Below are 57,510 nucleotides of genomic sequence, written 5' to 3' on the forward strand. Positions count from 1 at the left end.
CCGGCGGGGGGCGGGGGGGTGGGGGGGGGGGCGGGGGGGGTGGGGGGGGGGGGGGGGGGGGCCCCGGGGGGGGGGGGGCCCCGGCCCCGCCCGCGCCCCCCCCCCCACCGACCGATCTCAGCCGGCGCTGACGGTGGGCCCGCCATGGTCCGGGCCGGGAATCGTGCCGGTGTCGTCCGGGACCGGCCCGGGCGCAGCGACCGCAGGCTCCACCGACTCGGCCGGTTCCCCGGAGGGCTCGGCGACGGATACCTGGGCCGGGCGCAGGACCCGCCCCGCGTGAAGATAGCCGGCCCGGAAGATATCGACGCAGGTGGGGCCACTGACATCGGAGCGGTACGAGTGCATGAGTGCTTCATGCACGGATGGGTCGAACTCGTCGCCGGCCACGCCGTACCGCTCCAGCCCGGCCGCCTCAAGCGCTGTTTCCAACGCCTCCGCGATGGCCTTGAACGGGCCTTCGAGATCGCCGTGGTCGCGGGCGCGGCCGAGGTCGTCCAGGACGGACAGCAGGCTGGTGAGCACCTTGGCGGTGGCCTGCTCGCCGATCTGTTGCCGGTCACGCTCGACCCGGCGACGGTAGTTGTCGAACTCCGCCTTGAGCCGCTGCAGATCGGCGGTGCGCTCGGCCGCCTGCAACCGCAGCGACTCGATCAGCTCGAGGTCTGCCGGGTCGGCCGCGAGACGGGACTCGGTGGCGTCGCCGCCGGCTGCTCCCCCGGTAGCCGCGCCGGTCTCCGGACGGACCTCCCCGCTGTCGGGGTCGATCCGCCGGCGGTCACGGACGACCACCCGGGGCTCCTCGCCTTCCTCCTGGCTGGTGCCCCACCAGTCGCCGGACTGGCTGGAGGTCACTTCTTGTCCTCCTCGTCCACGATCTCGGCGTCGACCACGTCATCGTCCGCCGGGCCACCGGCGGCACCCGGCGCACCGGCGCCGTCCTGGGCGGCCTGCGCGTACATGGCCTGGCCCAGCGCCTGGCTGGCCGCCGCCAGCGCGTCAGCCGCCTCACGGATCGCGGCCGTGTCGGTGCCCGCGACGGCACCGCGCAGGGTGCCGAGCTTCTCCTCCACATCGGTCTTCAGCGTGGCGTCGAGCTTGTCGCCGTTCTCCGCGAGGAACCGCTCCGTGGAGTAGACCAGCGTCTCTGCCTTGTTGCGGGTGTCGGCCTCCTCGCGACGCTGACGGTCCTCCTCGGCGAACTGCTCCGCGTCCCGAACCATCCGGTCGATGTCGTCCCGCGGCAGCGCGGAGCCACCGGTGATCGTCATCGACTGCTCCTTGCCCGTGCCCAGATCCTTGGCGGACACGTGCACGATGCCGTTGGCGTCGATATCGAAGGTCACCTCGATCTGGGGCAGACCCCGCGGGGCGGGCGGCAGGCCGGTCAGCTCGAACATGCCGAGCTTCTTGTTGTACGCGGCCATCTCGCGCTCACCCTGGAAAACCTGGATCTGCACGGATGGCTGGCTGTCCTCCGCCGTGGTGAAGATCTCCGAGCGCTTGGTGGGAATCGTCGTGTTGCGTTCGATGAGCTTGGTCATGATTCCCCCCTTCGTCTCGATCCCGAGGGACAGCGGGGTGACGTCGAGGAGCAGAACGTCCTTGACCTCGCCCTTGAGCACACCGGCCTGTAGGGAGGCGCCGACGGCGACGACCTCGTCCGGGTTGACGCCCTTGTTGGGCTCCTTGCCGCCGGTCAGGTCACGGACCAGGTCGACGACGGCGGGCATCCGGGTGGAGCCACCGACGAGCACGACGTGGTCGATGTCGCTGACCTTGATGCCGGCGTCCTTGACCGCCTGCTGGAACGGATGCCGGCAGCGGTCGATGAGGTCCGCGGTCAGCCGCTGGAACTCGGCGCGGGTCAGCGCCGTGTCCAGGTGCAGCGGGCCGTCGGCCGACGCTGTGATGTACGGCAGGTTGATCGTGGTCTGGCTGGACTGAGAGAGCTCGATCTTGGCCTTCTCCGCAGCCTCACGCAGCCGCTGCAGCGCCATCTTGTCCTTGCCGAGGTCGACCCCGTGCTGACCGTTGAAGGTCTTGATCAGGTGGTCGGTGATCCGCTGGTCCCAGTCGTCACCGCCGAGCTGGGTGTCACCAGAGGTGGACTTCACCTCGACCACGCCGTCGCCGATCTCCAGCAGTGACACGTCGAACGTGCCGCCGCCGAGGTCGAAGACCAGGATGGTCTGCTCCTTCTCGCCCTTGTCCAGGCCATAGGCGAGCGCGGCGGCAGTCGGCTCGTTGACGATCCGCAGGACGTTCAGGCCCGCGATCGTGCCGGCCTCGGTGGTGGCCTGGCGCTGCGCATCGTCGAAGTAGGCGGGGACGGTGATGACCGCGTCGGCCACCGGCTCGCCGAGGTAGGACTCGGCATCCCTCTTGAGCTTCTGCAGGATGAAGGCGCTGATCTCCTGCGGAGTGAGCTCCTTCGCGTCGACCTTCATCTTCCAGTCGGTGCCCATGTGCCGCTTGACCGACCGGATGGTGCGCTCGACGTTGGTGACCGCCTGACGCTTGGCGACCTCGCCGACCAGGACCTCGCCGTTCTTCGCGAAGGCCACGACCGACGGGGTCGTCCGGGAGCCCTCGGCATTGGCGATCACCGTGGGTTCACCGCCCTCGAGCACGCTCACGACGGAGTTCGTGGTGCCGAGGTCGATGCCGACCGCTCGTGCCATGTCTGTGTGCCTCTCGATCCATGTCGGCGACGCCCATCGGTGCGCGTGAGCCGACCTCGTGGGGATGGGACCTCTCGGATGACCGCGCTCGCCGAGGGGCACCCGGAGAATGCGGTGCTACTGATGCTCGTCACCGGCACCGGGCCTGTTGCTGGTACCGGTGCCAGTGACTGACGTGCCAGTGACTGACGTGCTCGTGGCTAACGCTTACGAACTCACGGTAGATCTTCTCAGTAGGTTGAGTGTACTCGACTCAGGATCGGACGCCAACCCATTCCGGACAGACATGAGTCTACCTCGCTCAAGTTCGTCCTGGAGCCCTACTGCTCGCAGACTCGGCCGGCAGGAGGCGTCCATCGCCGATCTGGTGAGATGCCCGGCCACCGTCCGCGCCGGAGCCGCTGGGCGGGGCTCCGGGTGGGTGCCGCTACTGCGCCGTCCATGAACGTTTCCGGTTGTGGCCGGGTGTGCTGGGTGCCGGGGTGGCCGCGGGCGCACCATCCGGGGCTGGAGGAAGCCACCCGTGACCGCTGACCCCCCACCCGGCAATCGATATGACACACCGTAATCAAAGTGGCCCCGCGGGTCGCGGCAATCCCGGGCGTGTCGATCAATGTGGTCCTTCTGTAGGGGTCAAACCGAAATTTTGTTCGTTTCATCCCTATAGAAGGACCCATCCGCCGCACCCGGCCCGCCGATCTCGATGACAGCCCGTGACGGTGGCGGGGTCGGCGGGCGAAACCAGGCCCGCGGAGCCACGTGACCTCGGATGGTGTCCGGACAACCCCGAAGAGCACCAACGGATCGTGGTGGACGCCGGCCAGCGACGGCCTGGCCGCCCAGCGACGGCCTGGCCAGCCAGCCACTGCCGCTGGGCAGCCACTGTCGCGGTACAGGCAGGTACCAGTGTGCTGCCTGTGAACATTCGCGGACAGCGCACTACCCGCACTGGGATGGCGGCATCAGTCGCCTTGATGCCCGCGGTCGTCACGGGGGACGTGAGCGAACGGCCCGGCACAGCGATGAGACCGATGGCCAGGCTGCAACGCGCCGGTTGGTGACCATCCTGGAAAGCAGCCAGCGACCAAGGCGCGGTCGACCGGTGCCTGGCACGGCCGAACAGCCGCCGGTCGCCAGTGGACGACCTGGCGACCGGCCGGCGGTGCGTGGTGGCTCAGGTCGGATGTGGGGGATCTGTGGTCGTGCGTGCAGCTGCGATCAGCGCACCGGTGGTCAGGAGTCCGCGGGGGGCGGTGGGTCGGCCGGAGGGTCGCTGTGGCGGCCGGTGGCACCGGTGCGCTCGACGGGGTCGCGCGGGGGGCGGACAGCGGCGAGGATGCGGCCTCGGCGCGGGCGGGGGGCGTTCTGGTCCGGCATGGCCGCCAGGCCGATCGAGGCGATCGGGCTGGGGCTGGTGTCGGTGGGACCCTCGGGCGCCGCGGCAACCGGCTCGTCATCCGACGGGGCACTGTCGCGGGCGTCCGCCGGCTGGCCCGGGACGGCCAGGGGCACACCGCCACGCCCGTCGGCGCGGTCGCTGACAGCCGCAGCCTCGATTCCCGCCTGGGGCCCGAGGTCGGCCTGGCGGCCCAGATCGGCCTCGATCTGGGCCAGCCGGTCGAGCATGTCGCTGGCGTCCCCGTCGCGTTCACGGATGGTGCGCAGCGCGTCCATCAGGGTGACCCACTGGTCGCGATCGACCGTGACGTGCTCGGCGAGCCGGTTGGCGGTGTACGCGGGAAAGAGCCGCTCGGCCGCGGCGACGATCTGGCGCACCTCGCCCGGGTTGAGTCGACCCGCCTTCTTGCGGATGAAGGTGGAGACGTCCTTGATGCTGATGATCGTGACGCCCTCGAGCGCGCCGTCGCTCCACAGCACGTTGGCCTCGACCATGACCAGGATCGGGCTGACCGGAATCTTGATCATGGGTAGGGCGCTGCGGATCTGGCTGCGCACCTCGCTGCCCAGCCAGGCGATCCGGTCGATGACGGGCTTGAGCGACTCCCCGTCGCAGATCGCACCGCCCTTGGTATAACGCAACGTGCCCTTGCTGTTGTCGCTGCCGAGCACCATCACCCCGCCCGGCCCGATGAGCAGGTGACCGATGGTCGCCTCGGAGTAGGGCACCGCGCGGTCATGAAGAATGAGGTAGCCGTTGCGGCGCAGCCGGGCGATGGCTCGCGCCGTCTTGCGCTCGGCCTCGGCGCCCTCACGCAGCAGTTCGATGTCGGGCGCGCTGCCGAAGGAGGCGACCACGATGCCGAGCGGCCAGGCCAGCAACACCACGAAGAACACGGCGATCGCCACCGCGGGCTGCCCGAGCCCGAACCCGATGACCAGGGCCAGTATCAGCCCGACGACGGCGGCGCGGCCGGCCGTGCGGGGCAGCTGCCGGGCCAGCCGGTCGCGGCGGACCAGCGCCTGGGTCTCGCGGGCCCGCTGGTACTCGGTCTGCAGGGAATGACCGGGGCGGCCGACTCGGGTCATCGTCGGCCGGGTGATCGTCGCCATCGTGCCCACCATGGTTCGCAGGGGTCGTCAACGTGGGTAGGGAGCCGTCCGCTGGATGTGCCGGGCGGCATCGCGGCAGCGCTGGTGCGGACCCACGGGCACCTTGATGATCCAGGCGCCGCGCGTGGTCCGATCGCCCGGTCACCATGGGCGAGAAGCCAGCTCTATCGTGCGTCGGTTGTCCCTGTGACACAAGGGTTGACATCGTTAGTTGGCGCACCTGCGGACCGGTCGGGGTGCTGGCGGGGAGGCGAAAGGTGACCGCCTCGACCGCCTCGACCGGTGACCGGGTCCGGCCAGGCGCAGGACGTGCTTCTGTCGACCGTGACGACGGGTAGTCGAAACGGGTGTGGAATGTTGCGTGCTGGTTGGGACTATGCCACCGAAAGTAGCAGGCCCGGTCGATCGGCGCGGGCGATCGGACCTTCCAACCCCCTATGTCGGGCCGCTCGGACCACATCGTGGCAGGGTCGGGGTGGGCGGGCGCGCTACCCCTCGGCGCTGGAGCGACAGTGGTCCGATGCCGGGTCGGTGTTCGGGTCCGTCTCGGGCCGCAGGTCGCGACCTGGAGTGACTGGAGTGAGAAGCGGGACCGAAGGGCCGGCGTGACGAGTCGCCCGAACCGCAGTTCGTGGGGCGGGTGGCACAGCTCACTCGCCGCATAAGTTACTGGTCAGTACGAGTAGGCTCGCCCGAAGTGGTGGGTCCAGATGGAGGATGCTGTGAGACTTGCGATCGGTGGAGCGATCACCCTGATCGCTCTCGCGGTTGCCGGGCGCCGGGTGTTCTGGCTGTTCCGGCTGATCCGGTCGGGCCAGCCGGCGCCGGGGCGGCTCGACGACCTGCCCGGGCGTGTCTGGACGGAGATCAGCGAGGTCGGTGGCCAGCGCAAGCTGCTGAAGTGGTCGGTGCCGGGCATCGCCCACCTGTTCACCTTCTGGGGCTTCACGATCCTGCTCCTGACCGTCATCGAGGCCTACGGCGGTCTGTTCGACGACGACTTCCACATTCCGCTGTTCGGGCACTGGGCGGCCATCGGCTTCCTGGAGGACTTCTTCGCCGTCGCCGTGTTGGGTGGCCTGGTCGCCTTCACGATCATCCGGTGGAAGAACGCGCCGGCCCGCCTCGATCGCAAATCGCGGTTCTACGGCTCGCACACCGGGCCGGCCTGGGTCATCCTCGGCCTGATCACGGCCGTCGTCGTGACCCTGCTGATCTACCGCGGCGCCCAGTGGAACACCGGTAACCTGCCGCAGGGTCAGACCAAGTGGGCCTTCGCCTCCTACGCGGTGAGCCGCGCCTTCTCCGGGCTCTCGCACGACGCGAACGAGAACATCGAGACGGCGTTCCTGTTGCTCAACATCGCCGTCATCATGGGCTTCTCGGTCCTGGTGGTGTACTCGAAGCACCTGCACATCGGCCTGGCACCGATCAACGTGGTGCTCAAGCGCAAGCCGGTCGCGCTCGGTCCGCTGGCGACCACCCCCGACATCGAGAAGCTGATGGAGGAGGACGAGCCGATCGTCGGTGTCGGCAAGGTCGAGGACTTCTCCTGGAAGGCGATGCTCGACTTCTCCACCTGCACCGAGTGTGGTCGCTGCCAGAGCCAGTGCCCGGCCTGGAACACCGGCAAGCCGCTGTCGCCGAAGCTCCTCATCATGGACCTGCGCGACCATCTGTTCGCCAAGGCGCCGTACCTGCTGGCCACCAAGGGCGCCGGTGCGGGTGAGGGCGACGAGGCGCCGAAGGCCGTCACCGGGGTCGAGGAGGACGCCGGCCACGGCCATCACGGCGTGCCCGAGTCCGGCTTCGGCCGGGTCCCGCAGCCCGGCCAGCCGCAGGTCGACCGCCCGCTCGTCGGCACCGCCGAGGAGGGCGGGGTCATCGACCCCGACGTGTTGTGGTCCTGCACCAACTGCGGCGCCTGCGTCGAGCAGTGCCCCGTCGACATCGAGCACGTCGACCACATCGTCGACATGCGCCGCTACCAGGTGATGATCGAGTCGGCCTTCCCGTCCGAGGCCGGCGTGATGCTGCGCAACCTGGAGAACAACGGCAACCCGTGGGGTGTCTCGCCGCGCACTCGGACCGAGTGGACCGAGGGCCTGCCGTTCGAGGTCCGCATCATCGGTGACGGCGAGCAGATCCCCGAGGACGTCGAGTACCTCTACTGGGTCGGTTGCGCTGGCGCGATCGAGGACCGGGCCAAGAAGGTCGCCCGGGCCTTCGCCGAGCTGCTGCACACCGCCGGCGTCGAGTTCGCCATTCTCGGTACCAACGAGTCGTGCACCGGTGACCCGGCCCGTCGGCTCGGCAACGAGTACCTCTACCAGGAGATCGCCAAGGCGAACATCGAGCTGCTGAACGAAACGGGCGTCAAGAAGATCGTCGCGACCTGCCCGCACTGCTTCAACAGCCTCGCCCGCGAGTACTCCTCCCTCGGTGGCACCTACGAGGTCGTCCACCACACCCAGCTGCTCGGCAAGCTGGTCGAGGAGCGCAAGCTCGTGCCGATCACGCCGGTGGAGTCCTCGGTCACCTACCACGACCCGTGCTTCCTCGGTCGACACAACAAGGTGTACACCCCGCCGCGGGAGATTCTCGAGGCCATCCCCGGCATCCGCGGTCAGGAAATGCACCGTTGCAAGGACCGTGGCTTCTGCTGCGGCGCCGGCGGCGCGCGGATGTGGATGGAAGAGAAGATCGGCAAGCGGGTCAACGTCGACCGGATGGAGGAGGCTCTCGGCCTCGACCCCGACGTCGTCTCGACCGCCTGCCCGTTCTGCATCGTCATGCTGACCGACGCCGTCACCGAGAAGAAGCTCGCCGGTGAGGCCAGGGAAGACGTCGAGGTGCTCGACGTCTCCCAGCTGCTGGCCCGCTCCCTGCAGCCGGCCGCGCCGGCCGCTCCGCCCGAGCCCGCGCCCGCGGAACCGGTCGCCTAGCCGCGATGTCACGTGCGGTCCCCGGGCCGCCGCCAGCCTGATCGGCGGCGGCCCGGGGACCGTCGTCGTTTCCGGCCTCGTCCCGCGACCGCGCCAGGTGGGACGGCCGGGGGCGCGAAGAGGTCAGGGGGTGTCGCGGACCGGCCAGCGGGTGAAGTCGCGGTGGGCACGGGATGGGGTCGGGCCGCGTTGGCCCTGGTAGCGCGAGCCGTAGAGCGGCGAACCGTAGGAGTGCTCGGCCGGTGAGGACAGCCGGAACAGGCACAACTGGCCGATCTTCATGCCTGGCCAGAGCTTGATCGGAAGGGTCGCGACGTTCGACAGCTCCAGCGTCACGTGGCCGGAGAAGCCGGGATCGATGAAGCCGGCCGTCGAATGGGTCAGCAGGCCGAGGCGACCCAGACTCGACTTGCCCTCCAGCCGTCCGGCGAGGTCGTCGGGGAGACTGATGATCTCCAGGGTCGAGCCGAGCACGAACTCTCCGGGGTGGAGCACGAACGGCTCGTCCCCGTCCGGCTCGAGCAGTTCGGTGAGGTCGTCCTGCTCGATGGACGGGTCGATGTGGGTGTACCGGTGGTTGGCGAAGACGCGGAACCACCGGTCCAGACGCAGGTCCACGCTGGACGGCTGGATCAGCTCGGGGTCATGGGGGTCAAGGCGGACCCGGCCCGCGGTGATCTCGGCCCGGATGTCCCGGTCGGACAGCAGCACGCGTACGAGCATGTCACGTCCGTCAGCCGGACGAAGCGGCCCGCCGGTGCGGCGGCCCGGCGGATCCCGACGGGTGTCGGCAGGTTGTGGTGCCCGACTCTCGCGCGGCGTGCGGGCGTCCGATGCGTTGGTACGTAGCGTGACACGGGTAGGAGTCACCCGGCCCGGACGGGAAATCCCGGACGAGAGGTTCCGGACGGACGGACGGACGGCGAACGCGAAGGACCGACGGCAGAAGCGAAAGACAGGCGGGAGAACCATGCACGGGCTACCCGATCACGTCACAGCATGCCTGTTCGATCTCGATGGTGTGTTGACGAACACGGCTACCGTTCACGCGGCTGCGTGGAAGGAGATGTTCGACGACTTTCTGGAGAACTGGGCGCACCGCAGCGGCGACCCGTTCGTTCCGTTCGACATCGGCCGGGACTACGCCGACCATGTGGACGGTCGGCCGCGGGTGGACGGAGTCCGGGCGTTTCTCGCGTCCCGGCACATCGGCATTCCCGACGGCACGCCGGACGATCCGCCGTCCGCGCTCACGGTGCACGCACTGGCGACCCGCAAGAACATCCTGGTGCAGCGGCAGATCCAGGAGCACGGGGTGGATGTCTACCCGGGGTCGGTCAGCTACCTGCGCGAACTCGTCGCGGGCGACACGCCGCGGGCGGTGGTGTCCTCCAGCGCCAACTGTGTCGAGGTGCTGCGGGTGACCGGTCTGGACGCTCTGGTCGCGCAGGTGGTGGACGGTGTCGTCGCGGCTCGGGAGAACCTGGCCGGCAAGCCGGCGCCGGACACCTTCCTCGCCGGTGCGCGCCGTCTGGGCGTGCCGCCCGGGCAGGCGGCGGTGTTCGAGGACGCGCTGGCGGGGGTCGAGGCCGGGCGGGCCGGCGGGTTCGGGTTCGTGGTGGGGGTCGACCGGGTCGGCTCGGGCCACGGCGAGGCCCTGCGCGCGCACGGCGCCGACATCGTCGTGCGTGATCTCGCCGAGCTGCTCGAGCCGGCCACGTCCGGGCGCAACAAGGCATGATCGACAAGGCGAACTATGTGGTCGACCCGTGGACGTTGCGGGAGTCGGGGCTCGATGTCGACGATCTCGGCCGGTCGGAGTCGCTGTTCGCGCTGTCGAACGGGCACATCGGCCTGCGGGGAAACCTGGACGAGGGCGACCCGCACGGTCTGCCCGGCAGCTATCTGAACTCCGTGCACGAGCTGCGGCCGTTGCCGTACGCGGAGGCCGGTTACGGCTATCCGGAGTCCGGGCAGACGGTCATCAACGTCACCAACGGAAAACTGATCCGTTTGCTGGTCGACGACGAGCCGTTCGACGTGCGGTACGGGGAGCTGCGCTCCCATCAGCGGAAGCTTGATTTCCGGGAGGGCGTGCTGCACCGCGAGGTGGAATGGGTCTCCCCGGCCGGCCAGGCGGTGCGGGTGCGGTCCGGTCGACTGGTGTCGTTCTCCCAGCGGTCGATCGCCGCCTTCTACTACGAGGTCGAGGCGATCGGCGATCCGGCGCGGGTGGTGGTCCAGTCGGAGCTGGTCGCCAACGAGCAGCTGCCGGTGTTCAAGGGGGATCCGCGGGCGGCGGCGGCCCTCGAGTCACCGCTGGTCTCCGAGCTGCACCGGGCGTCCGGCACCAAGGTCGAGACGCTGCACATCACCCGTAACAGCGAGATCCGGGTGGCGGCGGCGATGGACCATCATGTCGAGGGCCCGGACTCGCTCGGGATCTACGCGGAGAGCGAGGCGGACGCCGGCCGGGTCACGGCGACGGTCGTCCTGCAGCCTGGCGAGAAGCTGCGGATGGTCAAGTGGGTCGCCTATGGCTGGTCCGAGCAGCGTTCGCTGCCGGCGCTGCGTGACCAGGCGGCCGCCGCGCTGGTCGCGGCCCGCCAGACCGGCTGGGCCGGCCTCGTGCAGGAGCAGAAGGAGTACCTGGACGCATTCTGGGCGCGGGCCGACGTCGAGGTCGACGGCGACCCGGAGGTTCAGCAGGCGGTCCGGTTCGCGCTGTTCCATGTCCTGCAGGCCGGGGCGCGGGCCGAACGACGGGCGATTGCGGCGAAGGGCCTGACCGGCCCCGGCTACGACGGGCACGCCTTCTGGGACTCCGAGTCCTACGTCCTGCCGGTGCTGACCTACACCGCGCCGGACGCCGCCCGGGACGCGCTGCGCTGGCGGCACACGACGCTGGCCCTGGCCCGGGAACGCGCCGAGCTGTTCAACCTGCAGGGCGCGGTGTTCCCCTGGCGCACCATCCATGGCGAGGAATGTTCGGGGTACTGGCCGGCGGGCACGGCGGCCTTCCACGTCAACGCCGACATCGCGGACGCGGTGGCCCGCTACGTCAACGTCACCGAGGACACGCGGTTCGAACGTGAGGAGGGCCTCGAACTGCTCGTCGAGACGGCCCGGCTGTGGCGGTCGCTGGGCCATCACGACCTGGACGGACGGTTCCGCATCGACGGGGTCACCGGCCCGGACGAGTATTCGGCGATCGCCGACAACAACGTCTACACCAATCTGATGGCCCAGCGGAACCTGCGGGCCGCCGCGGACGCCGCCCGTCGCCACCCCGACCGCGCCGCCGAACTCGGAGTGAACGCCGAGGTGACGGCCTCCTGGCGGGACGCCGCCGAGGACATGTACATCCCCTACGACCCGAATCTCGGCGTCCATCCGCAGTCGGAGGGTTTCACCGAGCACGAGACCTGGGACTTCGAGCACACCAAGGCCGAGCAGTATCCGCTGCTGCTGCATTTCCCCTACTTCGACCTCTACCGCAAGCAGGTCGTCAAGCAGGCGGACCTGGTGCTGGCCATGCAGCGTTGCGGCGATGCGTTCACCCATGACGAGAAGATCCGTAACTTCGCCTACTACGAGGCGCTGACCGTCCGGGACTCGTCGCTGTCGGCCTGCTGCCAGGCCGTGCTCGCCGCCGAATGCGGCCACCTGTCGCTGGCGCACGACTACCTGCGTGAAGCCGCCCTGATGGACCTGCGCGACATCGAGCACAACACCCGCGACGGCCTGCACATCGCCTCTCTTGCCGGTAGCTGGATCGCTTTGGTGGAGGGGTTCGGCGGTCTGCGGGACACCGGCGAGGTCATCGCGTTCGCGCCGCGGCTACCCGAGGGCCTCACCCGGCTCGCGTTCAGCCTGGGGGTGCGGGGCCGGCTGCTGCGGGTGGAGATCCGCGCCGAGTCGGCGACGTACACCGTGTCCTCCGGGCCGGCCATAACACTGCTGCACCACGGCCGAACGGTGCGGGTCCAACCGGACAAGCCGGAAACCCGGGAGATCACGCCGGCACCGGTGCTTGACCGCCCGAGGCAGCCGGTCGGCCGCGAGCCGCTGGGTTTCCTGCGCCCCCCGGGTGTCGGCGCCCAGCCCACGACCGCCACCACTCCCGCCCACGCGGCAGGCGGCGTCGACGGCTGAGTCGCGGGCCTGATCGCACCGCGGCCGACCGAACCACGTGCCGGTCGCGGTGCGGGAAGGCGCCGGACCTCAGCCCGGACGGACCTCAGCCCGGCCGGACGGCCGGCCGGCCGGCGTGGACAGCCGAGCCGGACGGGCTGTCCACGACCTGCCGGGCCCCGGCCCGACGCCCCGGGCCGGTCATCCGGTACGATGCGGTTGCATCACGCGGGCGTAGTTCAGAGGCAGAACACGAGCTTCCCAAGCTTGCAACGCGGGTTCGATTCCCGTCGCCCGCTCCACCCTTCTTCCCTGCTGTGGGGCCTTTGCGCCCAGCGGTCAGGGTTCTGCTGACTGGTCGTAATCGACCGCGGGTCATCCACACGCCATTGGGCTGGTACGACTACACCCGATCCCGACGTATACCGGACAGTAGAAATCGATCGGACGGAACGGTGCAGTCGGGCCCTTGGGTGCCAGGTTCCAGATCCAACGCAAGGCGATTCTCTGCTCCATTGTCGACCAGTGCTTTTCTGGCTGCTCCGGCCACCGGCCGGTACACGTCGCGAAAACGCTCTTCGCGGTCGCGGACATGCTTCGAGGCGGGCGGTGTGCCGGCGGCCAGTCGGTTCTCGTGGTGATGACCGGGCTGGCCTGCCCTCCGGTGGAGCTGGCGCCGAACCGGGCGCGCTGGGCTACCCGGCCAGACCCCAGCTGCAGCGAGATCGACGCGGTGGAATTTTCAGGCAACGGAAAGTGCGGATTTCCTTGCCTCGTCATGTCCTTCGGTGACAGCTCGGTGGTCGGTTGCGGGCCGATTCGGAGTGCGGATTGTGGTGTCAACTACGGTGGCCGCGGAGCACCGGCTCGGGTGGTTCCCAGGCTCGATCGTCAGTGCTCGTCCGAGACCATCGCAGAGCACCTGAACGCACGGGGGATGTGTGAGGACCACGGGCGCCGGCAAGGACGGCGCGGAGGACACCAGCGAGTGCGAGAGCTGCGCCGACAACGGAGTCGGCGCAGCTGACGAGGGCGGTAGGCGAAGCGGTTGGGGGGAGCCGCCGCTGCCCGATCCGTCCGGCCCGGTGCGCCCGCCCGGTGTGGCGGGCTCGGCGGGTTTCCTGGTAGCGGGGGCGTTCGTGCTCGACTGTCTGATCAGCGCGTCGGGGCTGCCGGTCTGGGGCGATGATCTGCGGGCCGACGCGATGCGCACGGTGCCCGGTGGCAAGGCACTGAACCAGGCGGTCACGCTCGCGCGGCTCGGCGTCCGGGTGGCGGCGGTCGGGTCGGTGGGCTGCGACCCGGTGGGTGAGGCCATCCGTTCGGTGCTGGTCGCCGACGGGGTGGCCGTGTCCGCCATGCCGGTGCGGCAGGGTGCGCCGACGCCGGTGTGCGTCGTGCACAGCCGCCCGGACGGGGAGAAGGCCGTCGTCTGGCGGGTCCCGGACGAGTTGGCGCCGACCGCGGGCACCCTTGACGAGGCGGCCCGCCGGCTTGGCGGTCGGGTCGACGCGACGCTGCTGACCTTCGAGTTCCCATCGGCCACCGCGGCCCTGGTCACCGCCGCGGCTCGGGTGAGCCGGTGGGTTGTGGTCCACCCCGCGCCTGCGCCCGCGCCGACGGCGGATCGGTCCGCCCTGATGGCCGCTGTGCCGTGGCACCTGGTGGACGTGCTGGTGCCCAACGAGGCCGAGGCCCGCGCGCTGCTGGTCGGCCACCCCGGCGCGAACGGTCCCGCGGACCTGCTCGCCGACGCGCTCGTCGACCGGCTCGGGGTGCCGACGGTGTGCGTCACCCTGGGCGCACAGGGCTGCGTCCTGCGGACCGAGGGACGCGGCGGCCCGGATCGGCCGGGCGGGCGGAGCTTCTGGCACCGGGCGCCGACCGGGCCGGTGGTCGACACGACCGCGGCGAGTGACGCGTTCACGGCGGTGTTCACCGCGCAGCTGGTGGCGGGCCGATCGCCGCGGGCCGCGGTGCACGCGGCACAGCAGGCGGCGACCCGCACGGTCGGCCGTCCGGGTGGCTACGAGGCACTGCCCACCCAGGCCGAGCTGAGCCGGCTCACCGGTACCCGGCCGGGGCGTCCGGATGTCGTGTCGCCGGACCCCACCCGTCCGGACCCGGTCGAGCCACATCCTGTCCAGCCAAATCCTGTCGGTCCAGACCTGCGACGTTCACCGGCCGCGCGGGTTCCCGCCGCCCGCATGCCCAACCTGGACGCCGTGCCCGGTCGGACCGGGTGGGCGGCACGGTCCGTGTCGTCCCGGACACCGGTCTGACGACGGGTGTCCGCTCCGGCGCCGCCTGTGGCAGGTGCTGTCGAGGCTGAGGCTATGGTCGGGGCATCGTCCGCGCGGGTGGAATCCGTCGAGGTGGACGAGTTCCGCTCCGGGCCCGCCGGCAGGTCAGGCGGGCGCAACCGGGGCTCGCGGGGAACAGTGGTAGGGGGAGGCGGTGGCAGGGATGGCCTGGCAGTCGACAGTGCGCGATCCACGGGCCGCGCGGGCGGAGGCGATGGTGCTCGCCCGGTCGGCGCTGCGGTGGGTGTGGTTGCGGCGCGGTACCGACGTCACGGCGAGCATGGCCCGGTCGTCCTGCCTGGTCGTGGCGCCGCATCCGGATGACGAGACACTGGGCTGCGCGGTCGCGGTGATCCGGAAACGGGCGGTGGGCACACCGGTGACCGTCGTCATCGTCAGCGACGGGTCCCGGGCGGAGCCGGTGACGCTGCCACCCGAGGAGCTTGTCGAGGTCCGGGAAACGGAGACCCGGCGGGCCTGCGCGGTGCTCGGGGTGCCCGAGACCGACGTGCTGTTCCTCGGCTTTCCCGACTCGGAGCTAGGCGGCGCGCTGGACGCCATTGCCCTGCGGCTCGCCGAGATCATCCGGGCTCGGCGGCCCGCGCAGATTCTCATGCCGGCCTCCTGCGAGGGGCATCCCGACCACGACGCGACCCATGAGGCAGCCACCCGGGCCGCCGCCGCGGCGGAGTTCACCGGTCAGTTGCTGGAATACACGGTGTGGTTGTGGACCCACTGGCCCTGGACGCGTGGCTACGGCACGCGGGACCGGTCGGTGACCCGGCTGCTGGTGGAGCCCGTCCGCCGGCTGCGGGAGGGCCGTCCGCTGCTCGTCGACGCCCGCGGCCTGCGTGACCGGCAGCGCCGGGCGCTCGCCGAGCACGTCACCCAGGTGGGCGACGGCACCCCGGCGGGCGCAGGCGGCCCGGCCGGAGCGGGTGCGGCGGCCGGCGGTCCGGTGGACGTACCGGTGACCGGCTCGCTGCTTGCGACGCTGCGCAGCCGACATGAGGTCTACGTCGAGGCCGGTGCGCTGCGCCACCTCGACTTCCCCCGCCCCTGGCGGGACGCTCCGCCGAAGTAACCTCGCCGTCCTGCCCCGCGTCAGCTCGTAACGGCCTGGTCAGGCGGTGTCGTGGATGTCGTGCGGGTGATCTGACCGGGTCGGCAGCGCCGGTGACAGCGGCAGTGCTGTCGGCGCCATGGGCTCGGGCGGGTGTCCGGAGGCGGCGGGCAGGGCGAGCACGTCGCGGCCGACCTGCCGACGGCGCCAGGCCGTCGGACGAGCGGCGAAGCCGGCGATGGCGTACCGGTAGGCCTCCTCCTTGCGGCGGGCGATCATCATCGGGTCGATCTCGGCGACACCGTCACGCCCACGGGCACCGACGACGGCCGCCTGGGCCGGGTCAAGAAGGTAGGGGGCGAGGGCGCCGGCAAGGGCCGCCGCATCGTCGACCGGGACGACCGCACCGCCTCCCCAGCGCTCGACGAACGGGGCGATGCCGGTGCGGGTGGTCGTGACCACCGGGCGACCAGCGGCCATCGCCTCGGCGGCGGCGATCGAGAAGCTCTCGAACCGGCTCGGCACGGCGACGACCCGTGCCCGCCGATAGACCTCCCGGACCTGCTCGCCACCGAGATGGCCGGTGAACTCGACGTCGAGGTCGAGCTGCCGGGCCCGGCGCTCCAGCCAGGTGCCGGCGGGCACGCCGTGGATCTCACCGGCGGGGCGGCCGGCGAGCACCAGCCGATGCTCGACGCCGGCGGCGCGCAACCGGGCGGACGCGTCGAGCAGCACGTCAACGCCCTTGTACGCCTCCAGCCGGCCGACGGTGGCGATCACCGGCCTGGTCTTCGCGACCTCGGGAATGCCGAGCCACGGCACGGCGTCGAACGGGTTCGGGATCACCTCGACATCGCGCCCACCCAGCCAGCCGCGGTCGCGCAACGTGTCGACGAGCAGCTGGGACGGGGAGGTCACGACATCGGCCAGGTCGGCTGACATCCGGTCGAGCCGGTCGGCAAGGCGGCCCTTCGCACCGATCGGTGCGCCGGCGAGCTGGACCGTGAGCATCGTCGGGCAGTGCAGGTGGATCGCCAGCGGTCGGCTGTGGGCCATGGCCTGCATGAGGCCGCGGGTCTCCCCGTCCTGCGTCTCGATGACGTCCGGGCGCAGTCTGAGCTGGCGCATCCACATCGTGTACGACAGCGGCAGACTTGCTCGCAGGCTGATCGAGTCACGCGGGTACAGCGGCCCGCGCAGCCGGGCACCGATCGGGCCGAGCCCGCGGCTGACCGGTAGGCGCAGCAACGGCCGCCGGTGGACGTGCACCCCATCCTGCACGGTGTCGACCACACGGTGACCCTGGGCGCAGACGACGTGGACCTCGTGCCCGAGCTTGGCCAGCGCGATCGCGAGCGTCGCGGTGTAGCTGCCGGCGCCGTCCCACACCACCGGCGGGAACTGTTCGCACAGGAACACGATGCACAGGGCGTGTAGCGAACGGATGGAACTCCCCATGTGTCTCCGTTCCACCACCGGGCGCCCGACCTGCGGTGCCACGTGGGAGCAAGGTCGGGGCTACGTTACTCCGCCCGTCCCGCCGCTCGACGAATCCATCGGTAAACGTTCTCGGTAATTTATACCTATTGTTCTTTTTCAAGGCTCATGTCTGATCTGGCGCCAGGCGGGCGAGGCGTCCGGATGGGCTCATCGCGGCCATAACGTGCTGATCGCAGGTGCCCAGGCGGCCCGCTTTGGGCCGTTCTGGAACGGATTGCGGCCGATCGGGACAGTTGTCTCAGAAATGAGATACTCGACAATTACGTCAGTGTATCCCGCACCCCTGGTGCGAAGTACGGACGCCGGTGTCGGTCCCGATCGGGTCCTGATCCACCCTGCTCCGCGTCCCGACCGGTGCCCAACCCTGGCGGCCGGTCGGCCGGGGCGGCCCTGCGGCTGGAGTTCCACTCGGTTCGGGCGGCTTGCCGTCCGGGGTGCTCTGCCGTCCGGGGTGCTCTGCCGTCCTGGATGCTCGGCCGTCCTGGGTGCACCGCTGCTCGGGAGTGCCTTGCTGCCGGCGGGGAGGTCGGTGGGTGACGCCGGCGGGGTTGTGAGTGCTCGGGGTCACGACGGTTACTTGGGTGCTTGCGTTGCATAGGCTGCGATGAAACGAAACAGAATTGCGCCTCAGTGTGTCTGCCCGGGTGCCGGTTGGATGCGGTGGGCGATGGTGCGGCGTTCCCACCGGGTGCCGGAGATTGGCGGGGTGTCGGGAATGTCGTCCGGTCTCGGGCATGGCGGCGGCGCCGAGGGGAACAGACCCGTCGACGTGAGGGGAGGGGAGGCCTGATGTGCCACCTGTTCGCGATGAGCAGTGGGCCGACGCCGATCAGTGCAACGTTCTGGCTTCTGGACGCGGCCGAGAGCTCCGGTGCCGCCCCGCGGCGCCCGCCGGACGGTGTCGGGCTCGGCGCTATCGATCAGGACGGGTCGCTACGGGTGGTGCGGCACGCGATCCACGGCCGGGCCGATACCGAGTTCGCCCGGCAGCCACAGGAGGTCACCGCGACGACCTTCGTCGCGCATGTGCGGCATGCCTCAACCGGACGGGCCAGTGCCGACAACACCCATCCGTTCGTCCGGGACAACCGGATCTTCGCCCATAACGGGGTGATCGAGGGACTGCAGTCCCTGGACGCCGAGCTGGGTGCGGCCGGCCTGCATGTGGCGGGGGACACCGACTCGGAGCGGTACTTCGCCCTGATCACCAGGGAGATCGACCGGCACGGCGGGGATGTCGGTGCGGGCATCACGGCCGCCGCCCGGTGGATCGCGGCCAACCTGCCGATGTACTCGATCAACATGATCCTGCTTGCCGCCGGGGAGCTGTGGGCGCTGCGGTACCCCGACACCAACGGCCTGTACGTGCTACGTCGTGGCCCGGGTGGGCGCAACGCGCGCCACCTTGATCATGCCAGTCCCTTCAGCGAGATCCGGGTGCGTTCGGTGGACCTGCTCGACCTCCCGGCGGTGGTGGTGGAAAGCGAGCGGATGGACGAGGATCCGCGCTGGCGACTGCTGGACAGCGGAGAGCTGCTGCACGTCGCGGCGGATCTGACCATGACCTCCCGAACGGTGCTGGCCGACCCCCCGGCGCGCCAGCTTTCCCTGGACGAGCTGCGTCCGCAGGCTGCCGCCTCGCAGACGACTGCCGTCCCCGAACATCCGGTCACGACGGCACCCGTCCGGTAGCGCCGAAGCCCGGACCGAACGCCATCGCGGGTCCGGGACGAGCGGGACGAGGTGCCCGGGCCGTTCGGCCCCGGCGAACAGGCCGACATAGCCGGCGTGTGCGCGGGGTAGCAATCGTGATGGGGTGTAGGTGCGGACAGTCGCAGTTCCCTGCGCGGAAGGGGCTCGTCGTGGTAGTTGAGGTCGGCAGAATTGGGCTCTGGGCAGCTCAGCGGCAATGGCCGACGGACGTCCGGGCCCGCAGGGACATCGCCGTCGACGTGGCGGCGTTGGGTTTCCCGACGGTGTGGATCGGGGCGGCGGGTGGGGACCTGGAACTTCCCGCGGCCATCCTGGATGGCACGGAAGGGCTGGCGGTCGGCACGAGCATTCTGAACATCTGGACGGAGAAGGCGGACATCGTCGCGGATCACTACGCGATGCTCGCCAAGGCGCATCCCGACCGGCTGCTGCTCGGCTTCGGCGTCGGGCACCGGGAGCCGGTCGAGGCCGCCACCGGGCGGCCCTGGGAGAAGCCGGTGGAGGTGCTGCTCGACTACCTGGACACCCTCGACGAGCTTGGCGTTCCACGGGAGGACCAGGCTCTCGCGGCGCTTGGGCCCAGGGTGCTCGGTATCGCCGCGGAGCGTACGGCGGGTGCGCTGCCGTATCTGGTCACGCCGGAGTACACCCGCCAGGCCCGCCGGATCCTCGGGCCGGACGTGCTGCTCGCCATCGAGCAGAAGGTCGTGTTCGCCACCGATGCCGGATCGGCCCGGGCCATCGCCCGGAGCAATCTCGGGCCCTACCTGGGTCTGCCGAACTACGTGCGTAACCTGCGCCGCCTCGGTTTCACCGACGCGGACCTGGCGAACGGCGGTTCGGACCGGCTCGTTGACGAGCTGGTCGCCTGGGGGGACGAGAAGGCGATCCTGACCCGGATCGGCGCACATCACGGCGCGGGCGCGGATCACGTCGCCGTGCAGGTGCTCACGGACACCCCGGGTGAGCTGCCCCGGGCCGGCTGGGCTCGGCTTGCCGCGGCGATCGGCGGCTGATGCCGCTGCCGGGCGGCCCACCGGTGCGATAGTCTGTCCGGCAACCGATCAATTCGCCTGCCCTGTGTCTGCGGCCGAGTCACGGAGAGTGACGCATGCCCGCAGACGAGTCTGTTGTGCCCCGCGTGGGTACGCACGACCTGGATGGTCAGTCCCAGGCACCTGACGCGATACCCGCCGCCCGCGCCGCGGATCAGGCGCAGCAGCCTGTTCCCGCACTTCCCCCGGCGGATGCCCCCGCCGTGTCGATCACCGTCGATGGCCAGTCCGAGCTGGTCGAAAGCCTGATGACCGGCCTGAGCGTCGGCGAGCGCGAACACCTCGTCGAAATGATCAATTCGTCGATCGAGGCCGAGCGTACGGCCGCCTTCGACGGCACAGTGCGTCGCCAGGTCGATGTCGGGGTACGCCGTCGGCGTTCGTCCCGTTCGGTGCAGGACGCGGACAACGCCGGTGCGTAGCCACCGGGCGGGCAGGTAGCGCGCACGGTGGTCCGTCAGAATGACTCGACAGCAACGCAGGTAGCGGCGGACACCCGCCCTGCCCCGGGCAGCCCGGAGGACAGTGGACCGGCGAGCGCACAGGCCCGGCGCACCTCGGGCCGCAGAGGCGGGAGTGCGACGGTGGAGATCGACAAGGTGCGTCTGGACGCCAGCCTTGCCCGGCTGCACCACCAGGTACCCAGTCAGGTCGAGCTCGCCAAGCTGGTGAGCGAGGTGGTCGGGGCGGTCACCGAGATCTTCGACCTGGCCGGCGCCGGTGTGCTGTTGGTGGACGCCGACCGGGCGCTGCGCAGTATCGCCGCGTCCGACAGCACGGGAGCGCTGCTCGAACGGGTCCAGGAGGAGTTCGGCGAGGGGCCCTGCGTCGAGTCGTTCATCGTGGACGAGATCGTCGTGTCGAACGACCTCACCCAGGAGGATCGCTGGCCGCGGGTCACCCCGGCCCTGACCGCGGGCGGTGTCCGGGCCGTCCTCGGCGTACCGGTACGCCTCGGCGGTGGTCCGATCGGCACGCTGAACGTCGCCGACGACCAGGTCCGGCAGTGGACCACCAGCGAGCGGGACGCGATCGTGCACTTCGGCGGGGTGCTGGAGAACCTGCTGCTGGCCGGGCTCATCGCCGACCGTAACGACCGGCTCGCCCGGCAGCTGCAGTACGCCCTGGACTACCGCGTCCCGATCGAGCGTGCGGTGGGCTATCTGATGGCGACGATGCGCACCGACCCGGTCTCGGCCTTCGAGAAGCTGCGGCGCACGGCGCGAGACGAACGCCGCCGGGTGTCGGAACTCGCCGAGGAGATCCTCGCCGGGCAGCGCAGCCTCTGACCGTCCGGGGACGGACCGCCCGGGCCGTGTCGGGTGGGCGACACGGATGTTGCGGGACCAGTGGTGGCCGGACCGGTGGGTGTTCCGCCACGATGGGCGCGTACCGCCACCATGCGGACCGAGACGAGCGGCGGCGCGCACCCGGCGCCGGACACCTGTCGAGCGGAGCACCGCCCGAGCGGAGGCGAATGATCGAGGCACAGGGGCTCACCAAGAGATACGGACGCACGGTCGCGGTCAACGACCTGTCGTTCACGGTGGCGCCCGGCAAGGTAACCGGATTCCTCGGGCCCAACGGCGCGGGAAAGTCCACGACCATGCGGATGATCCTGGGGCTCGACAACCCGAGCGCCGGCACGGTCCGGATCAACGGCCGACGTTACGCCGAGCTGCATCACCCGCTGCGGCAGGTCGGGGCGCTGCTGGACGCGAAGTGGGTACATCCCAACCGCTCCGCCCGGTCACATCTGCGCTGGATCGCCGCGTCCAACCGCATTCCGGTCAAGCGGGTCGACGAGGTCCTCGAGGTCGTGGGGCTCACCTCGGTGGCCGGCAAGCGTGCCGGGGGGTTCTCGCTCGGCATGTCCCAACGACTCGGTATCGCGACGGCACTGCTGGGTGATCCGGGCGTCCTGCTGTTCGACGAGCCGGTCAACGGGCTGGACCCCGAGGGCATTCTGTGGATCCGGCAGTTCATGCACCGGCTGGCGGACGAGGGTCGCACGGTGTTCGTCTCGAGCCACCTGCTGTCCGAGATGGCGCTGACCGCGCAGGATCTGGTCGTCATCGGCCGAGGGCGGTTGATCGCGCAGACCAGTACGCAGGAGTTCATCGACAACGCCTCCGAATCGGCGGTCCGGGTGCGTGGGCCGGAGATGGAGCGGCTGCACGGCCTGCTCACCGGTCAGGGCCTGACCGTGCGGGACGTGCCGGCCGGCGCCGACGGCCCGGCGGCGCTGCTCGTACCGAACGCCAGCACGGAGCAGATCGGCGAGCTGGCCGGCACGGTCGGGCTGGTCCTGCACGAGCTCGCCGCCCAGCGCGGCTCGCTGGAACAGGCCTTCATCCAGCTCACCGGGCAGGACGTCGAGTACCAGGCCGGTGCGGGCGCCCCAGCGGGCGCCGCCGCGGCCGGGGGCGGTACCGGTGTCGCGGTGCCGCCACCAGCGGGCGAAGCGCCCTCCGGCGTGCCCCTGAACGTGCCGGGAGGCGACGCGCGATGACGCTGCTCACCGTGGAACGGATCAAGCTGTTCTCCACCCGCTCGCCGTGGTGGTGCATGATCCTCGCGACGGCCCTCACCGTGGGGCTGACCTCGCTGTTCGCCGCGACCACCCGCACGAAGGACCTGGCCGATCTCACCCCGGACGCCACCCAGTTCGCCTACAACTTCGGGCTGGTGGTGATGATGGTGATGTCGACGCTGGCCGTCACCACCGAGTACCGGTTCGGCACGATTCGTTCGACGTTTCTCGCCGTGCCCACCCGGACGCCGGCCCTCGTCGCCAAGGCCGTGGTGGTGGCATCCCTGTCCGGGATCGTCGGCGAGATCACCGCCGTCGGCTCCTGGGGGATCGCCCGGCTGATCCAGCCGGATGCGCCGCTGGCGCTGAACACGGCCCAGGAATACCGCAACGTGTTCGGGGTCGGCCTGGTGTATCTGCTGGCCTCGGTGTTCGCGATGGCCGTCGGGCTGATCGTCCGGCAGTCCGCCGGGGCGATCGTGATCGAGCTGATCTACCTGTTCCTGCTGGAGAACCTGCTGCCGGTGATCCCGCGGATCGGTGACAGCATCCAGCACTGGCTGCCGTTCACCGTCGGGGACAACTTCATCGTCGCGGGCGCCGTGCGCCATTCGGACGGTCCGCCGGTGATCGACAACATGCCGCTGGGTCCCTGGGGTTCACTGCTCTACTTCGCGGCGGTCTGCATCGGCCTGTTCGTGATCGGTACCGTCCTCGCCCGGCGCCGCGACGCCTGACGAGGGCAGGCTCGCCCGGGCGCCAGGGTCCTCGGGGCCAGGGTCCTCGGGTGTCAGGGTCCTCGGGTGTCAGGGTTCTCAGGCGCCCGGGCCCCACCGGTCGCGTCCGGCACGCAGCCGTTCGCGGGCCTTCATCCGGGCCTCGTGGACGTGGCGCTGACCGCCGGTCAGCCGGCGCCGGACCTCCTCGTCCGCCTCGACGAAGGGCCGGTAGTAGAGGTCGTCGTACTCCTCGACGATCTGGAACGTCCATCGTCCGTCCAGGACGTTGCGTCCCAGCAGCTGTTCGCGTAGCTGGCCGGCGGTCCGGCGGTGTCCGGCGGCGGCCAGCTGCGCTACGGCATCGCCAAGCAGGAGATCGGCGTGCCCGGACAGCTGGTGGAACTCGTACAGCGCGCCCCGGGCCCGTTCGACGCATTCCAGGGCCTCACCGAGCCGGCCGACCGCCTCGACGGTGGCGTCGTCGAGATCCTCCCGGGTGCGATGCGCCGACCCACGACCGGTGCGTGGTGCGCCATCCACGGCACCTACGGTCCTGGGACGGCTCTCGGCCGGATCCGACCGACTGGTGGCGTGGTCGTGGGCCTGGCCGTCGGCGTCGGTAGGTGCAGGTGTGCTCACCCAGCCGACATGCCCGGATACCCACTGCCCGACACCGCCCAACCGGGCCGGACGGCCCCTGGCCCCGGTCTCAGGACCGCGCCACCGGGCCGTCGGCCGCGTCGAGCGTCGCCACCCCGGTGGAGCCGGGCGCGATCACCTCGGCCGGGTCGAACACCGCCACCCCGGTGGAGCCGGTGGAAAGCAGGTCTACGACGGCCGGAGCCGTTTCGGGCCGCGGGGTGGGGAGTGCGGCGCCGGGCGCGCGCCGGCCAGGGATGAAGGCGGCGACCGCCAGCGCCGCCACGGCCGCGACGGTGGCGATGACGAACGTGACCCGGAAGCCGGACAGGGTGGGTACCTCGGCGCCCGCGTAGGTCGTGGTCAGGTGGGACAGCACGACACCGATGAGCGCCGAGGCGATCGAGGTGCCGAGCGCGCGCATCAGGGTGTTCAGGCCGTTGGCCGCGGCCGTCTCGGTCGGTGGCACCGCGGCCATGATCAGCGTCGGCATGGCCGCGTAGGCGAACGCGACCCCGAGCCCGACGATGGCGCACACGACGATGACCTGCCAGATCGCGTTGAGGAAGGCGATGCCGACCGCGTAGCCGATCGCGACGATCAGTACGCCGATCATCAGGCTGGCCTTCGCCCCGAACGTGGCGATGATCCGGGCGGTGATCGGTGAGGCCAGCACCATCACCACGCCGAACGGCGCGAAGCACAGCCCGGCGACGACCATCGAGGCACCGAAGCCGAAGCCGGTCCCGGTGGGGATCTGCATCAGCTGCGGAACGACCAGCGACAGGGCGTACATGGCGATGCCGACGATGACCGAGGTGAGGTTGGTCATCAGGACCTGCCGTCGGGCGGTGACCCGCAGGTCGACCACCGGCGTCGGTACCCGCAGTTCCCACCAGCCCCACACCAGCAGGACCACCACCCCGCCGAGACCGAGCCCGAGGGTGGTGGGGGTCGTCCAGCCCCAGTCGCTGCCCTTGGAGATCACCAGCAGCACGGCGAGCAGGCCGACCAGCAGGCCGATCGCCCCGACGGTGTCGAAGCGGGCGCGGCCCGCGGCCTCGTCGCGACCGGACGGCGGCGGTGCCGGGACCACCCACCACAGCACCACCATCATGATCACGCCGAGCACGGCCGCGCCCCAGAACAGCACGTGCCAGTCGGCGTGCTGGGCGACCAGCGCCGAGAACGGGATGCCCAGCGCACCGCCGATGCCCAGCGAGGAGCTCATCAGACCGAGGGCGGCGCCCAGACGTGCCGGCGGCAGGACATCGCGCATCATGCTGATGCCCAGCGGGATCAGCCCGGAGGCCATGCCCTGCAGCGCCCGCCCGCTGACGACCGGCAGCAGGCTGCTCGTCGTGGCGCACAGCAGCGAGCCGACGATCAGCAGCACCAGACTGACGAGCATCAGCCGCTTCTTGCCGTACATGTCGCCGAGTCGGCCCGCGATCGGCGGCGCGACCGACGCGCCGAGCAGGGTGGCGGTCACCGCCCAGGCCGTGTTCGACGCCGACGAGTGCAGCAGTCTCGGCAGGTCCGGGATCAGCGGGATCGTCAGCGTGTACATGAGGGAGGCCACCACGCCGGCACAGGCCAGCGTGGCGATGATCGGACCGACGGCCCGATCGTCGCGGCGTTGGCTGCCGGGGCGGACCGGTTCCTGCGTCAAGAAGTCTCCCGGTTCAGGCGGGCGCGCGGGCGCCGCAGAGCGTCCGCCGGACGCGGGGAGCGCCCGCCCGCTGCATGTGCATGATGCACATAGTATGCATGATGCATAGATCGAGGGCTGACGGACAATGCATCTGGCCGAGAATCACAATGGGGAGCAGGGCGAGTCGCCCACCGACACAGCAGAGGTGATCATGGGTGACGGGCTGCGGACCGACCTCCCGAGCGAGGACCGGCTGCGTGACGATCAGCTCCACGCGATCGAACGCGAGCTGATGCTTCTGTCGCGCCACCACATCCTGCCCGCGTCCAACCACCGGCACGGCCGGCGCACCCTGGAGCGCTCCGCCTACCTGTTGCTCAGCCGGATCGAGGTCGAGGGCCCGATGACCCTCGCCCAGCTCGCCGAGGCCTTCTCCCTGGATGTGTCCACCGTCAACCGGCAGACGGCGGCCATGGTGCAGGCCGGACTGGTCGAGCGGATCCCCGACCCGAACGGCGCGATGGCGCGGCGGCTCGCCATGACGCCCGAGGGGCGCCAGCGCCTGCAGGCCGACCGGGACATCGTCCTCGATGCCCTGGCGAAGATCCTCACCGAATGGGCCGGCGGTGACCTGCGGCAGCTCGCGGACGTCCTCGGTCGTTTCAACCTGACCTGCGAGCGCGAGTACGACTACGTCTGGCCCCGACCCGCCCCCCTGTCGGACCACTGACCGGGGCTCGGCTCGGCCGGCAGGCGTGCGGAGCAGACCGGTGAGCTGCCCGGGAAAGATCGCTGGCATTGCGGCGACATAGGATGGGACGGCCAGGAGGGCTCGCCTAGTGGCCGATGGCGGCGGTCTTGAAAACCGCTAAGGGGAGTGATCCTCTTCGTGGGTTCGAATCCCACGCCCTCCGCCCTAGCTGGCGGAACATGCTCACTACCAGCATGTTCCGCCAGCCTTGATGATCGAAATCTAGGTCTGCACTCCCGACCGCTCCCGACGACTGCCGGGCGCTCCCGACCGGTCGTGGACAATGCGTGGACACGATCACGGGTCGGTCGGTGCGTCGTCCATCTGCGGTGCCGCGGTTGGGCACGACCACGCTCCCACCGTCACTCCGGCGGCGCGGCGACCTCCTCGGTTGGCTCCGGCAGATGCATCACGACCCCCAGAAACGAGTCCTGCGGGCTTCGTACGACGACCAGCCGAAAGGTGCGCGTGCCGAGCGTCGGGTGGCGCATCGCCCGGAGCCGGCCGCGCTGGGTGGCGATGTGCTGCTCGTCCCACCAGCCATGGAAGACGGCACTGTGCGCCTTCAGCTCCCGCAACATCGCCACCATGCGCTGGTCACCGGGCTGGGCCGCGTAGTTCGCCCGCAGCCGCCCGACCATGTCGCGGCACTCGTTCTCCCAGTCGACGAGCCGGGACCGGGCCTGCGGCGCCTGGAACAACCATCGCACCATGTTGTTCTCCGCGGCCGGCGGCGGACCGAAGTCCGTGTACCAGTCGGCGGTCGCCCGGTTGTGGGCTAGAACGTCGCCGTGTCGGGTGGCGAGGTAGGTCGGGCCGGCGGCGTCGGCATGCGCCGCCACAACTGCGCGCAGGTCGGCTTCGGCCGTGTCGTCGATCGGCGCCACCTGGGTGCGCGCCGGCGGCTTGGCCAGCTCACGCAGGTAACGGCGGTCGTCGGCGTCCAGCCGTAGTGCGGTCGCGATCGCGTCGAGGACCTGAGGCGACGGGTTCGCGGCCCGGCCCTGCTCGAGCGCCGTATACCAGCCGGTGCTGACTCCAGCGAGGCTCGCCACCTCCTCGCGCAGCAGCCCGCTGGCGCGGCGGCGCGGCGCGATCGGCAGCCCGAGCAACGTCGGATCCAGCCGGGAACGCCGGTGGCGCAGGAACTCGGCGAGCTGATCGCGGCGCCGCTCCTCGGCGGAGCGCCCTCGGCGCGGCACCAGGGCTTCCGCACCGGCCCGCGAAGCCGGTCGGGCCGCACTGTCGGTCATCGCCGGCCGTCGTCCGCCGGTGTTACTCGCACTGGTACCACCAGCGCCTCATAGCACATGGCTTCACCCGCCCACACCATCGACATATGACGATCTCCAGCCCGGCCCGTCCCGCCGGTGCGGCCACCCCGGCCGAGCCGGTGGGTCACCCGGCCGCGCTCACGGCCCTGCTGCTGGCTACGTTCATGGGCTTTCTCGACCTGTTCATCGTCAACGTCGCCGCGCCGTCGGTCCAGCACGACCTGTCCGCCAGTTTCGCCGAGCTGCAGCTGGTTCTGTCCGGCTACATCGTCGCCTACGCTGTGGGCCTGGTCACGGGCGGACGGCTGGGCGACACCTACGGACAGCGCAGGCTCTGGCTGAGCGGGATCGTGGCATTCGTCGTCGCCTCGGTCGCGTGCGGGGTGGCCCCCGGTATCTGGCTGCTCATCGGCGCGCGGGTCGTGCAGGGCTTCGCCGCGGCGGTCATGCTGCCGCAGGTACTGGCGAGCATCCAGATCCTCTACCCGCCGGGCGAGCGGCGGGGACGAGCTCTGTCCACCTACGGTGCCGTGATCGGCCTGGCGTCGCTGTCCGGCCAGATCGTCGGCGGTGCTCTGATCGAGGCGGATCTCGCCGGAAGCGGCTGGCGGTCGGTGTTCTTCGTCAACGTGCCGATCGGCCTGGCCGCGCTGGCCATCGGGGCCCGAACCGTGCCAGCGGCCCGGCTACCCAGCCCGGCTCCGCTCGACGTGGCGGGCGCCGGCTTCCTCGGGGCCGCGATCGTGCTGACGCTGTACCCGGTGGTCGCCGGTGGGGCGTCGGGTTGGTCGGTTCCGCTGGTGGCGATGGTCGTCGCCGGACTGGCCTGCTTCGGGGCGTTCTTCGCCTGGGAGCGCCGGCTGGAGGCCGATCCGGCTCGGGAGCCGCTGCTGCGCCCGTCGCTGCTGCGCCTGCCCGGGCCGCGGTGGGGGCTGCCCGTCGTCCTGGCCTTCTACGCGGGCAACTCGGGATTCTTCCTCGTGCTGGCCTATTTTCTTCAGGACGGCCTGAAGCTGTCGCCTCTCGGTTCCGGGCTCGGCTTCCTGCCGCTGGGCGCCGGGTTCGCCGCCGCGTCGCTGGCCTCCCGGGCGGCGGTCGCCCGCTTCGGCCTTCGTGCCCAGCTCGCCGGGGTGATGTTGATCGTCTTTGGTCTGCTGGCCGCGTTGCCCGCGTCACGCGGCTCGTCGGCGGACTTCCAGCTGATCGTCCCGCTGGCCCTGGCGGGCCTGGGGGAAGGGCTCATCGCGGCGCCGATCATCGGTGTGGTGTTGCGCGACGTGCCTCCTGAGGCGGCGGGCTCCGCCTCAGGGGCCCTCCTGACGACGACCCAGATCGCGAACATCCTCAGCGTCGCCGTGACGGGGGTGATCTTCAACGGGCTGCTCGGCTCCGCGCCAGGTCGCCATGACTACGACACGGCGTTCGCCGGGGCGCTGATCTGGCTCCTGGTCCTCGCGGTGCTCACCGGGGCGCTGTTTCTCGGCCTGGGCCGAGCGCAGCGCCGCCCCTAGCTCAGGACGGTCCTGCGGCGTCGGGTGTCGCGCAACCGGCGGTGCCCGATCCGGGCTGTTCAGGTCTGGTCGGCGAGGGCGGCGAGTTCGGCGACCGACCGGGCCGTGATCGCGTCGGCAGGCAGGAAGAGCTCGGTCGCCAGCTCCGAGACGGTCACGTCGGCCGGGGTGTTGAAGGTCGTCATCGTCGACAGGAACGTGAGCACCCGGTCGCCGACCCGGATGCACAGCGGCAGCGCCAGGGCAGCGCCCATCCTGGACGATTCCGGCAGGCCCGAGCCATCCGCGGCACCCGGGCCCGGCTCCCCTCTGGACGGCGGACCGTCCCCGGTCAGCGGACCGTCCCCGGTCAGCCGGTCGGCGTGCGGAGTGGGGACGGGATAGGCGGCCACCTCCTCGTACAGCGCGTGCACGGCCGACGGGGAGGAGGCGGTCATGCTTCGGCGCATCGTGTCCAGCAGATGCTCCCGCCACCGCGGCAGGTTCACGATGCGCGGCGCGAGCCCGCGGGGATGCAGCACCAGCCGCATGAGGTTCAGCGGCGGGCGAAGCAGTTCCGGCGCCACGCCGGCGAGCAGCATACGGGCCGGTCGGTTGCTCATCACGATCTCGAACGGCCCGTGCAGGACGATCGCCGGGTTCGGTTCACAGGCGGCGAGGAACTCGACCAGACCGGCGCGCACGGCGGCCATCGCCGGGTCGGTCAGCGCGGTTTCGGTGAACACCGGGGCGTAGCCGGCCGCGAGCAACAACGTGTTGCGGTCGCGCACCGGCACCTCCAGGTGGTCGGCCAACCGAAGGATCATCACCTTGCTGGGCAGGGCCTTGCCCGTCTCGACGAAACTGATGTGGCGCGCCGAGCTGTCCGCCCGAAGTGCTAGTTCAAGCTGACTAAGCCGACGCCGCAGGCGCCACTGACGCAGCAGTGCACCCACCCCCGCCGAGGTGCCCCCGCGCGGAGCCGCATCCGGTCTGCCGTCGCCGAAGGTGCTCACCATGAAGGCAACCGTAGCCAGTCAAGCCGCCATCAGTCGTTTGCTTGTTCGCCATCACGTGTCATCGTGTTCGATGGTTGTGTGACAGGTGTCCCGGGGTGCTCGTTGTGGGCCGAGTACGGACTGAACCACAAAGGTTGCGCGCAATGCCCGGAGTGGGCGGATTGACCCCGAGATGGCGTCCCCCGATGCTGACGTGCTGGCCAAACACCCCGAAGACTCGACACGCGGTTGCGTGACGCTTGTGCTGGTCTGCGACAGGATGACCGGGTGCCTCCCCGTCGGTCGTCGTCCCCTCGCGCGATCCCGGCCGCCGTCGCCTCGCCCCGGCGCCCTCGCGCAGTTTCCGTGACCCTTCACTCCGATCTGGATTCGGCCAGCCGCCAGCCGGCGTTGCCGATCCAGGTGCCCCGTCGTCGTCAGCCCGAGGCCGCCCTTCGGACGCCCGTCACGGCCAGTTGCGCGGGTTGCGACGCGCGGTGGACCGACGCGGCCACGACCCACTGCGGTTCGTGTCATCAGTCCTGGCCGACGGTGGAAGGTTTTGACGACCATCTCGTCGACTGTCCGGCCCGTCCGGTCATCGCGGCCCGTCGGGCCCGGCGGGCCGACGAGTCCGCCCCGGTGGCCATCGGCTGACCCCCGGGTCGCACGGGGCTGGTCAGGTCAGCTGATTCCGCGTCTGTGCCGGGTCAGCCGGTCGCAGACCTGTTACGTTCCGGCGCGGGAGTTACCGGTGACCGTCGATCCTCGGTGCGTCCGGCGCAGCGTTGGCCGGGCAGCGCCGGCACCGCGGCCGGGCACAGCGGGTGGAGGGGTCGATGACGGTCTGCGGGTTGGTCCGGCTGGATGGGACGAACGTACGTCGAGCGGCCCTGACCGCCATGCTGGCCTGCTCGGCCCGGGGCCTGCCGGCCGCCCGCGGGGTGCACCTCGACGGGGTCTTCGGCGCGGTCACCGCCGCCGATCCGGATGCCGACCCGACGCCCCCACTGGCTGTCGACGACGCGGGTCTGGTTCTGATCGCCGACCGGGCGCCGCGGGTGCCCGGCCTGCGCCGGACCGGAACGCGCGATGGTGTCGTCCGCAGCGGCCAGCCGGCAGCGCTGCTCGGCGCAGCCACCCGCACGGTCACCGTCGCCTGGGAGCCGTCCCGGTCCCGGTTGGTTCTTGCCCGCCCGGCCGGGGCGCACACCGAAATGATCACCTGGACGGATGGTCGGGTGTTGGCCTTCGGCACCGAACTGGAACAGGTGCGGGCGGCCCTGCTGTCACACGGTGATCTCGGCCGGCCACGGTGGCTCGGTCGGGGTGAGGTGCTCACGATCGCGGTGCCGGCGCGTCGGCCCGGGCTGGTCGCCGTCCGCCCGCACGTGCCCGTGGCGACGACGGCCCAGCCGGTGCACAACTCCGTCTCCTGCCCCTGACCGCGTGGTTCGGCCAGCCCGGATCGGGCCGGCCTCCGGCCCGATCCGGGCCGAACGGAATCAGGTCAACGGGCCGGGTCAGGCCCGGTTGCTGGGCAGGTGCCGCTGGCGGACCAGCGCGGTGACCTTGCGCTCGGCGACGAACGACAGGAACGGAATCGTCCCGGCGAGCATGACCAGCACCGCGCGCACCAACGGCAGCCGACAGCGGGTGGCCAGGTCGTAGGTGCAGGCCAGGTAGACGACGTAGAGGACGCCGTGCACCGGCCCGACGATCGCCACGACCGTCGAGCTGTCGGCGGCGTACTTCAGCGGCATGCCGACGCAGACCAGCAGGATCAGACCCACGCCGACCACATAGGCGATCACCCGGTAGCGCAGCAGGGCGCCCTGGATCGCGGCCGGCGTGGAACTCCCGGCGGGGCGGGAGGGGGAGAAGCTGGTCGTCATCCGCGGGCTCCGTTGATCTGCGGTGGGGTGGTGGCTCGCGCCGAGGGGTCGAGCTGCTTCGGTGGCTGGTTCGCGGCGATCGCCCGCAGCGCGTCCCGCTGTGCATCCCGGTTGTACAGGGCGGCGAGGTAGCGGTTGTAGGCGGCGACCTCCTCGTCGTCCTCATCATCGACCATCGATCCGCCCGCGGTCAGCATCCGGGGGCCGCCGGCGCCGAGCTGGTGCGGTGTCTCCGGTGCGATCCGGCCACCGACGCCCCACTGCGGTCCGTCGAGGTCCGGCGGCGAAAGCGCATCTTTGATCATCCGATACCACCAGTACAGGACGAAGACAGCGAAGATCGGCCACTCGACGCCGTAGAAGAGGTTCTGCAGCGTGCCCTGGGCGGACTCGCCCTTGGTGAACTGCCAGACGCCCATGCGGATGAACAGGGCGACGAGGGCCAGCGCGAGCAGATGTCGCGCGATCCATGAGGGTGCAAACAACAGCCGGCGCACGGACTCGACGCTACCCCTCGACATCGTCACAACGTCGCGATCGTGGCGGCGCCCACCCGTGGGTGCTGTTCGCGGCGGGGTGCGAAAGTGCGGGGCTGGCCGATCCTGGCCAGACCGGCCAGCCCAGGTGTCGTACTGCGGCCCGCCCACCCGGCTGGGGGGGGTTAGTCGGACGTGGCGGGCCGGAACGCCGGCCGGGCCTCCTGGCGCGGGGACCGGATGGGGCGTTCACCTACCTAGTCGTCCGAACGGGGTCGGATGGTTGTCGGCCAGCGCAGAATATTTTCGTATTTTTCATGATTTTTCGGGCGGCATCGGAACTGGCGCCGGCACCGGTCAGCGCAGGACCGCGGCCGCGAGCGTCCAGGAACCGTCGCCCACGCCGGAGACCGTGACGGTGGTGGAACCGATGGCGCCCGGCAGCATCAGAGTGATCATCGCGTCGGCGGAGCCGTCCACCTGTCGGGAGGGCAGGTCCACCGTGAAGGTATTGGTCCCGGCCAGCGAGGAGATGGAGATCCGCACTGAGCCCGAAGACGCGCCCAGATAGATCTGCAGTTGGCGGGGTTGCAGCACGACGGTGGTCAACCGCGCCGCGCCGCGGACCGACAGGCGCCCCCTCTCGTCGCTGCCGACCAGGTTCGGGAATCCGCCGAACCAGGTGAACCCGGACGATGCCTGGGTCTCGCTGCCCGTGGCGAACGCGATGATCCGGGGTACGGGAATCGCCGCGCGGGTGCGGATCCCGTTCCAGCCATCGCCGAAGACCACCCAGTCGGCGGCGTCGGCCGGTAGCTGCACCTGGGAACCGGCCGGGAAGGGCACGGTCTGGCTGGTGTAACGGCCCTGGGCCACGGGTGTCATGACCGCCACGGGGGTACCGGGTGGACCGCTCGCCCCGCCGCGGGCCGGTTCGTCCTGGCCGGCCTGTGGAACGGCGTGCGCCGGTGGCGGGGTGTCGACCGGGTGTGGGGTCGATCCGGACCTGGTCGGTTCGGCCGCGCTCGTCGGCTCGGCGGTGGCCGTCGTGGTCCACGGTGATCCGGTCGGATGTGGCGCGCCGGTCACCGTGGTGACCGGCGGATTCGGCGAGTCGCCACCCGGGATGCCGCCGACCAGGGCAAGCAATGCGACCAGCACCATGGTCACCCCGGCGACAGCAGCGCCGACCAGAATGCGACCCCGGCGCTGGCCCGACCGGCGGGAGCGACCGCCCCGGGGCCGGGCGTTGGCTGCCGGCAGCCGGCTCGCCGACCGTGGCCGCAGCTCGTACGGCTCGGATGGCTCGGATGGCTCCTGCGCTTCGGCGGGTTCGGGTGGGCTGCTCGGATGATCCGAACGCCTCGGGAAGCTGAGGGGAGGTGTGCCCGCTGACGCGGATGCGGCGTGGGACGGGTCGTGATCCAGATCGCCATAGGGCGTGAACGGCGGCGCGGCCCGACCCGAAAGAGATCTTTCCGGGTCAGGTTCGCCGGCGGCGGACGGGAGCACGGCGGTGGGTTCCGGTCCCAGGGACAGGACGGCGCCGAGCGAGTCCGTGATCCGCCGTCGGATCCGCTCCGAGTCCGGCTGGTGCCGGTTCATCTCGACGTTCAGCAGGTCGCACAGATCATCGCGAAGCAGGCCACCCGGCCCCGTGCGCTCGCCGCGCTCACCATCCATGGCCATCTACGCCTCGCCGACCCGCCAGCCGGGCCAGTTTCGGGCCGGCTCGGGCCGGTTGCGGCGCTCGGGGCGCAGTCGGCGGCGGATCCGCTCCGTGGGGTGATCGTCCTGAGTCGGAATGTGTGACCGGACCTGGGACGAAGGGCCGACCTGAACCAGATGCTCCTGGCTGCTGGGCTGGTCCAGGGAAAGGCCGACGACCAGCTCCGCCGGCTCGGCCGTGAAGGCGGACGGATCGGGGCCGGCCGGCGAGCCGGACGAACCGGGCCGGCGGCGGTCGGGACGCAGCGACCCGGCCCGGGCACCGCCCGAGTGGGGTGGGACCTGGCCGCCGGAGCGTCGGGATGTGGTGTTGCGCCCGGCAGCCCGGCCGGACGTGTCCGGGGATCGGAGGTCCCGACTCGTCGACGCGGCCGGCGCCGCCGGGCTGCCCTGCAGCAGGCGTTCCAGGTCGGCGACCCCGCGGGCGGTCTGGCTTTTCACGGTCCCGACGGAGATTCCCAGCGTGCGGGCGGTCTCCGTCTCCGACAGGTCGAAGGCATAGCGCAGCACCACGCACGCCCGTTTCCCGGGCGGTAACGACATCAGTGCGCTGCGCAGGTCCACGACAGCCGGTACGTCCGGCCCGGGGGTGGAACCCTCGGCCTGTTCACCGAGAGCGAGCAGACCTCGCCGTTCGCGCACGACCCGCCGGACCCGGTCCGCTGCCAGGTTCGCGACGATGCGCCGCACGTAGGCCAGTGGGAACTCGGCCGCCTGGACGCGGTCCCACCGGGTCCAGGCGGCGGTAAGGGCGTCGGCGGTGATGTCGTCCGCCGCGTCGTGGTCGCCGCTGAGCAGATAGGCGAACCGGCTCAGCTCGCGGTGGTGGCGCTCGAAGAAGGCCCGGAACTCCGCCTGATCGTGAGGGTGGTCGTCGTCGTCGGCCGCGACCGCTTCCACTGGCACACTCCCCGGGCCCGTCCTGGCCGGCGCATCCCAAGCCGGTCAGTCAGCGAATGCTGTGGTCGTCCGTTGTTGGTTGCAGATGGACCTACGTCGGCGGTGATGCGGGTATGACGCTAGCGGTCGGACCCACTCGTGGGCGTGGTGCTCCGGGGTGGTTCGCCGGTTCTTTTGTTAATACGGTAATACGGCCAGGACACCTCGCGCGGAATGCAACCGGGACGTCGCCGGTGCCATCCCGGGTGGTGGGCGGAAAAGTGCTGGTCGGAAGGCTGTGATGGCGGGGCGGGTACTGTCGAACGGGGGAGCTCCGCCGACATCTGGTCGACGTCGACCGGAAACATTGCCGTCTGTTGTGCATGCATGGTTGTCATTGGCCTGGGGTAGCCCGTTCGGTGTTGCGTCGGTTTGCTGTCGGTTGTCGCGGGGGTGGTCCGGCGGGCGCCGTGTGGGTTTGCCGGGTCGCGGTGATGAACCGGCGACGCCATGCGATGCTGGGACGATGTTTCCGTCGCCGTGCCCCACGGGTACAGCGGGTGCTATGTCCAGCCCGCTTCTGCCGACCTGTCCTGTGGCCCCGCGCCGGGTGACGGTCGCCGGCGTCCACCCGCACCGGCCAGGCTCGCCGCCGCCGCCCCCGCTCGACCCGGACCTGCCGATCCCGGACGACCCGGGCCCCCTGCTGCCGGACACTCCCGATCTGCCCCCGGCCCCCCACGAGCCCTCGCCGTACACCGAACCGGCGCCGGACGCGCCCGCGGAGCCCGAGCCCGAACCTGTCTGAGCGGCCTGCGACCCGCCCAGAGTGCCGCGGACCCGCGCGGCGAGTTCCCGACTGCCCAGGAGTCACAGTGCCGCCAGAGCTGACCCCGGATGAGCTGCTCACCACCACGCGCAGCGTGCGCAGGCGGCTCGACCTCGACCGCCCGGTGGATCCGGAGACCATCCGGGAGTGCCTGCGGATCGCCCTGCAGGCGCCATCGGGCTCCAACGCGCAGGGGTGGCACTGGATTGTCGTGACCGATCCCGACGTGCGGGCGAAGATCGGCGAGTTCTACCGGCGGTCGGCGCTGCCGTACCTCGATGCCGGTGGTGCGTCCGACGACACCTACGGCCCCGAGCGGCGGGTGGTGCAGGACCGGGTCCACGGTTCCGCCCGCTACCTCGCCGAGAACCTGCACCGGGTGCCCGTGCTCGTGCTGGGCTGTCTGGCCGGTGACGTGCGCACGGTGCCGGCCGAGTCGCAGGCGGGGTTCTGGGGATCGCTGCTGCCGGCGGCCTGGAGCTTCATGCTGGCCCTGCGTGCCCGGGGCCTGGGCAGCGCGTGGACGACCCTGCATCTCGCCTATGCCGACGAGGTGGCCGAGCTGCTCGGTATCCCGGCGGGGATCAGTCAGGGGGTGCTGCTGCCGGTCGCTCACACGATCGGTACCGACTTCCGTCCCGCCGCCCGCGAGCCGCTCGAGTCCGTCCTGCACTGGGACCGCTGGTAGAACCGGACCGCTGGTGGGCCGCGGACCACGGGTGGTCGGTCGGCGTCGTAGCGTGGATGGATGCGTGCTGTAACGATGTCCGCCTTCGGCGGCCCCGAGGTCATGTCGGTGTCGACGGTGGCGGACCCGCCCCCACCGGGGCCGGGCGAGGTCACCATCGACGTCGTTGCCACGGCCGTCAACCGGGCCGACCTGCTGCAGCGGCAGGGGTTCTACGCACCGCCGCCCGGCGCGTCGGAGATCCTCGGGCTGGAGTGCTCGGGACGGGTCGCGGCGCTTGGCTCGGGGGTCGGTGGCCTCGAGGTCGGCGGTGAGGTCTGCGCGCTGCTCAGCGGTGGCGGGTATGCCACCCGGGTGAACGTGCCGGCCGGCCAGGTGCTGCCGGTGCCGGCCGGGGTGGGCCTGGTCGAGGCGGCCGGCCTGCCCGAGGTCGCCGCCACCGTGTACTCGACCGTCTTCGGGGTCGCCGGGCTGCGTGACGGCGAGGTGATCTGCGTGCACGGCGGGGCATCCGGCATCGGCACGTTCGCCATCCAGGCCGTGCGCGCGCTGCGTCCCGCGTCGGTGGTAGCCACCACCGCCGGCAGTCCCGCGAAGCTCGCCCGGGTCCGTGAGCTCGGGGCGCACATCGCCGTGTCCTACCGGGACGAGGACTTCGTCGAGGTCGTCCACGCGGCCACCGACGGGCACGGCGCGGACGTGATCCTCGACAACATGGGCGCCGCATATCTGTCCCGCAACGTGGCGCTGTTGGCGACCGGTGGGCGACTGGTCGTCATCGGCCTACAAGGTGGGGTGAAGGGCGAGCTGAACCTGTCGGTGCTGCTCGGCAAGCGGGCCGCGGTGCACGCCGCGTCGCTGCGGGGCCGCCCGGACGCCGAGAAGGCGGCGATCGTCGCCGGGGTGCGCGCCGAGCTCTGGCCGGCGGTGGACAGCGGTCGGATCCGGCCGGTGATCGACCGGGTGCTGCCGCTCACCGAGGTGGCGCAGGCACATCGCCACATCACCGACCTGGGCCACGTCGGCAAGGTCATCCTGACGATGCCGACGTCGTGACCATACTGACGGGGACGCGGACGGGACGGCGCCGGCCGGGTCCGGCGGGACCGCCGCTCGCCGGTGGCGCGCAGCGGGCAGGATAGATGGCATGACGGATCAACCGGAACCCCGCGTCGTGGTGCTCGGACCCGACGGGGCGCTGCACGAGGCCGTACCGCCGGCCGCCGGTCGCCGCGGTGGCCCCGCGGCCCCGAACGAGGAACAGGACGAGCTGGGCGCGGCGTCGGAGGCCACCCCGGTGTCCGAGCTGGTCTCGCAGCCCGACAAGGTGATGCGCATCGGGACCATGATCAAACAGTTGTTGGAGGAGGTGCGCGCGGCCCCCCTCGACGACGCCAGCCGGGTGCGCCTGCGCGAGATCCACCGCAGCTCGATCCGCGAGCTGTCCGAGGCGCTGGCCCCGGCACCGCGGGCCGAGCTCGAACGGCTGCTGCTGCCGTTCGACGACGGAGTCGTCCCGTCCGACGCGGAGCTGCGTATCGCCCAGGCGCAGCTGGTCGGCTGGCTGGAGGGCCTGTTCCACGGCATGCTCGTCGCCCAGCAGGTGGCCGACCGGGCCCAGCTCGCGGAGCTGCGGCGCCGGGCGTTGCCCAGCGGGGCGGGCGCGGCCCAGCCGGGCCAGTCCCAGGAGCAGCAGTCCGGTGGCGAACCGTTCGGCCGCGGCGCCTACCTCTGACCGCTCGGCAGCGGAGCGGTCGACGAGCGGGTGGGCAGGTCAGTTGGCCGGGCTGACCGAGCTCATGTTGAAGTCCGCCACCCGCACCGGCGGCATTCGGGCCAGGGTGAACCAGTCCGCCCATTCCCTGGGCAGGGTGCGGACGGTCGTGCCGATCTCCGCCGTGCGCCCGAGCAGGTCCACCGGTGACTCGTTGAACCGGAAGTTGTTCACCGCCCCGGTGACCTCGCCGTTCTCCACCAGGTAGACCCCGTCCCGGGTGAGGCCGGTCAGCAGCAGCAGCTCGGGATCGACCTCCCGGATGTACCACAGGCTGGTCAGCAGCAGACCACGGCGGGTCGAGGCGATCATCTCCTCGAGCGACGTGGTACCCCCGCCGTCCAGGGTGAGGTTCTCGATGAGCGGGGTGACAGGGCTGTCGGCCGCCCGGGCGGACGCGCGGGTCTGGACGAGCGCGGTGAGCGCGCCGTCGCGGATCCAGTCGGTGGGGCCGAGCGGGAGCCCGTTGTCGAACACGCTCGACATCGCCGACGACGATGTGGCGGTCACGAACGGGGTGGTCGCGAGGTCCGGATCGGCCGGGTCGCTGGACAACCGCAGCCCGGCCGGCCCGATGGCCTCGCCGAGCCGCGTCCCACCGCCGGGCCGGCTGAACACGGTGCGGCCCTCGGCCGCGTCCCGTCCGGCCGCCGCCCAGTACAGCCCGACCATCAGGTCGGCGACCGCGGACGGCGGCAGCAACGTCTCGTAGCGGCCCGCGGGCAGCTCCACCGGACGCTCGCACCAGACCAGCCGGGAGGCGAGCTGCGCGTGGGTGGCGGCGACGTCGACGTCGGTGAAGTCGCGGGTCGACTGGCCATGCCACACCGAGCCACCGGGAACGGCGCTCTTGGCGTTCCACTCGACGCTGCCGATCGGCTCGCTGTGCCGCAGCCGCAGGCCGGTGGATGTGCCGAGCCAGGTGGTCGTGATCCGGTGCTCGGCGAAGCCGAACAGGCGCTGGCCGGCCGCCCGGGTGCGACCGAACGCCTCGGCGAGGTCGCGGGCGAAGGTGGCGAACACCGCCGAGTCGGTGCGGGCCGCGGGCTCGGTGAAACCACCCGCCCCCGGGCTGATGCCCGGGCCCGCGGCGGTGGTCGCGGGGCCGAGCAGATCGGCGTAGTCCTCGGCGTCCGTGGCCGCGCGGGCGGCGTCCTCGGCGGCCCGCAGCAGCTCGGCCAGTCCGTCGGAGTCGGCCGGAGTGGAGGCGGAGCGGACGCCGAACGAACGCCCGACGACGCTGACCACCGTGATCGACCGGTCCCGGTTCGCCCCGTTGGTGGTCAGGGTGTTGTTCGCCCAGCGCAGGTTCACCGAGCTCGACTCGGTGGCGATCACCACGCAGGCATCGGCCTTCGACAGCGCGAGTGCCCGCTCGACGACCTCGTGCGCCGGCGTCGGTGGATGACTCATCGGCCGGCCTCCCGCCGGGTGTTGAGGACGTTGACCCCGCGGAACAGGGCCGACGGGCAGCCGTGGCTGACCGCGGCGACCTGGCCCGGCTGGCCCTTGCCGCAGTTGAACGCGCCGCCGAGCAGGTAGGTCTGCGGGCCGCCGACGGCCTCCAGCGAGCCCCAGAAGTCGGTCGTCGTCGCCTGGTAGGCCACGTCGCGCAGCTGGCCGACGATCCGCCCGGAGCGGATCTCGTAGAAACGCTGGCCGGTGAACTGGAAGTTGTATCGCTGCATGTCGATCGACCAGCTCTTGTCGCCGACGATGTAGATGCCCCGGTCGACCCGGCTGATCAGTTCCTCGGTGCCCGGGCCGCCGGGTGCCGGCAGCAACGACACGTTCGCCATCCGCTGCAGTGGCACATGCCCGGCGGAGTCGGCGAAGGCACAGCCATTGGACGCCGCACCGCCGAGCACCGCCGCGTTGCGGGCGGCCATCGCCCGGTCGAGCTGGTAGCCGACCAGGGTGCCGGCGCGGACGATGTCGAAGCGCCGGGTGGCCACCCCCTCGTCGTCGTAGCCGATGGTGGCCAGGCCGTGCGGGGTGGTGCGGTCGCCGGTGACCGTCATCGCCGGCGAGCCGTAGCGCAGGGTGCCGAGCTGGTCGAGGGTGGCGAAGGAGGTGCCCGCGTAGGCGGCCTCGTAGCCGAGCGCCCGGTCGAGCTCGGTGGCATGCCCGACGGACTCGTGAATCGTCAGCCACAGGTTCGACGGATCGATGACCAGGTCATAGGGCCCCGGCTCCACCGAGGACGCCTTCGCCTTCTCGGCCAGCAGCCCTGGGATGATCTCTATCTCGCCGTCCCAGTCCCAACAGCCGGCCGCGGGCCCGGCGACCAGCCACTCCCAGCCTCGACCGACCGGTGGGGCGATGGTGCGCATCGACTCGAACCCGCCGCCGGGATCGACCCGGGTGGCCTCGATCTGGCACAGCACCCGGACCCGCTGCTGGGTCGTGGAGGTGCCGGCGAGGTCGGCGTAGTACTTGTTCTCCAGCACCGCCTCGAACTGGCCCTCGACGTGGTCGACGTCAGGCGCGGCGTACAGGGTGCGGCACAGCCCACCCACCCGCTCCACCCGTTCGGTCGGGTCCACGGCGAACGGGTCGGCGGTGTAGGCCGAGACCCAGGTCGCGTCCGGATACACCGACTCCCCGGCGAGCTCCACCGGCTCGGAGTTCAGCGGCGCCGCGACCGTCGCCATCGCGACGGCCTCCCGGGCCAGGCGCACCGCCTCGTCGACGGTGAGGTCGACCCCGGCGGCGAAGCCCCAGGCCCCCTCGTGCACGACCCGCACCGCGAGCCCGACGGTGGCGCCCTCGTGCCGGCTCTCCAGGGACGCGTCCCGGAAGGACAACGCCGATTCCCGCAGCCGTTCGATGCGGATGTCCGCATGCGTGACGCCCAGGTCCCCCGCGGCCTGCAGGGCGGCGTCGGTGAGCGCTCCCCGTGGGAGCGCGAGGAACTCGGCATCGATCTCGTGCGCCGGTGACCCACCGGACGGGCGCGGATCGGGGTGGACGGGTGTCGCCATGTGCCTATCCTGGCCCTCGCCGCCCGACGACACGCCGGCACCCGCCGCCGCATCGTGCCCGGCCCGGTGGGGCGCTCAGCTGACGTGCCGACCGGGGACGACCGGGTCGATCTCGCGGTGCCAGCGATCCAGGAGCGCCCAGCGCCGTTCGGCCTCGTGCACCGCCGCCGCGAACGGATGCGGGCTGTCCTGTGGGCAGTGCCCGACGAGCAGCTGGGACGCCGCGGTGAAGGCGTCGATGAACCAGTCGGTCGCCGGGGCGCGCAGGTCGATGCGGGCCGGCCGGCCGGCCCGCGGAACAGTGGCGGCCAGGAACTCCTGGAGCAGACGCGTCATCCGCTGCTCCAGCGCGACCCCGGGATACCGGTCGAGACAGGCCTGCGGGCGGCGAAGGGCAGTTGACCTCAGGCGGCTCGGCATACGCATGGACGATCCTTCCTGCCGGCCTCATGATCTGCCACCAGAATTGGAATGCCAAGCAAATTCTCAAATATTCCGGCAGAATTCCGGGATCGTTGGCGGGGCGGCCGGTCCGCCCAGGCCGGCCGGTGGTGGCAGACCGTCGGGCCCGGTAGCGCAGGAGCCCGCGGCGACGTGACTCTCGGTAACCCCACTGGCGATGCCGCCTGGGCGCTCGGATACCCTTTGCGCCGTTCCGCCCGCGTGGCGATCCCGAGCTGGCGTAACGACGTCAGGTAGCAATCCCACTGCCCGGAGTTGTAGCGGCGAGGTGACGTGCGCCGGCCAGGCTGATCGCTTGGGTGACTCCAGGTAACTGCTGTGCCAACCAACCTGGATAAATCCGAGAATATGCCGTGAGCCGAGGAATATTCTCGGCGCGGCGATCTGTTGTCGCCACCGCCGAGTCTCGCCCTGGACGTGGTCCGATCGTCGGGGGCGGGGCCGGCCGTGCGGAAAGGACCGGAGCGATGCGGCTCGTCCCGATCGCCGGCGCATCGTGCGCCAGCGCGAACTGCCCCACCGTCTATGTGAACGACGAGGACCAGGACATCGAGGACCAGGACATCTTCGTGCAGGGCTATGCGGCCTCCGAGCTGCCGACACCGAGCGGTGCGGTGCCGCCCGGCGAGGCACTGGTCCGGATTCCGCGTGCGGTGTTCCTGGCCGCCGCCGCGAAGCTGCCCACCCAGGGATGATCGGACCGGCTGCCCGGCGGTGATCCCGTCGGGCAGCCCCGGGCGGTCCGCCCCGGAGACGCCGGCACAGGACACAGGTCGGAGAGGGTCATGCAGGCTGAGGAGCAGGCCGGGGGTGTGGGAGCCGAGCCGGCGCACGCCGCCGCCGAGCTGGGTGCCGAGATCGCCCGGCTACGTCGTGAGCAGGGCCTCACCGGGCAGACGCTGGCGCGAGCGGTCGGCCTCAGCCAGAGCACCGTCTCCAAGATCGAAAATGGTCTCGCCCGCCCCAGCCCGCAGGACGTGGAACGGATCACCCAGCACCTGCACATCGCCCCCGGTGAGACCCGCCGACTCGTCGATCTCGCCGAGCGGCTCGCGGCCACCAGCGTGCGGCGTGGCCCGCGCAGCCCGACGTCGCGGCGCCGGGGCGCGCCGAGCCGGGACGAGACCCTGCGGCTGGGGGTGGGTCTCGACCAGCAGGAGGTGCTCGACGCCGAACGGTCCGCCACCCATATCCGCGAGTTCGAGCCGATCCTGCTGCCCGGGCTGATCCAGATCAGCGAGTACGCCCGGCGGGTGGTACATGGTTACCATCGGGTGACTCTTGGTGGTGACGCGAGCGACTGGAATCGGCGCACCGCGGAGAAGGTCAGCCAGCGCATCCTGCGACAGAATCTGCTCTATGACGCCGGACGGCGGTTCGAGTTCATTCTGATGGAGTCGGTGCTGGGTAACCGGTTCGCCCCGGCGGAGTACATGATTGCGCAGATCAAAAGGATTGCGGCGGTCGCCGAGCTGGAGAACGTCACCGTACGGATCGTCCCGAGCAGTGCACAGCTGGAGTATCCGCACGTACAGGGTTTCACGATTCTGGGCGAAAGTCTGGTCGTCGTGGAGACGCTGGAGGCGACCGGCTACAGCCATCCAGATCAGCTGCGGATATACCAGAAAATCTTCGACGAGTACGCGGCCATCGGCGAGCCGGACCCGCGCCCGATTCTGGCCCGATACCGGCGCCGTTACGCCGACGAGCTCACTCGGGCGCCGGGAACAGCCGCTCCAGGATGAGGGCCACGCCGTCGGCGTCGTTGGAGGCGGTGACCTCGTCCGCGGCGGCCAGCACGTCCGGATGGGCGTTGGCCACCGCCACCGCATGCCCGGCCCAGGCGAACATCGGCAGGTCGTTGGGCATGTCGCCGAAGGCGATCACATCCCGGGCGGACAGCCCGCGCTGGGCGGCCAGCTCCGCGAGCGCCACCGCCTTGGACACCCCTGCTCCAGCGATCTCCAACAGATCCGCGCAGGAGGTGGTGACCACGGCCTCCGTCCCGGCCAGGGCGACAACCGCCTCGTACACCTCGGTGAAGGGAAGCCCACCCGCCCGGCGGACCAGCAGCTTCGTCGCCGGCAGTGCCGCCAGCAGCTCGGGGTACGCGCGGACCAGCTCCCCGGGGTCCGGCCACATCGTCTCGAAGGCGGCCTCCCGGCCAAACCGGGCGCTGCTTTCGACCGCGAACGACGCATCGGGCACCGCGGCCCGGATGCCGTGCGCCAGGCGCAGCGCCGTCCCGGCGGACAGGTGGCGCTGGCTGACCGCGACACCCGCATCCAGATCGAAGACCAGCGCGCCGTTGGCGCAGATCGCCAGGCCCCCGACCGCGGCCTGGGTGGCGATGTCGGCCATGACCCGGCTCGGGCGCCCGGTCACGAACACGACGGTGGCGCCGTGGTGCCGCACGCGCCGCAACGCCGCGCGGGTCCGCACGGAGACAGACCCGTCGCTGCGGATCAGCGTTCCGTCGAGGTCCGTGGCGACAAGGGCGGGCGGGGACACAGTCATCCAGTCAACAGCATTCGGGCCGGCTGCGGGCCCGTCGAGGCAGATTGGCGCGGGCGGGCGCAGGTAGCATGCCGGTCATGGTTCCTGCCGATCGGCCCGGCTCGTCGCCGTCCGCGTCCGTCGCCCGGTCTGCGGCCGGCGGCAGTGCGCCACGTCCGGATATCACCGACGCGGGGCCGCAGGCCGTCGCCGCCACCGCAGCGACGGCCGCCGGAACGTCACCCGCATCACCCGCATCGCGCGGAAAAACATTTGACGAACTCTTTGTCGAGGTTGCCGGTAAATGGCAACGGCGAGAGCCCGGCTCGGGCACGGTCGCCGCGCTCGACCGAGGTGTTCACCATCTCGGCAAGAAACTGGTTGAGGAGGCGGCGGAAGCCTGGATGGCAGCCGAGCACGAAGGCCGGGAGCGGGCCGCCGAGGAGATCTCCCAGCTGCTCTACTGGAGTCAGCTGATGATGATTTCCCTGGGTCTTTCCCTCGACGACGTATACTCCCACCTGTGAACATCCCCCGGTGCATTCGTACAGACACTGAGTAGCGACCATGCTTCGTATTGCGGTGCCTAACAAGGGGTCGCTGTCCGTGGCCTCCAGTCAGCTCCTGGCGGACGCCGGCTATGAGGCCCGGCGCGAGGCCGCGGAGCTCGTGGTCCTCGACCCCGAGAACGACATCGAGTTCTTCTTCCTGCGCCCGCGTGACATCGCCGTCTACGTCGGGTCCGGGCGACTTGATCTCGGTATCACCGGCCGCGACCTCCTGCTGGACAGCAACGCCGCCGCGGAGGAGCTGCTCCCGCTCGGCTACGCGCACGCGACCTTCCGCTATGCCGCCCCCGCGGGCGCCTATCCGGATGCGGACCATCTGCAGGGCAAACGGATCGCCACGTCGTTCCCGGCTCTGGTTCGGGCCGATCTCGCCGGCCGGGGCATCACCCCGGCGGCCATCGTCACGCTGGACGGCGCGGTGGAGACGGCCGTCCGCCTCGGTGTCGCCGATGCGGTGGCCGATGTGGTGGAGACCGGGCGCACGCTGCGGGCCGCCGGGCTAGAGCTGCTGGGCGAACCGGTGCTGCGCTCTGAGGCGATCATCATCGTCAAGCGGGGGGCGACGCTGTCGGCGGCCCATGAGCGGCTGCTGCGCCGGGTGCAGGGTGTTCTGGTCGCCCGGCGGTACGTGATGATGGACTACGACGTGCCCACCGCCGTGCTGGAGAAGGCCTGCGAGATCACGCCTGGCTACGAGTCACCGACGATCTCGCCGCTGCAGCGGGAGGACTGGGTCGCCGTTCGGGCGATGGTGCTGCGCGCCGACGTGAACCGGACGATGGACAACCTGTGGGATCTCGGCGCCCGGGGCATCCTCGTCTCCGGAATCCAGGCCTGCCGGCTGTGACCCGCCGGCCGGCCGTCGCCACGGCGGCCGGAGGCGGGGCGACCGGACAGCAAAGCCGGCGGCAGGGGAATGATCCCTCGCCGCCGGCCTGGTGTCAGTGCCGGCCTTAAGAGTCGGTGCCGGCCTTACGGGTCAGTGTTGGCCTTACGGGTCGGTGTTGGCCTTACAGTTCAGTGCCGGCCGCCGCCGCGCAGAATGAGTGACATGCCCTCACTGCGGGTGGCGGTGCTGAGGAACTGCCCACGCACGGCCGAGGTGACCGTGGTCGCCCCGGGCTTGCGCACGCCACGCATCGACATGCACAGGTGCTCCGCCTCGACGACGACCATGACCCCGCGGGGTTCGAGGACGTCGACCAGAGCGTCGGCGACCTGCGAGGTCAACCGCTCCTGCACCTGGGGACGACGGGCGTAGAGGTCGACCAGGCGGGCCAGCTTCGACAGGCCGGTGATCTGGCCCCTGTTGTTCGGGATGTAGGCGACGTGCGCCTTTCCCGAGAACACGACCAGGTGGTGTTCGCACAACGAAGAGAAGTCGATGTCGCGCACGAGCACCATCTCGTCGTGGCCCTCGTCGAACACGGTCGTGAGCACCTCGGTCGGTTCGCGACCGAGGCCCTCCACCGCCTCCCGGTAGGCACGGGCCACGCGGTCCGGCGTCTTGCGCAGGCCCTCGCGGTCCGGATCCTCGCCGATGCCGATGAGCAGCTCGCGCACGGCCCGAGCCACCCGATCGTGGTCGAACGGCCGAATCTGACGCGGGCGGCCCCGATCCCGCACGTGCACACCGCCCGGCTCTGCGGCGTCACCACCTTCGGAGTCGGCCGCGCCCGCCGTGCTGATGGAGCCTGCGTCGAGCACCTCTCCGTCAGCCGAGGCCAACCCGTTGGTGGAGGTGGGATCGGACGTCAACGACGTCTCCTCTCGTCGTCGCTCGGCCAGCTTGGCGGAGCCCAGGGATTCGCGATCCGCGGCGGCCCGCCCGGGGTGGTTCCCTCACCACCGGAGGGCGGACCGACCGGGCCCTGGGGATAACCGTGGCCGCCTGGCCCGCCATTCCCGCCGTAACCCGGCTCGCCACCGCCGCCGTAGCCCGGACCGCTATGCCCCGGAGCGCCGACGGGTCCCGCACCGGGGACGCCGTTAGCCCCGTTGCCGGCGGCCCCGTTACCAGGGCCAGGGTCCTTGACCAGGTCCGCGACGCGGCTGGGGACGAGACCCAGCTCAGCCGGGGTCTGCACCGGCGGACGGTCCGAGGGGATGCGCCGGCCGACACCGGTGTAGATGCCGCGCACCGGGCGTTTCTGCACTGTGGCAAAAATCTCCTCGACCTGATCCTTGCTCAGGGTCTCGATGTCCATCAGGCGCAGCACGAGGTTGTCGAGGACGTCGCGATAGGTGACCAGGATTTCCCAGGCCTCGTCGTGAGCGGATTCGATCAGCCGGCGTACCTCGACGTCGATCTCACTGGCGACCTCCTCGGAGTAGTCGCGCTGATGCCCGACCTCCTTGCCGAGGAACACCTCGCTGTTCTCCGTGCCGAACTTGATCGCCCCGAGCTTGTCGCTCATTCCATACTGGGTGATCATGGCCCGGGAGATCTGGGTGGCCTTCTCGATGTCGTCGCTGGCCCCGGTGGTGGGGTCGTGGAAGACGAGTTCCTCGGCCGTACGGCCACCGAGCAGGACGGCGAGCCGGTCGAGCATCTCCGACCGGGTCGAGAGGTACTTGTCCTCCAGCGGCAGCTGCATCGTGTAGCCGAGGGCCCGCCCGCGGGGCAGGATCGTCACCTTGTGCACCGGGTCGGAGTTCGGCAGTGCGTGCGCGACCAGGGCGTGCCCACCCTCGTGGTAGGCGATGCGCTTCTTTTCCTTGTCGCTCATCGCCCGGGTCTTGCGCTCCGGGCCAGCCATCACCCGGTCGATCGACTCCTCCAGCAGCGCCGAGGAGATGAACTTCAGGTTCGACCGGGCGGCGAGCAGCGCCGCCTCGTTCAGCACGTTGGCCAGATCCGCACCGGTGAACCCGGGGGTGCGCCGGGCGATGACGGTCATGTCGGCGTCCGGGCCGATGGGCTTGCCCTTGGCGTGTACCCGCAGGATCGCCGCACGGCCGAGCAGGTCCGGCCGGTCGACGACGATCTGCCGGTCGAAACGGCCGGGCCGCAGCAGTGCCGGGTCGAGGATGTCCGGCCGGTTCGTCGCCGCGATGAGGATGACCCCACCCTTGACGTCGAAACCGTCCATCTCGACGAGTAGCTGGTTGAGGGTCTGTTCGCGTTCGTCGTGCCCGCCGCCAAGGCCCGCCCCGCGGTGGCGGCCGACGGCGTCGATCTCGTCGACGAAGATGATCGCCGGCGCGTTGGCCTTGGCCTGCTCGAACAGATCGCGCACCCGGCTCGCGCCGACACCGACGAACATCTCGACGAAGTCGGAGCCGGAGATCGAGTAGAACGGCACGCCAGCCTCGCCGGCAACCGCCCGGGCGAGCAGCGTCTTACCGGTACCGGGCGGCCCGTAGAGCAGGACGCCCTTGGGGATCTTCGCGCCGATGGCCTGGAACTTGCCCGGATTCTCGAGGAACTCCTTGATCTCCTGGAGCTCCTCGATTGCCTCGTCCGCCCCGGCGACATCGGCGAAGGTCGTCTTCGGCGTGTCCTTGCTCACCAGTTTGGCCTTGGACTTGCCGAAGTTCATGACCCGGTTGCCGCCACCCTGCATCTGGTTCATGAAGAAGAACAGCAGCACGACGACCAGCAGGACGGGCAGGAGGTTCAGCAGGAGGGAGACCAAGATGTTCCCGCGGTCCACCGAGACGTCGTAGGTGACCTTCTTGTTGCGCAGTTCATTGGCGAGGGGGACGCCCTGCTCACTGACGTAGGACGACTCGTACTTCTTGCCGTCCTTCGTGGTGATCTGGATCAGCTGTTTGGAGTCCTGGAGCTTGGCCTTCGTGACCTGGCCATCGTCGATCTGCTGCTGGACGAAGTTCAGGTCACGCTTGCCGTACTCACTGGGGCCCGACAGGAGACCGGTCGTGAGGATGATCACGAACAGGACCAGGAGCAGCAGTGGTACCCAGCCGCGGAAGATTCTTCTTGGAGTCATCTGTCTGGAGCACCGGACACGAGCGCTCCGCCCTCCTGACGTGTGTACTGCCCTCGATCGGGATTCCCTTGTGCCGAGGGCACCGCCGGTGCGCGTGTCTCACCGCGCGCACATCCGACCAACGGATCGGCGGCCTGCGCTGTTCCGAGTGACGGTCCGGTTGTTCCGGGTGACACCACGGTGGTTCCGGGTGACGTCGCGGCCGGGCCGTGCGGTCAGGTCGGCGTGCCGCGTTCGATGGCCGCCGCGGTCAGGGTGCCCACAAACGGCAGTGTCCGGTAGTACTCGGAGTAGTCAAGGCCATACCCGACGACGAAGGCGCTCGGAATGTCGAAGCCGACGTAACGCACATCCACGTCGACGGTGATCGCCTCGGGCTTGCGGAACAGCGCCAGGACCTCCAGCGACGCCGGGCCCCGGGAACGCAGGTTCTTGAGCAGCCAGGACAGGGTCAGCCCGGAGTCGATGATGTCCTCGACGACAAGGACGTCGCGGCCCTCGATAGAGCGGTCCAGGTCCTTGAGGATGCGCACCACGCCGGAGGACGACGTGGAGGAACCATAGGACGAGACCGCCATGAAATCCATGGTCAACGGGACGTGCAGGGCCCGGGACAGGTCGGCCATGACCATCACGGCGCCCTTGAGCACGCCGACGAGCAGGATCTCCCGACCGGCGTAGTCGGCGTCGACCCGCGCCGCCAGCTCCGCGATCTTCGCGGCGATCTCGGACGAGGACACCAGGACCTCGTCGATGTCCGGATGACCGTTCTCGAGCTGATTGGCCCCGGGATGTTCGGCCTCGGGGGTCGTCGTCGCGGCCTGGCTCACAGCATCGTCCTCCTCCGGATATGCCGGCTCCTGGTCCCCTGACAGGTGCGGGTCCGCCGACAGCTCAGGGTCCCCCGACAGCGCACGGGCCCCCGGTGACTCGGTGGCGGCCGGCGGGTGCGGGCCCGCCAGCCGGATGGCGCCGGCGGGGTGGCCGGCCGGGCCGGGCGGAACCACCGGTCCGGTCAGGGTGATCCGGTCGGCCCAGCGGCGGGCGAGCACACCGGTGGGCAGCGGCACCGGCTTCTGGCCACGCCAGCGGGTGACGAGATCCTGCACCGCCCAGACGTGTTCGGCCCGCAGCGCGGACGCCGACGCCCCGACCGCGAGGGCGGCACGGCGCAGTACCCGACCACGGATCGCGGCGGGCAGCGCGGCCAGCGCGGCAACCTCGAAGGTGACCTGACCGCGGCGCGGCCGGCCGGCCGGCTCGAGGTCGTCCTCGTCGAGGCCGTGGCTGGCGATCGTGGCGTAGTCCACCGCGGCAGCGGAATCCAGGGCGTCCGCGTCGGCGCGCAGCAGGTCGGCGCCGCGGGCGAGGGACTCGGCGATGCCGGGGCCGAGTTCGGCCTCCAGCAGGGGCAGCACACTGTGCCGGACCCGGGCCCGCGAGAAGGTCCGTTCGGCGTTGCTGGGGTCGTCCCAGACGGCGAGGCCCAGAGCCGCACAGGCAGCCCGGGTGTCGGCCCGGCGTAGGCCGAGCAGCGGGCGGCGCAGCAGACCCAGACGCGGTCGCATGCCCCCGAGCGAGCGGGCACCCGATCCGCGAGCCAGCCGCAGCAGGACCGTTTCGGCCTGGTCGTCGAGGGTGTGTCCGAGCAGGACGGCGCTGGCACCGAGCCGTTCGGCCGCCTCCAGCAGCGCCGCCCGCCGGGCGTCGCGGGCTGCTCCCTCGGAGCGCGTGGTGCGTACGGTGAGCACCTCGGCCGGGTGAAGCCCCAGCTCACGCCCTCGTGCGGCAACCTGCTCGGCCCGGGTCGCGGATGCGACATCCCAGCCGTGGTCCACGATCAGGAATCCGGCGCGCAGGGCCCGGCGTGGCGCGACGAACGCCAGCGCCGCCGTCAGTGCCCATGAGTCGGGGCCACCGGAGCAGGCGGCCAGCACCAGCGCGCCCGGTTCAAGGTCGGCGATGGCGGTGCGTACGGCCAGCCGTACCGCGGCGACGGCCGGATCGGGTGCCCGACTGGCCCGAAACCCCGGCTCCCGGGCCCCGGCGCGGCGCGGCGCCGAGGTCGTGCCGGGCGGCGATGGTGGGGCGGCTCCCGACGGCGGGGCGCTCTCCGGCGTGGTCGCGGGCGGTGGTGTTGCCGGGGACGCCGATGCCGACGGTGATCCTGCCGATGCCACCGTGGGTATCGGGCCCGGATGGTCGCCGCCGGCGAGGGCAGAGGTCATGACCGTGGCCGGCCGGTACAGCCATCGGCGTGCACGCGGACCGGCCGACTCACGCCGAGATGGACGGGCGGCTGCCCAGAACGCGTTGCATCCAGGCGGTCGGATCGGTGAGCTCCGCCCGGGTCGGCAGGGTGGTCGGGGATTCCCAGACGACGTTGAAGCCACCGACCCCGGCCTCCGAGACGACGGCCCGCACGAAGGCGCCACCCTGGCGGTACTGCTGCATCTTGAGGTCGAGACCGAGTAGCCGGCGGACGAACCGGTCGATCGGGGAACCGCCGTCCCGACGGCCCTCGAACTTGGATCGGATGTCGGCCACGGTCGGCACCACCCGCGGGCCCACCGCGTCCATCACCTGGTCGGCGTGGCCCTCGAGCAGGGTCATCAGGGCCTGAAGCCGGTCGAGCACGGCCCGCTGGGCCGGCGTCTGCAGGGCCTCGACCACGCTGGGGCTGTCCGGTCCGCGGTCGAACACGGCGCCGCGCACGGCTGTCACGGCCGAACGCACCCGGTCGGCCAGCACGTCCGGATCGAGGTCCGTGGCCTGGACGAACGCGGAGATCTCGGACTCCAGATGGCCTCGCAGCCAGGGCACCGCGGTGAACTGGCTGCGGTGGGTCTGCTCATGCAGGCACACCCACATCCGGAAGTCCCGCGGGACGACGCCCATCGTCGCCTCGGCGTGGGCGATGTTCGGCGCGACCAGGCTGAGTCGACCGGTGGCCGCAGCCGAGCCGCCGGCGCCTTCGGGCGCACCGGTCAGGTACTCCTCCGGGGGAAGGAAAACCTCGAACTGGCCGAGCACCTTGCCGGCCAGATACGCCAGCGCGGTGCCCAGCTGGACGCCGGTGACCCGACGGCCGACCGCGGCGGAGAACCGGCCGCGCTCCTGGTCGGACAGCTTGGCCAGCAGCGGTGTGGTGAGCACCCGCAGACCGGCGACGTTGGACCGGACCCATTCGGGCCGGTCGACGACGTTGATCGGGGTGGGCCTGCCGGCCGGGGACAGATGGGTGTAGTCCTCGACGTGCCGCTCGGCCTCGACGGCCAACCGCCGTAGCTCGGCGACGACGTCGGCGGCCTGTTCCCGGGTGATCTGGGGGCCGGGGCGGACCAGCTTCTTCGCCGTCGTCACGGCGAGTTCCCAGTCGACCAGGTCGGCATCCACGAATCCGAGCGTACCGGGCCGGCCCGTACTCTGCCGCCGCGTCGGGTCAGTCCGGCGCCCGAAGTCCGGCGCCGCAACGGCTCCGGCGGCCAAACGTCACTCGTCCCGGGCGGGGCGATCCGGCCGGCGCCTAGCGACCCGGCGGGTTGCTGACGGCGCTCGGTGCGGGGCGACAGCCACAGCCGGCCAGCGCCGAGGTGACCCGGTCGAGCGCGGCCTTGGTCGTGCCGGCCTCCTCGGCCGGCGACAGGAAGGCGAACAGCAGCAGCCGGCCGTCGGCGTCGACGACCTGGCCGGCGATGCCGGTGACGTTGCGCAGGGTACCGGTCTTGGCCCGGACCTGGCCCGCGCCGGCCGCGCTCTCGCGGGTGCCGTACCGGTCGGCCAGGGTGCCGGAGAACCCGGCGACGGGCAGGCCGGTCAGCAGGGAGCGCAACGCCGGACGGTCCGCGGTCCGCGCGGCCGACCGCAACAGCGCGACGAGGGTGGCCGGCGGGACCCGGTCGTTCGTCGACAGGCCGCTGACATCGGAGATGGACATTCCGGCGGTGGACGTGCCCAGCTCGGTGAGCGTGTCGGTGACGGCCCGGGTGGCCCCGTCGAACGATGCCGGCTGGCCCCGGTGGCGGGCGAGCAGCCGCCCGAGGCTTTCTGCCAGATCGTTGTCCGACTCGGCGAGCATCTTCTCGACGAGCAGCCGCACCGGCGGACTGTCCACCGCGGCGACCCGGCGTGCGGACGGCTCGGCGGGACCCAGGCCCACGGCACCGACCTGGATGCCCGCGCCGGCCAAAGCCCCCGCGAACGCCGCCGTCGCCGTGGCGGCGGGCAGCGGGGAACGCGGTCCGGTCGCCCCGGGCGCCGCGCGGCCGGCGTCCACGGTGAGCGCCGACACCGGCTCCACGTCCCCGTCGGTCACGTAGTTGTCGCGCCATCCGGGGGCCCGGTCCGGGCCGGTGAACAGCGAGGCGTCCCCGACCACCCGGGCCACGGAGGTGATGCCCGCCGCCCGGACCTGCGCGACGAGATCGCCGAGGCGCGCGGGCACCGGGTAGACGTCGGGGCCGATCGCCGGTGCCGCCGTCAGCGTCGGATCGCCACCGCCGACCAGCCACAGCGTGCCGCCCGGCGCCGTCGGGGCACCGCCGGCCGGCGGGCTGTAGGACACGGATGTCCGCAGCCGGGTGTCGCCGAAGGTGGCGAGCGCGGCGGTGGCCACCGCCATCTTGAGGGTGGACGCCGGCATGGTCGGCACCTGGCCGCGGACGTCGAGCAGCACCTGACCGGTCAGCGCGTCCACGACGTAGGCGGCCGGTCCGGCCAGCAGCGGGTCGCTCAGGCTCGGACCGAGGCGGGCGGCGACGACCGCGGGGCTGGCGCCTGCCGCGGCCGGATCGAGGCCGGCGAGAACGGCGACGCCGGGACGGTTCGGCCCGGCCCCGGGAGGCACGGCGGAACCAGCGGTGGGAGCGGCGCTCAGCGAGCCGGCGAGCAGGGCTCCGGCGATCGCGGTAAGGCTCCCGACCCGGGCGACGGACGCGGCTGACGTCACATCGTGAACACTACGCAACCGATCCCGGACGCGACCCACCCACTGCCCGGGAGGGTGGGCGGTACGTCACCTGCCCGGGTGCGTCCGGGCCGGACCCGCAGCGGCCGATGTGCGCCCCGGCGCCCGCGGTGGCGGATGCCGGGCCACTGTGTCACCGTATGGCGCGAGGTCACCGTATGGGGTGAGGCGGTAGCCCGCCCCCCTGAGCGGGTCGTTGGCGGGTGCCCGATGCACCGGCCTGCGGCACGCGTCCGCTCGCCGTCCTCACCGGCGTCGGTGTCGGCGTGTGCCCGCACCATGACGGTGGACCGATGAACCAGCGGTGCGGCTGTGGTGATGCCGACCGCGTGGTTCGGGTTGGCGGTGGCTTCCGGGACACTGGGTGGGCTGCGGTCATCGTCCGCGATGCCCGACCGGTGTCGACCGGCTGCCCGGCAGTCGCCGTGGGCCGGCGCACGTCAGGCAGTGCACACGCGTCAGCCGTCCGGAACGGTCCGGACGTGCCCGATCATGAAGGAGACAGGGAGCGGAGTGGACCTCGAGTTCGATGTGACCATCGAGATCCCCAAGGGGCAGCGCAACAAGTACGAGATGGATCACCACACCGGGCGGATCCGGCTGGACCGGATGCTGTTCACCTCCACCCACTACCCCTCGGACTACGGCTTCATCGAGGGGACGCTCGGGCGGGACGGCGACCCGTTGGACGCGCTCGTCCTGCTGGAGGAGCCGACCTTTCCGGGCTGCCTGGTGCGGTGTCGGACCATCGGCATGTTCGAGATGACCGACGAGAAGGGCCCGGACGACAAGGTCCTGTGCGTGCCGGTCGGTGACGTCCGGCAGGAGCACCTGCGCGATCTGCGTGACCTGCCGGAGTTCGACCGGCTGGAGATCCAGCATTTCTTCGAGGTCTACAAGGACCTGGAGCCCGGCAAGTCGGTCGAAGGCGCGTCCTGGGTGGACCGGGGCGACGCGGAGAAGGAGATCCTGCTGTCGATCACGCGGCTGCGTGAGTCCGAGGCAGCCGGCTCGCACGACCAGGGGGCCGAGCCGAAGTCCGCGTGAGCGGCGCCCAGGCTCGGCGACGCCTCCTCACCCGCCCGCCCACCCGGCCGGCCGCCTGAGGAGGCGTTCCCTCGGGCCCCGGTGCCCTTCGGGTGCCGGCGCCGTCTTGGGCCTCACTCGACCTGGGTGGGCCGTGCGCTTCTCGGCCTGGCTTGTCACCCGACGTAGCCACATTGTGTGCCCTTTATCCGATGGGCGGATGGGCGAGGGCTGTCTGGGTCGCCGTGGTGTCATCGGTGTCGTTCTGCCCGCCGCGGCGACCCGGGTAGGCGGATCCTGCCCTGGGAGTGGTTGCGGGGTGTGACGGGGGTGGTGTCGCTGCCGGAAGGATCTTCTCCAGTCCACCCGAGAGATACTTCTGGATGCCGCCCGCTTGCTTAGGGTGGTTCCGTCGCGGTTGCGCCCTATCGGTTGTGTCGGTTGTCTGCGTCGCTGGCGCTGGTCGCTCTGCCGGATGCGGCGGGCGTTTCGTCCCGGTGGGGAGAACGGCGACCGGGCCACCGTCGCCGGTCACGGTCGTGGCGCGGGTTCGCCGCCGAAGCGCCAGGTCGGCGACGGCGAGCGACGAGGGACACGTCGGACGTTCGGATGGCTACGGTATGTCATGTGCGGATGGGCGGCCGACGCGAGACACGCGCTGTTGGTCGGCAGGTCCACGGTGACCCGCGAAGCGGGCGGGGCCGCCGGGACTTCGGGGCGGGGGGCGCGAAGAGTTGCGGCCGATCATGTGGCTGACAGCGAACGTCGCGGCCTGCGACCAGGCTCCGGCCACACCGCCAGGTGACCAGGTGACCGGACCACAAATGGTGACCTACCGACGCGGCCGGTAACCGACGCAGGAAGCCCCTGGTATGACGGGGTGTGAGCCGGAGGCGGGGATTGAACCCGCGACCTATCGCTTACGAGGCGATTGCTCTGCCACTGAGCTACTCCGGCGAACGGTCAGGAAGCGCTGACCGTGCTCGAGTATGCCAGACCGCGCGGCCGGTCGGCCGCGGAGGGGTCGATGGTTCGGCGTCGGCGTCGGCGTCGACGGTGGTCGAGAGTTCGCGGGCGCCGCGGGTTCGTGGTCGGGACGCGGGCGGCGGTGTGCCGCCGCGATGCGGAAACGGTGCGAAGCTGTCGTGCACGCAGCGTCATGTTCGTGGCCGAAGGTGGCCGTTCTCTAGCGAAGAGTCCCGGATCTATGAGCTAGATGTTACAAATTCGCACCTCTGGACTGTCGAACGGTGCAAATCCCCACCCCGGTCGCAGTGGTTCCGGAGAGGATGCGTAGGGTTTCGCTCCATGACCGGGGCTGGGGACGCTGCGCCTGCAGCGACGACGCGAGGAGCCTCTCTTCTCGTCGCCGAAGATGATGAGGCATCGCGGGTGGCGCTCGCGCGCAGCCTGGAGAGATTCGGCTATCGCGTGCTGGAGGCGGCGGACGGTGAGGCCGCCCTCCGGCTGTTCCAGACCACGGAGATCGATCTCGTCGTGCTGGACGTCGCGATGCCACGGATGGACGGCTTCGCGGTGCTCAGCCGCCTGCGCCAGACCAGCGAGGTTCCGGTGATCATGCTCACCGGGCGCGCTGAGGAGGTCGACCGGGTGGTCGGCCTCGAGCTCGGCGCGGACGACTACGTGGTGAAGCCGTACTCGCTGCGGGAGCTGGTCGCCCGGGTCCGGGCACGGCTGCGTCGCCGGCCGACCGAGCCGCCGCCGCAGCGGGCCGGTGACGGCAACGATCCGCTCATCTACGGGGACGTGTCGATCGATCTGCGGGCCCGTGAGGTCGCCGTCGCCGGTGAGCGGATCGATCTGACCGCCCGTGAGTACGAGCTGCTGGCCTTCCTCGCCCGCCATCCGCGGCGGGTGTTCAGCCGCGAGGAGCTGCTCGAGCAGGTCTGGGGAACCCGGTTCCAGGATCCGGCGACCGTCACCGAGCATGTCCGCCGGGTCCGCACCAAGGTGGAGGGACGTCCGCCGCAGCGTCGGCTGGTCACCACCCTGCGCGGGATGGGCTACCGCTTCGACCCGTGATCGGGTTGCATCGGTCCGGCGGGTGGTGCGGCCTGCGGCGCGGCGAGCGGTCCGGGCGGTGGATGGGCGGCCTCATGGGCCTGCCGGGACGGGCAGACCGCCGCCCGTTCGCAGGCGACCCGGCCGCCCTCGTCCAGAGCGACCACCACCTGTTCGCGGGGCACGTCGTGGCGCACTACCCGGCCCGCACCGCTCGGCGTGCAGGCCCGCGCGCCGACGGCGGGTACCGCCCGGGTGAACTCCTCGTACAGCGGATGCTCGTAGCGCAGGCAGCACATCAGCCGACCGCAGGCGCCGGTGATACGCATGGGGTTGAGCGCGAGGTTCTGATCCCTCGCCAGGCGTAGGCTCACCGGTTCGAAATCGGTCAGAAAGGTCGCGCAGCACAGGTCACGCCCGCACGAACCGATGCCACCCTGAAGCCGTGCGCTGTCGCGGGCGGACAGCTGCTGCAGCCGCACCCGGGCCCCGAGCGTCCGGTTCAGGTCGCGGACCACCATGCGGAAGTCCACTCGGCCCTCCGCGGTGAAATAGATCGTGTAGCCGCCGGTCTCCGGGACGTGATCCACCCCGACGATCTTCATCGGCAGGTCGTGTTCGCGGGCGAGGCGGCGGGCGGCCACCCGGGCCCGGGCCCGTCTGCGTCGGGACAGCTCCGCCCGGCGCAGCTCGTCCTGGCCGGCCAGGCCCGCCAGCACCGGCAGCTCGCCGACGTCCTCCGACACCCACTGGGCGGCCCACACACAGATGGCGACCTCGGGACCGTCATCGGTGGG

General features: G+C 71.1%; 47 protein-coding genes and 3 tRNA genes (1 of these 50 only partly in view). 26 read left to right on the forward strand and 24 right to left on the reverse strand.

Annotated elements, in window-relative coordinates; translation table 11 throughout:
- Positions 1–117 precede the first annotated feature (117 nt).
- The 3 genes from grpE to ND747_RS01835 form a co-directional block, all read right to left on the reverse strand.
- Positions 118–855, reverse strand: coding sequence for a nucleotide exchange factor GrpE (gene grpE, locus ND747_RS01825; RefSeq protein ID WP_251731187.1), 738 nt, complete (start codon positions 853–855; stop codon positions 118–120).
- Positions 852–2,684, reverse strand: a complete 1,833-nt coding sequence (dnaK, locus tag ND747_RS01830; protein ID WP_251731189.1) for a molecular chaperone DnaK — start codon at positions 2,682–2,684, stop codon at positions 852–854. Before dnaK ends, grpE begins: the two co-directional genes overlap by 4 nt.
- Before the next feature lie 1,233 nt (positions 2,685–3,917).
- Complete coding sequence (locus tag ND747_RS01835; RefSeq protein WP_251731190.1) at positions 3,918–5,195, reverse strand: nuclease-related domain-containing protein; 1,278 nt, start codon at positions 5,193–5,195, stop codon at positions 3,918–3,920.
- A 722-nt stretch (positions 5,196–5,917) separates the two neighbouring features.
- Between ND747_RS01835 and ND747_RS01840 the strand changes: the two genes are divergently transcribed.
- Positions 5,918–8,140: a (Fe-S)-binding protein gene (locus ND747_RS01840; RefSeq protein WP_251731191.1), complete on the forward strand. Its 2,223-nt coding sequence runs from the start codon at positions 5,918–5,920 to the stop codon at positions 8,138–8,140.
- A gap of 123 nt (positions 8,141–8,263) precedes the next feature.
- Here ND747_RS01840 and dcd read toward each other — a convergent pair whose 3' ends face one another.
- Positions 8,264–8,851, reverse strand: a complete 588-nt coding sequence (dcd, locus tag ND747_RS01845; RefSeq protein ID WP_251731268.1) for a dCTP deaminase — start codon at positions 8,849–8,851, stop codon at positions 8,264–8,266.
- A 259-nt stretch (positions 8,852–9,110) separates the two neighbouring features.
- Here dcd and ND747_RS01850 point away from each other — a divergent pair, with 259 nt between their 5' ends.
- The 5 genes from ND747_RS01850 to ND747_RS01870 all read left to right on the forward strand — a co-directional run bounded on the left by ND747_RS01850 (position 9,111) and on the right by ND747_RS01870 (position 15,661).
- Entirely contained in the window at positions 9,111–9,881 is a 771-nt protein-coding gene (locus ND747_RS01850) for an HAD family phosphatase (protein WP_251731192.1), read from the forward strand.
- A complete protein-coding gene (locus tag ND747_RS01855; protein ID WP_251731194.1) occupies positions 9,878–12,295 on the forward strand; it encodes a glycoside hydrolase family 65 protein in 2,418 nt (805 codons plus the stop codon). Before ND747_RS01850 ends, ND747_RS01855 begins: the two co-directional genes overlap by 4 nt.
- 207 nt (positions 12,296–12,502) lie before the next feature.
- Positions 12,503–12,576: transfer RNA gene (locus ND747_RS01860), tRNA-Gly, on the forward strand.
- A gap of 639 nt (positions 12,577–13,215) precedes the next feature.
- Positions 13,216–14,556 carry a PfkB family carbohydrate kinase gene (locus ND747_RS01865; RefSeq protein ID WP_251731195.1) on the forward strand — a complete coding sequence of 447 codons (1,341 nt, stop codon included), beginning with the start codon at positions 13,216–13,218 and terminating at the stop codon, positions 14,554–14,556.
- A gap of 184 nt (positions 14,557–14,740) precedes the next feature.
- Positions 14,741–15,661 carry a PIG-L deacetylase family protein gene (locus ND747_RS01870; protein ID WP_251731197.1) on the forward strand — a complete coding sequence of 307 codons (921 nt, stop codon included), beginning with the start codon at positions 14,741–14,743 and terminating at the stop codon, positions 15,659–15,661.
- 39 nt (positions 15,662–15,700) lie between these two features.
- On the opposite strand, the gene ND747_RS01875 is transcribed toward ND747_RS01870, so the two are convergent.
- Positions 15,701–17,098, reverse strand: a complete 1,398-nt coding sequence (locus ND747_RS01875; protein ID WP_251731198.1) for a glycosyltransferase family 4 protein — start codon at positions 17,096–17,098, stop codon at positions 15,701–15,703.
- An 831-nt stretch (positions 17,099–17,929) separates the two neighbouring features.
- On the opposite strand from ND747_RS01875, the gene ND747_RS01880 reads away from it, so the two are divergent.
- The 6 genes from ND747_RS01880 to ND747_RS01905 all read left to right on the forward strand — a co-directional run bounded on the left by ND747_RS01880 (position 17,930) and on the right by ND747_RS01905 (position 23,178).
- Complete coding sequence (locus ND747_RS01880; protein ID WP_251731200.1) at positions 17,930–18,832, forward strand: class II glutamine amidotransferase; 903 nt, start codon at positions 17,930–17,932, stop codon at positions 18,830–18,832.
- Between the two features lie 170 nt (positions 18,833–19,002).
- Entirely contained in the window at positions 19,003–19,869 is an 867-nt protein-coding gene (locus ND747_RS01885) for an LLM class F420-dependent oxidoreductase (RefSeq protein ID WP_251731202.1), read from the forward strand.
- Between the two features lie 95 nt (positions 19,870–19,964).
- Positions 19,965–20,330 carry a hypothetical protein gene (locus ND747_RS01890; protein WP_251731203.1) on the forward strand — a complete coding sequence of 122 codons (366 nt, stop codon included), beginning with the start codon at positions 19,965–19,967 and terminating at the stop codon, positions 20,328–20,330.
- 162 nt (positions 20,331–20,492) lie between these two features.
- On the forward strand, positions 20,493–21,197 hold the full coding sequence (locus ND747_RS01895; protein WP_251731205.1) for a GAF and ANTAR domain-containing protein: 705 nt from the start codon (positions 20,493–20,495) through the stop codon (positions 21,195–21,197).
- Between the two features lie 188 nt (positions 21,198–21,385).
- Positions 21,386–22,420, forward strand: a complete 1,035-nt coding sequence (locus ND747_RS01900; protein ID WP_251731207.1) for an ABC transporter ATP-binding protein — start codon at positions 21,386–21,388, stop codon at positions 22,418–22,420.
- Positions 22,417–23,178: an ABC transporter permease gene (locus tag ND747_RS01905; RefSeq protein ID WP_251731209.1), complete on the forward strand. Its 762-nt coding sequence runs from the start codon at positions 22,417–22,419 to the stop codon at positions 23,176–23,178. The genes ND747_RS01900 and ND747_RS01905 overlap by 4 nt, the downstream gene beginning before the upstream one ends.
- Before the next feature lie 78 nt (positions 23,179–23,256).
- On the opposite strand, the gene ND747_RS01910 is transcribed toward ND747_RS01905, so the two are convergent.
- Complete coding sequence (locus ND747_RS01910; RefSeq protein WP_251731210.1) at positions 23,257–23,700, reverse strand: hypothetical protein; 444 nt, start codon at positions 23,698–23,700, stop codon at positions 23,257–23,259.
- Positions 23,701–23,869: 169 nt separating this feature from the next.
- Positions 23,870–25,471, reverse strand: a complete 1,602-nt coding sequence (locus ND747_RS01915) for an MFS transporter (RefSeq protein WP_251731212.1) — start codon at positions 25,469–25,471, stop codon at positions 23,870–23,872.
- 193 nt (positions 25,472–25,664) lie between these two features.
- Between ND747_RS01915 and ND747_RS01920 the strand changes: the two genes are divergently transcribed.
- A complete protein-coding gene (locus ND747_RS01920; protein ID WP_374216123.1) occupies positions 25,665–26,183 on the forward strand; it encodes a MarR family winged helix-turn-helix transcriptional regulator in 519 nt (172 codons plus the stop codon).
- Positions 26,184–26,278: 95 nt separating this feature from the next.
- Positions 26,279–26,367 (forward strand) — tRNA-Ser (locus ND747_RS01925).
- A gap of 199 nt (positions 26,368–26,566) precedes the next feature.
- On the opposite strand, the gene ND747_RS01930 is transcribed toward ND747_RS01925, so the two are convergent.
- Positions 26,567–27,457 carry a helix-turn-helix transcriptional regulator gene (locus ND747_RS01930; RefSeq protein ID WP_251731213.1) on the reverse strand — a complete coding sequence of 297 codons (891 nt, stop codon included), beginning with the start codon at positions 27,455–27,457 and terminating at the stop codon, positions 26,567–26,569.
- A gap of 86 nt (positions 27,458–27,543) precedes the next feature.
- Here ND747_RS01930 and ND747_RS01935 point away from each other — a divergent pair, with 86 nt between their 5' ends.
- The gene (locus tag ND747_RS01935; protein ID WP_251731215.1) at positions 27,544–28,989 is read left to right on the forward strand and encodes an MFS transporter; all 1,446 of its coding nucleotides are present in this window, start codon (positions 27,544–27,546) and stop codon (positions 28,987–28,989) included.
- Between the two features lie 59 nt (positions 28,990–29,048).
- Here the strand turns inward: ND747_RS01935 and ND747_RS01940 are convergent, their stop codons facing one another.
- Complete coding sequence (locus ND747_RS01940; protein WP_251731216.1) at positions 29,049–29,987, reverse strand: helix-turn-helix domain-containing protein; 939 nt, start codon at positions 29,985–29,987, stop codon at positions 29,049–29,051.
- A gap of 818 nt (positions 29,988–30,805) precedes the next feature.
- On the opposite strand from ND747_RS01940, the gene ND747_RS01945 reads away from it, so the two are divergent.
- Complete coding sequence (locus ND747_RS01945) at positions 30,806–31,411, forward strand: hypothetical protein (RefSeq protein ID WP_251731218.1); 606 nt, start codon at positions 30,806–30,808, stop codon at positions 31,409–31,411.
- 78 nt (positions 31,412–31,489) lie between these two features.
- Here ND747_RS01945 and ND747_RS01950 read toward each other — a convergent pair whose 3' ends face one another.
- From ND747_RS01950 to ND747_RS01965, 4 genes are all read right to left on the reverse strand, one after another.
- Complete coding sequence (locus ND747_RS01950; RefSeq protein WP_251731220.1) at positions 31,490–31,861, reverse strand: DUF3817 domain-containing protein; 372 nt, start codon at positions 31,859–31,861, stop codon at positions 31,490–31,492.
- Complete coding sequence (locus ND747_RS01955; RefSeq protein WP_251731221.1) at positions 31,858–32,382, reverse strand: hypothetical protein; 525 nt, start codon at positions 32,380–32,382, stop codon at positions 31,858–31,860. Before ND747_RS01955 ends, ND747_RS01950 begins: the two co-directional genes overlap by 4 nt.
- A gap of 312 nt (positions 32,383–32,694) precedes the next feature.
- Positions 32,695–34,026, reverse strand: coding sequence for a hypothetical protein (locus tag ND747_RS01960; protein ID WP_251731223.1), 1,332 nt, complete (start codon positions 34,024–34,026; stop codon positions 32,695–32,697).
- Positions 34,027–34,965 (reverse strand): SigE family RNA polymerase sigma factor, encoded by a 939-nt coding sequence (locus ND747_RS01965; protein WP_251731225.1) that lies wholly within the window; start codon positions 34,963–34,965, stop codon positions 34,027–34,029.
- A gap of 544 nt (positions 34,966–35,509) precedes the next feature.
- Here ND747_RS01965 and ND747_RS01970 point away from each other — a divergent pair.
- The 4 genes from ND747_RS01970 (at position 35,510) to ND747_RS01985 (ending at position 38,196) form a co-directional block, all read left to right on the forward strand.
- Positions 35,510–35,752 carry a hypothetical protein gene (locus ND747_RS01970; RefSeq protein ID WP_251731227.1) on the forward strand — a complete coding sequence of 81 codons (243 nt, stop codon included), beginning with the start codon at positions 35,510–35,512 and terminating at the stop codon, positions 35,750–35,752.
- A 67-nt stretch (positions 35,753–35,819) separates the two neighbouring features.
- Positions 35,820–36,461 (forward strand): nitroreductase family protein, encoded by a 642-nt coding sequence (locus tag ND747_RS01975; RefSeq protein WP_251731228.1) that lies wholly within the window; start codon positions 35,820–35,822, stop codon positions 36,459–36,461.
- 60 nt (positions 36,462–36,521) lie between these two features.
- Entirely contained in the window at positions 36,522–37,517 is a 996-nt protein-coding gene (locus ND747_RS01980; protein ID WP_251731229.1) for an NAD(P)H-quinone oxidoreductase, read from the forward strand.
- A 91-nt stretch (positions 37,518–37,608) separates the two neighbouring features.
- On the forward strand, positions 37,609–38,196 hold the full coding sequence (locus ND747_RS01985; RefSeq protein ID WP_251731230.1) for a bacterial proteasome activator family protein: 588 nt from the start codon (positions 37,609–37,611) through the stop codon (positions 38,194–38,196).
- A gap of 39 nt (positions 38,197–38,235) precedes the next feature.
- Here the strand turns inward: ND747_RS01985 and ND747_RS01990 are convergent, their stop codons facing one another.
- From ND747_RS01990 to ND747_RS02000, 3 genes are all read right to left on the reverse strand, one after another.
- The gene (locus ND747_RS01990; RefSeq protein ID WP_251731232.1) at positions 38,236–39,648 is read right to left on the reverse strand and encodes a metallopeptidase TldD-related protein; all 1,413 of its coding nucleotides are present in this window, start codon (positions 39,646–39,648) and stop codon (positions 38,236–38,238) included.
- Positions 39,645–41,219: a TldD/PmbA family protein gene (locus ND747_RS01995; RefSeq protein ID WP_251731234.1), complete on the reverse strand. Its 1,575-nt coding sequence runs from the start codon at positions 41,217–41,219 to the stop codon at positions 39,645–39,647. Before ND747_RS01995 ends, ND747_RS01990 begins: the two co-directional genes overlap by 4 nt.
- Before the next feature lie 75 nt (positions 41,220–41,294).
- On the reverse strand, positions 41,295–41,645 hold the full coding sequence (locus tag ND747_RS02000; protein WP_251731236.1) for a hypothetical protein: 351 nt from the start codon (positions 41,643–41,645) through the stop codon (positions 41,295–41,297).
- A gap of 503 nt (positions 41,646–42,148) precedes the next feature.
- Between ND747_RS02000 and ND747_RS02005 the strand changes: the two genes are divergently transcribed.
- Together ND747_RS02005 and ND747_RS02010 are read left to right on the forward strand one after the other, a co-directional pair.
- The gene (locus ND747_RS02005) at positions 42,149–42,376 is read left to right on the forward strand and encodes a hypothetical protein (RefSeq protein ID WP_251731237.1); all 228 of its coding nucleotides are present in this window, start codon (positions 42,149–42,151) and stop codon (positions 42,374–42,376) included.
- A gap of 90 nt (positions 42,377–42,466) precedes the next feature.
- Positions 42,467–43,426, forward strand: coding sequence for a helix-turn-helix transcriptional regulator (locus ND747_RS02010; RefSeq protein ID WP_251731239.1), 960 nt, complete (start codon positions 42,467–42,469; stop codon positions 43,424–43,426).
- On the opposite strand, the gene ND747_RS02015 is transcribed toward ND747_RS02010, so the two are convergent.
- Positions 43,392–44,198 (reverse strand): Cof-type HAD-IIB family hydrolase, encoded by an 807-nt coding sequence (locus tag ND747_RS02015; RefSeq protein WP_251731241.1) that lies wholly within the window; start codon positions 44,196–44,198, stop codon positions 43,392–43,394. The genes ND747_RS02010 and ND747_RS02015 overlap by 35 nt on opposite strands.
- A gap of 77 nt (positions 44,199–44,275) precedes the next feature.
- Between ND747_RS02015 and ND747_RS02020 the strand changes: the two genes are divergently transcribed.
- Both ND747_RS02020 and hisG read left to right on the forward strand, forming a co-directional pair.
- Complete coding sequence (locus tag ND747_RS02020; protein ID WP_251731243.1) at positions 44,276–44,704, forward strand: phosphoribosyl-ATP diphosphatase; 429 nt, start codon at positions 44,276–44,278, stop codon at positions 44,702–44,704.
- A 40-nt stretch (positions 44,705–44,744) separates the two neighbouring features.
- Positions 44,745–45,593 carry an ATP phosphoribosyltransferase gene (gene hisG / locus ND747_RS02025; RefSeq protein WP_251731244.1) on the forward strand — a complete coding sequence of 283 codons (849 nt, stop codon included), beginning with the start codon at positions 44,745–44,747 and terminating at the stop codon, positions 45,591–45,593.
- Between the two features lie 170 nt (positions 45,594–45,763).
- On the opposite strand, the gene folE is transcribed toward hisG, so the two are convergent.
- From folE to dacB, 5 genes are all read right to left on the reverse strand, one after another.
- Positions 45,764–46,504, reverse strand: a complete 741-nt coding sequence (gene folE / locus ND747_RS02030; protein WP_285899833.1) for a GTP cyclohydrolase I FolE — start codon at positions 46,502–46,504, stop codon at positions 45,764–45,766.
- Positions 46,501–48,699 carry an ATP-dependent zinc metalloprotease FtsH gene (ftsH, locus tag ND747_RS02035; RefSeq protein WP_251731245.1) on the reverse strand — a complete coding sequence of 733 codons (2,199 nt, stop codon included), beginning with the start codon at positions 48,697–48,699 and terminating at the stop codon, positions 46,501–46,503. The genes folE and ftsH overlap by 4 nt, the downstream gene beginning before the upstream one ends.
- Positions 48,700–48,914: 215 nt before the next feature.
- Complete coding sequence (gene hpt / locus ND747_RS02040; RefSeq protein WP_251731272.1) at positions 48,915–50,681, reverse strand: hypoxanthine phosphoribosyltransferase; 1,767 nt, start codon at positions 50,679–50,681, stop codon at positions 48,915–48,917.
- Positions 50,682–50,976: 295 nt separating this feature from the next.
- On the reverse strand, positions 50,977–52,095 hold the full coding sequence (locus tag ND747_RS02045) for a zinc-dependent metalloprotease (RefSeq protein ID WP_251731247.1): 1,119 nt from the start codon (positions 52,093–52,095) through the stop codon (positions 50,977–50,979).
- 130 nt (positions 52,096–52,225) lie between these two features.
- On the reverse strand, positions 52,226–53,647 hold the full coding sequence (dacB, locus tag ND747_RS02050; protein ID WP_251731249.1) for a D-alanyl-D-alanine carboxypeptidase/D-alanyl-D-alanine-endopeptidase: 1,422 nt from the start codon (positions 53,645–53,647) through the stop codon (positions 52,226–52,228).
- 510 nt (positions 53,648–54,157) lie between these two features.
- Here dacB and ND747_RS02055 point away from each other — a divergent pair.
- Positions 54,158–54,712: an inorganic diphosphatase gene (locus ND747_RS02055; protein WP_251731250.1), complete on the forward strand. Its 555-nt coding sequence runs from the start codon at positions 54,158–54,160 to the stop codon at positions 54,710–54,712.
- Between the two features lie 864 nt (positions 54,713–55,576).
- Here ND747_RS02055 and ND747_RS02060 read toward each other — a convergent pair.
- Positions 55,577–55,648 (reverse strand) — tRNA-Thr (locus ND747_RS02060).
- Between the two features lie 351 nt (positions 55,649–55,999).
- Between ND747_RS02060 and ND747_RS02065 the strand changes: the two genes are divergently transcribed.
- Positions 56,000–56,734, forward strand: a complete 735-nt coding sequence (locus ND747_RS02065; protein ID WP_285899834.1) for a response regulator transcription factor — start codon at positions 56,000–56,002, stop codon at positions 56,732–56,734.
- Here the strand turns inward: ND747_RS02065 and ND747_RS02070 are convergent.
- Positions 56,716–57,510 carry the 3' portion of a regulatory iron-sulfur-containing complex subunit RicT gene (locus ND747_RS02070; RefSeq protein ID WP_251731253.1) on the reverse strand. Its footprint extends 99 nt past the window's final position, so only the last 795 of its 894 coding nucleotides appear in the window; the start codon falls outside the window, past its right edge — the gene reads right to left on this strand; it ends in the stop codon at positions 56,716–56,718. The two genes, ND747_RS02065 and ND747_RS02070, sit on opposite strands and share 19 nt — an antisense overlap.

The organism is Frankia sp. R82, assembly GCF_023716925.1.
In the GTDB taxonomy this organism is placed as follows: Bacteria; Actinomycetota; Actinomycetes; order Frankiales; family Frankiaceae; genus Frankia.

Coding starts and splice junctions, on each gene's coding strand:
- dnaK (WP_251731189.1), bottom strand. CDS start 2,684: ATGGCACGAGCGGTCGGCATCGACCTCGGCACCACGAACTCCGTCGTG.
- ND747_RS01835 (WP_251731190.1), bottom strand. CDS start 5,195: ATGGCGACGATCACCCGGCCGACGATGACCCGAGTCGGCCGCCCCGGT.
- ND747_RS01850 (WP_251731192.1), top strand. CDS start 9,111: ATGCACGGGCTACCCGATCACGTCACAGCATGCCTGTTCGATCTCGAT.
- ND747_RS01855 (WP_251731194.1), top strand. CDS start 9,878: ATGATCGACAAGGCGAACTATGTGGTCGACCCGTGGACGTTGCGGGAG.
- ND747_RS01870 (WP_251731197.1), top strand. CDS start 14,741: ATGGCCTGGCAGTCGACAGTGCGCGATCCACGGGCCGCGCGGGCGGAG.
- ND747_RS01875 (WP_251731198.1), bottom strand. CDS start 17,098: ATGGGGAGTTCCATCCGTTCGCTACACGCCCTGTGCATCGTGTTCCTG.
- ND747_RS01880 (WP_251731200.1), top strand. CDS start 17,930: ATGTGCCACCTGTTCGCGATGAGCAGTGGGCCGACGCCGATCAGTGCA.
- ND747_RS01890 (WP_251731203.1), top strand. CDS start 19,965: ATGCCCGCAGACGAGTCTGTTGTGCCCCGCGTGGGTACGCACGACCTG.
- ND747_RS01900 (WP_251731207.1), top strand. CDS start 21,386: ATGATCGAGGCACAGGGGCTCACCAAGAGATACGGACGCACGGTCGCG.
- ND747_RS01905 (WP_251731209.1), top strand. CDS start 22,417: ATGACGCTGCTCACCGTGGAACGGATCAAGCTGTTCTCCACCCGCTCG.
- ND747_RS01920 (WP_374216123.1), top strand. CDS start 25,665: ATGGGTGACGGGCTGCGGACCGACCTCCCGAGCGAGGACCGGCTGCGT.
- ND747_RS01930 (WP_251731213.1), bottom strand. CDS start 27,457: ATGACCGACAGTGCGGCCCGACCGGCTTCGCGGGCCGGTGCGGAAGCC.
- ND747_RS01935 (WP_251731215.1), top strand. CDS start 27,544: ATGACGATCTCCAGCCCGGCCCGTCCCGCCGGTGCGGCCACCCCGGCC.
- ND747_RS01940 (WP_251731216.1), bottom strand. CDS start 29,987: ATGGTGAGCACCTTCGGCGACGGCAGACCGGATGCGGCTCCGCGCGGG.
- ND747_RS01945 (WP_251731218.1), top strand. CDS start 30,806: ATGACGGTCTGCGGGTTGGTCCGGCTGGATGGGACGAACGTACGTCGA.
- ND747_RS01950 (WP_251731220.1), bottom strand. CDS start 31,861: ATGACGACCAGCTTCTCCCCCTCCCGCCCCGCCGGGAGTTCCACGCCG.
- ND747_RS01955 (WP_251731221.1), bottom strand. CDS start 32,382: ATGTCGAGGGGTAGCGTCGAGTCCGTGCGCCGGCTGTTGTTTGCACCC.
- ND747_RS01960 (WP_251731223.1), bottom strand. CDS start 34,026: ATGGCCATGGATGGTGAGCGCGGCGAGCGCACGGGGCCGGGTGGCCTG.
- ND747_RS01970 (WP_251731227.1), top strand. CDS start 35,510: ATGTCCAGCCCGCTTCTGCCGACCTGTCCTGTGGCCCCGCGCCGGGTG.
- ND747_RS01980 (WP_251731229.1), top strand. CDS start 36,522: ATGCGTGCTGTAACGATGTCCGCCTTCGGCGGCCCCGAGGTCATGTCG.
- ND747_RS01985 (WP_251731230.1), top strand. CDS start 37,609: ATGACGGATCAACCGGAACCCCGCGTCGTGGTGCTCGGACCCGACGGG.
- ND747_RS01990 (WP_251731232.1), bottom strand. CDS start 39,648: ATGAGTCATCCACCGACGCCGGCGCACGAGGTCGTCGAGCGGGCACTC.
- ND747_RS01995 (WP_251731234.1), bottom strand. CDS start 41,219: ATGGCGACACCCGTCCACCCCGATCCGCGCCCGTCCGGTGGGTCACCG.
- ND747_RS02000 (WP_251731236.1), bottom strand. CDS start 41,645: ATGCGTATGCCGAGCCGCCTGAGGTCAACTGCCCTTCGCCGCCCGCAG.
- ND747_RS02005 (WP_251731237.1), top strand. CDS start 42,149: ATGCGGCTCGTCCCGATCGCCGGCGCATCGTGCGCCAGCGCGAACTGC.
- ND747_RS02010 (WP_251731239.1), top strand. CDS start 42,467: ATGCAGGCTGAGGAGCAGGCCGGGGGTGTGGGAGCCGAGCCGGCGCAC.
- ND747_RS02015 (WP_251731241.1), bottom strand. CDS start 44,198: ATGACTGTGTCCCCGCCCGCCCTTGTCGCCACGGACCTCGACGGAACG.
- ND747_RS02020 (WP_251731243.1), top strand. CDS start 44,276: ATGGTTCCTGCCGATCGGCCCGGCTCGTCGCCGTCCGCGTCCGTCGCC.
- hisG (WP_251731244.1), top strand. CDS start 44,745: ATGCTTCGTATTGCGGTGCCTAACAAGGGGTCGCTGTCCGTGGCCTCC.
- ftsH (WP_251731245.1), bottom strand. CDS start 48,699: ATGACTCCAAGAAGAATCTTCCGCGGCTGGGTACCACTGCTGCTCCTG.
- ND747_RS02055 (WP_251731250.1), top strand. CDS start 54,158: ATGAAGGAGACAGGGAGCGGAGTGGACCTCGAGTTCGATGTGACCATC.
- ND747_RS02065 (WP_285899834.1), top strand. CDS start 56,000: ATGACCGGGGCTGGGGACGCTGCGCCTGCAGCGACGACGCGAGGAGCC.